This window comes from Bradyrhizobium hipponense, from assembly GCF_008123965.1.
Lineage (GTDB): Bacteria > Pseudomonadota > Alphaproteobacteria > Rhizobiales > Xanthobacteraceae > Bradyrhizobium > Bradyrhizobium hipponense.
This window is the reverse complement of the sequence record NZ_VSTH01000013.1, coordinates 114,213-170,968: the sequence shown is the minus strand read 5'-3', so window position 1 is coordinate 170,968 and position 56,756 is coordinate 114,213. Positions and strand designations below refer to the sequence as shown.

Below are 56,756 nucleotides of genomic sequence, written 5' to 3'. Positions count from 1 at the left end.
ATCCGCAGAGCGTCTCCGGTACATTCCGCCGGATCAAATGGGGCCTGATGGCGTTCTGCCTCGGCATCTATTACCTCCTGCCCTTCGTGCGCTGGAACCGCGGCCTCGGCGCCCCCAGCCAGGCCGTGCTGATCGACCTGCCCAACAGCCGCTTCTATTTCTTCTTCATCGAGCTGTGGCCGCAGGAGGTCTACTACTTCACCGGCCTTTTGATCGTGGCGGCCGTGGCGCTGTTCCTGATGAACTCGGTCGGCGGCCGCATCTGGTGCGGCTATCTCTGCCCGCAGACGGTCTGGACCGATTTGTTCTACGCCGTCGAGCGCCTGATCGAAGGCGACCGGCGCGAGCGGATGAAGAAGGACGCCTCGTCCGATCCGATGAAGCTCGAGCGCATCTCCGAGATCGTGCTCAAGCATTCGATCTGGCTTCTGATCGCCTGGTGGACCGGCGGCGCCTGGGTGCTCTATTTCAACGACGCGCCGACGCTGGTGAAGGAGCTCGTCACCTTCCAGGCGCCGATGATCGCCTATGCCTGGATCGGCATTCTCACCACGACCACCTATGTGCTCGCCGGCTACATGCGCGAGCAGGTCTGCGTCTATATGTGCCCGTGGCCGCGAATCCAGGCCGCGCTCACCGACGAATGGGCGCTCAACGTCACCTATCGCTATGACCGCGGCGAGAAGCGCACGTCGGTCAAGAAGGCGGCCGAGCTGCGCGCGCTCGGCGAGCACGCCGGCGACTGCGTCGACTGCTATCAATGCGTCGCGGTCTGCCCGACCGGCATCGACATCCGCAACGGGCCGCAGCTCGAATGCATCCAGTGCGGGCTTTGCATCGACGCCTGCGACAACGTGATGACGAAGATCGGCCGGCCGACCCGCCTGATCGGCTACGACAACGACATCAACATCCATCGCCGCCAGGAAGGCAAGGCGCCGGTCTATCGCATCGTGCGGGCTCGCACCGTCGTCTACAGCGCGATCATCGCAGCCGTCGGCGGCATCATGCTCTATACGCTCGCAACGCGCAGCTTGCTCGACGTTAACGTGCTGCACGACCGCAACCCGGTCGCGGTCAGGCTCAGCGACGGCTCGATCCGCAACGCCTATACGGTCCGATTGCTCAACAAGAGCGGCTACGACCGCGTTATCGCGATCGATGTCAACGGTCCAGTCAACGTCACGGTTCACGTCGTCGGCGTGGATTCGGTGACGCCGGACCGGCCGATGATTGTCATCCCGCGCGACACCACCAGCGAGCTCCGGCTGCTCGTCACCGCGCCCGCGGAGGGCAATCCGGAGAAGTCGATCCCCGTCCGCTTCCACGTCACCGATATCGGCCTCGGCGAGGCCGCTTCCGCCACCGACAATTTCGTCTCTCCTTGAGAAAGTCCCGGAGTTCGCCATGGCATCCGCACCGAAGCCGCTGACCGGAACAAAAGTCTTGGTGATGCTGGTCGCCTTCTTCGGCGTCGTGATCGGTGTCAACGTGACCATGGCGAAGCTCGCGATCGCGACGCTGCCCGGCACGGATGTCGACAGCCCTTATGCCGCGGGTCTCAGCTACGACCGGGAGATCTCGGCGGCGCGGGATCAGACCGCACGTAAATGGCAGGTCAATGCCCATATCGAGCGCCGAACCGACGGCGGCGCCACGCTCCAGGTCGAGGCGCGCGATGCGAGCGGCCTTCCCATAAGCGGTTTGAAGTTCGGCGGCCGCCTGGAGCGGCCGACTGACAAGCGGGCCGATCTTTCGGTCGAACTCACTGAAGCCGGCATCGGCATCTATCGCGGCAATGCGGCTTCCGTCGCGCCGGGCCAGTGGGACCTGGTGATCGAGAGCGAGGCGCGAGGCCAGCGCGCGTTCCTGTCGCGCAACCGCGTGATCCTGAACTGAAGGAATTCGTCATGCGCCTCACGCGGGACTTTTCGCACTACGTCCGGACCGCGGGCGAGGGCGTCCAGCACATCGATCTCGCGGTCGAAGGCGTTCACTGCGCCGGCTGCATGGCCAAGATCGAGCGCGGACTGTCCGCCATTCCCGATGTCACGCTGGCGCGTGTGAATCTCACCGACCGGCGCCTCGCGCTGGAATGGAAGCAGGGCACGCTCGACCCGTCTCGTTTCATCGATCGGCTCGAGGAGCTCGGCTACAAGGCCTATCCCTACGAGACGGAGAGCGCGGAGGCGACCGAAGTCGCCGAATCACGCTTCCTGCTGCGCTGCCTCGGCGTTGCCGCGTTCGCCACCATGAACGTGATGATGCTGTCGATCCCGGTCTGGTCGGGCAACGTCTCGGACATGCTGCCCGAGCAGCGCGATTTCTTCCACTGGCTGTCGGCGCTGATCGCGCTTCCCGCGGCGGCCTATGCCGGCCAGCCGTTCTTCCGCTCGGCCTGGCGCGCGCTGTCGGCGAAGACGACGAACATGGACGTCCCGATCTCGATCGGCGTGATCCTGGCGCTCGGCATGTCCGTGGTCGAGACCGTCCATCACGCCGAGCACGCCTATTTCGACGCGGCAATCATGCTGCTGACGTTCCTGCTGGTCGGCCGCGTCCTCGACCAGAACATGCGGCGGCGGACCCGCGCAGTCGCCGGCAATCTCGCCGCGCTGAAGGCGGAGACCGCGGCGAAATTCGTCGGAGCTGACGAGATTTCACAGGTGCCGGTGGCGGCGATCCATCCCGGCGACATCGTGCTGCTGCGGCCGGGCGAGCGCTGCGCGGTCGATGGTACCGTGATCGAGGGGCGCTCCGAGATCGACCAGAGCCTGATCACGGGCGAGACGCTCTATGTTGTGGCCGAGCATGGCACACCGGTCTATGCGGGGTCGATGAACATCTCAGGCACGCTGCGGGTGCGGGTCTCCGCGGCCTCCGAGGCGACGCTGCTCGCGGAAATCACGCGACTGCTCGACAACGCGCTCCAGGCGCGCTCGCGCTACATGCGGCTGGCCGACCGCGCCTCGCAACTCTATGCGCCGGTGGTGCATGCGGCCGCGCTCCTCACCATCCTCGGCTGGGTCATCGCCGGCGCTAGCTGGCACGATGCGATCGTGACAGGCGTTGCCGTCTTGATCATCACCTGTCCCTGCGCGCTCGGGCTCGCAATCCCGACGGTGCAGACCGTGACTTCGGGCGCGATGTTCAAATCGGGCGTGCTGCTCAATTCGGGCGACGCCATCGAACGGCTCGCCGAAGCCGATCATGTCATCTTCGACAAGACCGGCACGCTGACGCTGCCGGAGCTCGAAGTGACGAACGTAGCCGATATACCTGCCGACCTGTTCGAGCCCGCCGGCCGACTTGCGCTGTCGAGCCATCACCCGGTAGCTGCCGCGGTCGCGCAGGCCGCGGGCGCCCGATCGCCGATCGTCGGTGCGATCGAGGAGGCCGGGCAGGGCGTGCGGGCAACCATCGACGGCATCGAGATTCGCCTTGGCCGTCCATCCTTCTGCGGCGCCGAGGCGGAGATCGGTGCCGGCGCCGGCGCCGATCTCGATCCGGAAGCCTCCATCGTGGCCTTCAGCAAGGGAAACGAAAGAGTCATCCTCTCGGTGCGTCAGGGTCTGCGCCCGGATGCCCCGGCCGTGATCGCGGCACTGAAGGCACGCAACATCGGCATCGAAATTCTTTCCGGCGACCGCGAGCCAGCGGTGAGGGCTGCGGCCCATGCTCTCGGCATTCCCGAGTGGCGCGCCGGCGTCACGCCTGCCGACAAGATCGCGCGGATCGAAGAGCTGAAGCAGCGCGGCGCAAAAGTGCTGATGGTCGGCGACGGCATGAACGATGCGCCCTCGCTTGCGGCAGCGCACGTCTCGATGTCGCCGATCTCAGCTGCCCATCTCAGCCAGGCGACCGCCGATCTCGTCTTTCTCGGCCGGCCGCTGGCCCCGGTCGTCGCCGCGATCGACTCCTCGCGCGAAGCGCTGCGCCTGATGCGGCAAAACCTCTGGCTTGCGATCGGCTATAATGTCCTGGCCGTGCCGGTCGCGATCAGCGGCGTGGTGACACCCCTGATCGCTGCGGCAGCCATGAGCGGATCGTCAGTTCTGGTCATGCTGAATTCGCTGCGCGCACGCAGTTCTTCGCGGGAGACCCTGTGATGGAGATCCTGGTCATCCTGGTGCCGCTGGCGCTGATGCTTGGAGGTGCGGGCCTGGTCGCCTTCCTGTGGTCGCTGCGCAGCGGCCAGTACGACGATCTCGACGGCGCCGCGTGGCGGGCAATCGCCGACGAGGAGCCGCAGCAGGAGGCGCCGGTCAAGCGCTAGCGCTTCAAGTCGAGCGTGAGCAGGGCCGCGGCCGCGAGGGCGAGACCTACTCCGGCGATGCAGGCATGCCAGCCGAAGGCGTCGAACAGCCGCCCGAGCACGGCGGTGCCGACCAGCCCCCCGCAGAAATAGCAGGCCAGATAGGTGCCGCTGGCAACGCCGCGATTCTCGCTCGCCACCTGTCCGACGAACCCGGTAGCAGCAGCCTGCGCGAAAAAGGTTCCGACGCCAACGAGGACCATGCCGGTGAGCACCTCGCTCAGATGAGGCGCCAGCATCAGCGGCAAGCCGATCGCCGCCACGGCGATGCCGCCCCAGATCGCCGGCCGCGTTCCAAGGCGTGATGCGATCCGGCCGGCCAGCAACGTCGTGACCACCGACGGCAGGAAGACGAAGTAGACCAATCCGATATCCATCATGCCGAGTGACAGCGGCGGCCGAACCAGTACGAAGTTGACGAAAGTGAAGGTGCCGATGAAGGCGAACAGAATGCAGAAGCCGATACCGTAGGCCGCCCGTAACCGCGGATTGCACCAATGCGCGATCATGGCGGCAAGCGGCGACCCAGTCGGCATCATCGTGTGCATGGGTTGCGCGCGCTTGATCGTGAAATAGACTAGCACCGCGCCCGCCAGATTGAGGGCCGCGAAGAAATAGAAGTTCCACGCCAATCCGAGGCCGTCGGCGACCGCGGCCGAGATCAGCCGGCCGATAAGATTGCTGGCGACGTTGCCGGTGATGTAGGCGGCAAACGCGCCGCCCGCGTCCATTGCGCTGCATTGCTCGCCGAGATAAGCGAGCGTCAAGGCAAAGGCGGAAGCCATGCAGAGGCCCTGTGCGACGCGCAAGGCGGTAAAGACCGCAAGATTGGGCGCGGCCGCAAGCAGGGACGTGGGGATCGCGAGAAGCGCCAGGCTGAGCAGGATGCCGGTCCGGCGGTCGATCTGCGGACTGAGCAAGCCAATGACGAGGCTGGCGATCGCCATGCCAATGGTACTGGCATTGACGGCGAAGCTCATCGCCGCCGGCGTGACGCCATAATGCCGCGTCAGCGACGGCAGGATGGCCTGGGTCGCGAACAGGTCGACCACGGTCAGGAACGCGGTCAATCCGATCACGAGGGAGCGAAAACCCACGCCCGGCGAATGCTCACCCATCTGCGTGGCTGTCGGTTTCATCTGCGCGGACAGATCGGTCATGGCACGATTCCTGTGCAGCCTTTGCTGTCATTCCGGGACGGCGCACCGAGCGCCAGACCCGGAATGACGGGATACCAAAAGACTCGTTACATGTTGTGGTCGTGCGGGTCCTTGCGGACGTCGCCGACGTAGAGAACGACCGTCTCCTTGCCGAGGTTCTTCCACCAATGCGAGGTCCCGAACACTTCGGGGCGAAGATCGCCGGCCTTGTGCACGATCGGATCGACGCAGTTGGAGGCATATTCGACGATCTCCCCCTGCTGCACGAAGATCAGGGCGGGGCGATCGTCATGGCTGTGCCAGGGCACGATGCCGCCGGGCTCGATAGTCAGCTTGCGGAAGCGCAGTTCGCGGCCCTCGATATGCGCCGGCTGCTTGCCGAGGTCGATCATGCCGAGTGTCACGTCGGTAACGCCGACAGGCTTGTAGTCGACCATCTGCCGCGCGTTCGGCTTGATCTTGTCGGCCGGGCATTCGCCGGCGAACACCGGTTGCGTAGTGAGCATCAGCGCGCCGACGAGCGCAAAACTCGGTAAGATCGCCCGGGAAAGTCCGATGTTGTTGAACATAGGGAAGTCTCCTCTGTTGGCCGCGACCTCGAATGCCACGGCTGCGATATCAGTTTGGTCGAGATCGCGTGTTGGTTTAAATGCCGTGTATCTCTCGAAACCATAGCAAGCCGCTATGCGTGCCCGAGCATGTGCTTGATGTCGGCGGAGAAGGTCGGATAGGCATAGACGTTGTCGCGGATCTGGCTGGCCGTGATGCCAAATTTGATCGCAAGCCCGAAGATGCTGATGAGCTCCTGGCCCGCATGGCCGAAAAAGTGCGCGCCGAGAACACGGTCGGTGGTGCGATCGACGATCACTTTGGACCATGCGACGGTCTCGGCATAGGAGCGGGCGGAAAACCAGTCGCGCATGTCGTTGACGTGAACCTCGATGGCGGATCCGTTGTGCCGTGCCGTCGCTTCGGTCAGACCGACGGCAGCAAGCGCCGGCACGGTGTAGACCGCCGTAGCCATGCCGGCGTAGTCGGGCGCATGTCGCGGTCCGTCGACGATGTTGCGGCCGACGATGTCGCCTTCATAGCTTGCAACCGGGGAAAGCTGCGGCGAGATCGGCACGGCATCGCCGCAGACATGAACCCGTGGATTTGAGGTCGAACGCAAGTGGTCGTCGAGCGAGATTCGTCCGTTCGTATGTTCGACCTGGCCGGCCGCAAGGTCCAGCGAGCCTGTATTGGCCACCCTGCCGCAACCGTTGACGACACGATCGGCCTCGGCCGCGTGCTCGACCCCATCTCGGGTAAAGACCACCCTGAACCGGCTGCCGGTCCGTTCGATTCTCCGCACGCCCACGCCGGCCTCGACTTTGATGCCGATGCGCTCGCTCTCCGCCTGCAACTGGGCGACGGCATCGGCGTCCATTGCCGGCAGGAGTCGTGGCAGCGCCTCGAGAACCGTCACTCCGGCGCCGGCGCGCGCGTAGATGTGCGCGAATTCCAGCGAGATTACGCCGCCGCCGATAAAGATAACCGAAGCCGGCAAGTCGCGATCGCTCAACATCGCGTCCGACGTGATCATGTGCTCGGCGCCGGCGATCGGTAGCGGCCGCGGCTTCGAACCGGTCGCGATAACGACGTGGTTGGCCTCGAGCACGCGATCGCCGACGCGAATGGTGCTGGGCGCAACGAAGGTGCCATACCCCTTGATCACTTCGACCTCGCGACGCGCCATCGCGCGGGCGAGGTTGGCGGGGATATCCTTGATCATGTTCTTCTCGCGGTCGATCAGCGCCGCCCAGTCGAGCCGCGGCTTGCCGACTGCGATATGATGAACGGCAGCGCGCTCGATGTCGTGCAGCATCTGGCCGGCGGCGACCAGAACCTTCTTGGGCGTACAGCCGCGATTCGGACAGGTGCCACCGAGATCGAGCGGCTCGATCATCGCGACGGAGAGTCCGGCCCGCCGGACGGGGCCGGTCACTCCGATCCCGGCATTGCCGCCGCCGAGGATGACGACATCGAATGTTTGGCGCACCATCGGACCCTCGCTATTTGGCGGTGATGGTGGCCGTGATGGACTTGACGACCATGGTCGCCATCTTGAACTGCGCCTCGCGATTCCGGATGTTGTGGCGCTTTGCGATCCAGTCGAAATCCGTCCAGACGGCCCAGACGTCGCCATTGCCATCCTGAGTCAACAACAGGCGGACCGGCCAGTCGAGCCCGGCGTTGGGGTTGGAGGTGATGAACTGCGTGCCGAGCGGCGGATTGCCGAAGACCAGCAGGGTGGAGGGGCGAAGCTTGATTCCGGCGTCGGCGGCAAGCTTGGACTGATCGACTTCGAGAAAGAATTTGATGCCCTTTGCGGCGATGTCCGCCTTGATGCGGCTGATCGCCTCCGACAAGGGGACCGCGCTTTTGACGCGGACGATGCCGTCATCACTGTCGGCTCGTGCAACCGATGTTGCGGCCGACAGCAGCAGGAAAAGCAGCAGAAGCGACGTGGCGAGGTTGGCAGGGCGTGATGCGATTTGGCGGTTCATGGCAGTCCTCCTGTGAGTGGCAGCTTGGATCGCGGCTAGGATGGAGGCGGCGCCCTGCCGAGTGAAATGCGAAACGACTCTGAACGCGATAGCCCCGCGCTATCGTGGCGCGATACGTTGCGGCTATCGAACCGATTGTGGATCGGCATTTCCGCCGGGGCGGGTTCCACTGTTTGATGGCGGGGCGGGCGGACCCGTCTATCCGGAGGAGCGTCTCGTGAAACTGTCCAAGATTCTCATCGCCAGCGCCGCATTCGCGGTTGTCGCCACATCGGCCTTCTCCTAACGGCTTCCCTTGCGGGCGGCCGGACCACGCGAGTAGTATTTGAACTGAAAGCGGGAGCGCAAAATGACATCCCTTTCGCCAGCCGATGCCGAACGGCTCAAGCTTGCCTTCCAGCGTTGCAAGGACATGGAGGGCACGCTGAACGAGCAGCTCCGCGCCTATGCCGATGCCGGGCGCGAGATCTTTCCCGCCTATGGCGATGCGGTCGATCATCTGGTGATCAGATTGAACGGGAACGGCGGCGGCGAGAGCGCGCCGCGTCCGGGCGATGCGATGCCGCCGTTCATGCTGCCTGACGAGAGCGGACGCCTTGTCACGTTGCCGTCGCTGCTAGAGAACGGGCCGGTTGCGGTGATGTTCTTCCGGGGCCATTGGTGCCCCTATTGCCGGCTCAATGTCCGCGCGGTGATCCAGGCACAGGATCGTATCGATGCGATGGGCGCGCGGGTCGTCGCGATCATGCCGGAGACGCAGGAATATACCGGGACGTTCAGGCTCGACGCTGGCGCGCCATTTCCGATCCTGACCGATCTCGACAACGGCTATGCGTTGTCGCTCAACCTGGCGATCTGGCTTGGCGCCGAGATCCAGCAGCTATTGTCCTATCAGGACATGGCGAAATTTCACGGCAATGATGGCTGGATGCTGCCGATCCCGGCCGTGTTCGTCGTCGGCCGCGACGGGATCGTGAAGGCCCGCTTCGTCGATCCGGATTTTCGCAAGCGTATGGAGATCGACGATCTGCTCGCAGCGCTCGAAATTGCTAGCGGCGAGCGCTAGCTCCAGTATCCCGACGCGCCGCGAGCCCTTCCTTCTCCCCCTGTGGGAGAAGGTGGCGCGAAGCGCCGGATGAGGGGTTGTATCCGCGAGCTCAGCAGCAGTTGTATTCGCGGAGACAACCCCTCACCCGTCTCGCCGCTACTGCGGCGAGCCACACTCTCCCACAAGGGGAGAGGGTAAGAATGCGCAGGCTCTACCCCGCAATCGCCCGCCAGTCTGCGCCGCGCAGCATGCGCATGATGGCGTTGGCGACCGCCGTGCGCTGCCGGCCGGCGACGCCGTAGAGGTTGACGGTGCGGCGGGCGTCCAATCCTGTCACCGCGGTGCGCTTCAGGCCCTCCGGCACGGGCGAGGTGCGCGGCACCATGGCCACGCCGATATCGGCTTCTACCAGCTCGATGAGGTCGCGCTCGCTCGAAATCTCGTGGCCATGATCGACGTTGATGCCGTGCTCGCGCAGGCTCGCGGAGATGCGCCCGAAATGCTCGCAGAAGGTTCGGCTGAGCAACTGCTCCGCACGCAAATCGTCCAGCTCGATCGTGTCGCGATCGGCCAGCCGATGCTTGCTGCTGACGACGAGCTCGAAGCCTTCGGTGAAGAGCGGCCAGACGTCGAGCCGATCCCAGGCCTCGTCGATCTCGGCAGCGATGCCGAGCTCGGCATCGCCTTTTCGCAGATAGTCGCCGACTTCGCGGCTGGAGCCGCGGAGGAAGCGAAATTCGAGCCGGTTGAACTGCCGCCTGATCTGGTTGAGATGGGGAATGAGCAGTGCGAGATCGATCGAATGCGTCAGCGCGATGCGCAGCGCGCCGATCTCGCCGCTCCTAAACGAGGAGGCGAGCGAGCGCGCGCCGGAGGCGGCGTCGTAGCACTGCTTCAGGAGCGGGTGCATGCGCTGGCCGAGTTCGGTCAGCTGTGCCGCCGGCCGCTCGCGACGGAACAGGTCGCCGCCAAGCTCGGCCTCGAGCTGCTTGATTGCCCGCGTCAGCGAGGGCTGTGTCACGTTGCATTCCTCGGCCGCGCGCGTGAAGTTCAATAGCTGCGCCACGGCGAGAAAGTAGCGGACCTGGTGCATCTCCATGGATCGGCTCTCCGGCAGGATCGGCCGGAAATCTAGCCCAACCGGGTGGAGAATGACATCCCGGCGGTCATAGCGCGCGCGTATGGTTTCGGAAGCCAGGCGGCATTTCCGTTCGAGCCGGCGATCCTTCAGGTTGTGGCGGAAGCGCGGGCTCGGCCACGCGCCAGCCATCATCGACGGAGGATTTGTCATGAACATCCCGATAAAGCCGCAGCCGTCCCAGACGGCACACTCGCTGGCCGGAAAGGTGGCGCTGATCACCGGTTCCACCAGTGGAATCGGCCTCGGCATTGCGCGGGCGCTGGCCGCTGCCGGTGCGGACATCGTGCTCAACGGTCTCGGCGCTGCAGCCGAGATCGGGCGGACACGCGAACAGATCGCCGCCGAGTTCGGTGTCAAGGCGAGTTTTTCCCCGGCGGACATGACGCGGCCGAAATCGATCGCCGAGATGATCGCAGCCACCATTGCTCAGGCCGGCCGGCTCGATATCCTCGTCAACAACGCCGGCGTCCAGCATGTCGCGCCGCTCGACCAGTTTCCAGTCGACAAGTGGGACCAGATCCTGGCGATCAACCTGACTTCGGCCTTCCACACCACGCGGCTTGCACTGCCTGCGATGCGCCAGAACGGCTTTGGCCGGATCATCAACATCGCCTCCGCCCATGGCCTCGTCGGCTCGCCCTTCAAGGCCGCTTATGTCGCCGCCAAGCATGGCATCGTCGGCCTTACCAAGGTGACGGCGCTGGAGACCGCCGAAGAGGGAATTACCTGCAACGCGCTCTGCCCGGGTTATGTGTACACGCCGCTTGTCGAGGCGCAGATCGACGGGCAGGCGAGGGCGCACGGCATTTCGCGCGACCAGGTGATCCGTGACGTTCTGCTGGCGCAGCAGCCGAACAAGCGCTTCGCCACGGTTGAAGAGCTCGGCGCGCTCACGGTCTTCCTGTCGACCGCCGCGGCCGCTTCGATCACCGGGATTGCGCTTCCGGTCGACGGCGGCTGGACCGCGCATTGACATGAGCCGGCGTAACAAGCCGCAAACGGCTGCGAATATTCGGGCAGTGCAGGTGCACCAGGAGCGTGACATGAACAGCATGCAGGGCAAGACGCAGACCATTCGGAAGGACCTGCCGGGCCAGATCGTGCTGGTGCTGCAGGGTGGCGGCGCGCTCGGATCCTATCAGGCCGGCGTTTACCAGGCGCTGCACGAGGCCGGTATCGAACCGGACTGGATCATCGGCACGTCGATCGGCGCCATCAACGCCAGCTTGATCGCGGGCAACGAGCCGAAACACCGGCTCGTCCGCCTGAAGGAATTCTGGAAGAGAATGGAGCAGCATCCGGTCTGGAATCTGCGGACCGCATTTCCTGGCTTCAACGATAAGCTGGCCTATTGGTCGACCGTCACCCATGGCATTCCCGGATTCTTCCGGCCCAATCCGCTGGCGCATGCCGGCGATTCCTATCCGCTGGGAGCCGATCATGCCGGCTTCTATTCGACCGCGCCGCTGGAAAATACGCTTCTCGACCTCGTCGACTTCGCTCTGGTGAATCGCTGCGCACCACGGCTCACGGTCGGCGCGGCTCATGTCCGCAGCAGCCAGATGCGCTATTTCGACAGCCGCGACGGCGAGCTGACGGTGAAGCACATCATGGCCTCAGGTGCGCTGCCGCCGGCCTTCCCCGCGGTGCGCATCGACGGCGAGCTCTATTGGGATGGCGGCATTCTGTCGAACACGCCGACGGAGGCGGTCTTCGACGACAATCCGCGCAAGGACTCGCTGATCTTCGCCGTCCACCTCTGGAATCCTGTCGGCGCCGAGCCGACGACCATGGCGGAGGTGCTGAACCGGCACAAGGATGTGCAATATTCCAGCCGCATCGCGAGCCAGATCGTCCGTCAGCAACAGGCTCATCGTCTGCGCCATGTCATCAACCAGCTCGCCGCGCGACTGCCCGAGAGCGAACGCAGCGATCCGGCGGTGCGCGAGCTGGCGAGCTATGGCTGTCCGACGCGCATGCACGTCGTCCGGCTGCTGGCGCCGCAACTTGATCACGAGACCCACACCAAGGATATCGACTTCAGCCCGTCCGGCATCATGCGGCGCTGGGATGCCGGCTACGCCCACACCCGGTCCGTGCTCGAGCGAAAGCCATGGGTCGGCGAATTTGATCCACTGTCCGGCGTGGTGCTGCACGAACATATGGAGGACATGCCGATGGCGGCCGAGTGAGCGCCGCACCACGTGTCGCTTCACGCAATGACGATTTGGCCAGGCCGCGGGTCCGGGCTATTGTCGCAGGGTCCGCGTCGAAGGGCTTGCAATTGGTCACTGACAAAGATCTGGAGGCTGCGCTCACTCTCGTCCGGGCTGAAGCCGCAGGACCAGTTGCGGGAGTGTTCGGTCCGGCGTCGTTGACCTGGCGGATCGACAGGGAGGCAGTGATCTTTCTCGGCGCCGGCCGCGCGCTGCTGCTTCAACTGGCGCATCCCTGGGTCGCTGCCGCCATCGCTGAGCACTCCCGGACATTGGCCGATCCGATCGGCCGCTTCCATCGCACCTTCGGCATCGTCTTTGCCATGGTGTTCGGGCCGCTGGATCGCGCGCTGCTGTCGGCCAGGCAACTGCATGGGCGCCACACCATGATCGTTGGACATATGCCCGAGGCCGTCGGCCCCTTCGCGGCGGGCTCGCGCTACTGTGCCAATGAGGTCGCGGCGCTGCGCTGGGTTCACGCGACGCTGGTCGAGACCGCCCTCATGGCGCATGACCTGGTTCTGCCGCCGCTCTCGGTCGAAGAGCGTGAGCGCTACTGGACCGAGAGCCGACTGTTCGGCGCCTTGTTCGGGTTGACGCCGGATGACCTGCCGGGAAACTGGTCCGCCTTTGCAGCCTATACCGAAGAGATGGCGCAGTCGGAGACATTGACCGTCAGCACGGCGGCACGCGAGGTCGCCGCGCAGATATTCGGTGGCGCGCGTCCGTGGTTGCGGCCACCGCGATGGTACCGCGCCCTCACCGCGAGCATGCTGCCGGAGCGATTGCGGACAGGCTTCGGATTTGAACTCGACGAACGCGACATCAGGGTCGCCGGCCGTGCGGTGAGATGGATCAAGCGGGTCTATCCGAAACTGCCCGACCGGCTGCGCTATGTTGGTCCCTACCAGGAGGCGCAGGCGCGGCTGAATGGCAGCACCGAGCCCGACTGGATGACCCGGTGTCTCAACCGGGCCTGGATCGGGCGGCCACAAATGGACGACCGCGGCAGACAGTGAGGTCCTCCGCTCGCAATGACGGAGTATGCGGAGGCGTCGTCGCCTCCTCACGCCGGCGCCAGCTTCCGGTACAGCGCGCTGTAGGTGCCGGCCGAGATGCTCCAGGAGAACGACCGTCCCATGGCGCTGCGGCGCATCGAGTCGAGCTGGTCCTGGGCCATGAAGGTCGAGAACGCCCGGCGGACCCCGCCGAGAAAGGACTCGTGCGAGGGTCTTGAGAACAGGAATCCGGTCTCGCCGTCGGTGATGGTCTCGGCCAGCCCGCCGGTCTGGTGTCCGATCGGCAACGAGCCAAAGCGCTGGGCGTACATCTGGCTGAGCCCGCACGGCTCGAAGCGCGACGGCATCAGGGTGAAATCGCTGCCGGCAAAGATCCGCCGGGCCCGGGCATCGTTGAAGCCGATCGCGACCCCGATGGCGTCGGGTCGGCGGCGATGGGCGTCGATCAGTGCCTGCTCGAGCGCCGGCTCGCCCGAGCCGGTGACCACGATCTGCCCGCCGGCATCGACGATCTCGTCGGCCGCCGACAACACAAGGTCGATGCCCTTCTGGTGCACGAGACGCGCGACGATGCCGAACATCGGGCCGCGCGACACCGCGAGCCCGAACTGCTTGCGCACATAATCTGCATTGGCCCTCTTGCCGACCCAGTCGCCGGCGCCGAATTGCTGGGCGAGCTGGGCGCAGGAGCGCGGGTCCCAGCTCTCATCGATGCCGTTGAGGATGCCGGTGAGCTCGGCCGCGTCAGAGCGCAGCCGCAACAGGCCTTCCAGGCCGCAGCCAAACTCGGGCGTGGTGATCTCGTGCGCATAGGTGCCGCTGACGGTCGTCAGGTGGGACGCATAGACCAATCCCGCCTTCAGGAATGACACCTTGTCATAGAACTCGACGCCGTCGATGTGGAAGGAGCTTTCCGGCGCGCCGATCCGCCGCAGCGAGTCCTTTGGAAAGAGGCCCTGATAGGCGAGATTATGGATGGTCAGGATCGACGGCACCTTGCTGCCGCGCCAGGCGAGATAAGCCGGCACGAGCGAGGCCTGCCAGTCATTGGCATGGATCAGGTCTGCTGCCCAATTCTTGTCCAGATTGCCCGCGGCTAGCTCAGCGGCCGCCGAGGCAAAGCGGGCGAAGCGGATGTCGTTGTCCGGCCAGTCGCGCCCCGACTCGTCGCCATAGGGGTTGCCGGGACGGTCGTAGAGCTGTGAACACAACAGCACATAGACCGCCAAGCCGTCCTTGGTTGCGGCGCGGCCGAGCGAGCAGGCCGGCATCTCCGCGAAGGCGGGACAGCGGCCGACGACCTGAATATGCGTGAGTTGCTCGATGATGTCGCGATAGCCGGGGAGCATGATCCGGATATCGGCGAAGGGACGAAGGGCTCTCGGGAGGGCTGCGGAAACGGCACCAAGTCCGCCGACGCGGACGAAGTCGTCCATCTCCGTTGTGACGAACAAGACCCTCAAGAACGGCTGCCCTCTGCCGAGCCCGCTTGCTGCTATGCAAGAACGGGTCCAGTTGCCCTGAAATTTCCAAGCCCGCCTACATGGCGCGTCCGTTCGGTAAAGACTTTCCTACTCAGCCGCCGCCCTCTAGGGTCGGCGCACCAACAAGAGAGAACATCGATTGTTCCTAAGCGGTCCAAGGACGTAAGCAAGTATGCAGCTAGCAGATGAGCATGAGGGGACGACGACAAAGGCCTTCGCCGGCCTGCGTGTCCTGGATTTTTCGACCACCATCGCCGGTCCCCATTGCGCGCGGATGCTCGCTGACATGGGTGCCGAGGTGATCAAGATCGAGACCGAGGGCGGCGAGACGATGCGGACCCGGCCGCCGCTGCGCAAGGGCTGCAGCACCGTGTTCGGCCAGCTCAATGCCGGCAAGAAGAGCGTCGTGCTCGACCTGAAATCCGAGGACGGCAAGGAGGCGGTTCGCCGGCTGGTCGCGACCGCCGACATCCTGGTCGAAAATTTCCGTCCCGGCGTGATGCGCCGCCTTCGGCTCGACTACGATGCCTTGCGTCCGCTCAATCCGAAGCTGATCTACTGCTCGATCTCAGGCTACGGCCAGACCGGGCCGTCCGCGGAGCTGCCGGCCTATGCGCCGGTGATCCATGCCGCCTCCGGCTACGACATGGCGCATCTTGCCTACCAACCCGGACGCAACCGTCCGGATTATTGCGGCATCTACCATGCCGACGTCGTCACCGGCACCTACGGCTTTGGCGCGATTGCATCCGCGCTCTATCAGCGCACCGTCACCGGCCGCGGGCAGCATGTCGACGTCTCCATGCTGGAGTCCATGCTGACTTTGACCCTGATTGAGTTGCAGAGCTCGCAATTCGCGGTGAAGCCGCCGCCGCGCCCGATGTTCGGCCCGACCGAGACGGCCAACGGCTACGTCATGATCACGGTTGCGAGCGAGAAGACGTTCCAGGGATTGATGGGCGTGATCGGCCGTCCCGACTGGATTTCCGATGCGCGCTTCTCCACCTATGCGGCGCGCCGCGAAAACTGGGCGGACTTGATGGACGGTGTCGAGGCCTGGTCGCGGCAGCTCTCGACCGACGCGTGCCTTGCAGCACTGGGCGCTGCCGGCGTGCCGGCTTCGGCCTACCGCACCGTATCTGAAGCGCTACGGGATCCTCAGCTCGCGCACCGGCAGGCGCTCTCTGCTGTCGAGGACGAGGGCGGCTCCTTTCAGATCCTCAACTTGCCGTTCCGGATGTCCGATGCCGACACGACGCCCGGCAAGGCGATGGCCGTGCTTGGCGAGCACACGCGCGAATTGCGCGAGGAGATCGGCCTCGCGGGTGGCGCGTCAGTTCCGTCCGGCAAAGCCGCCGCGCAAGGCTGACGGACGGCTTCGTGCGGCAAGCAATGCGGCCTTGCGCGCGGCCGGCTTGCCAGCATCCGCTGGCGTCAACTAGACAGGTCCGGGTTTGTCTGGCTCCGCCACTCATGGCATGGTGGCGGCGATAACAAGAAGCATGCGGGAGGACGCCGATGAAGAGTTTCAAGGTCGCCGATTTCAAGGCGCCGCTGCAGGAGTTCGACGAGGCCACGCCGCAGCCGTCCGGCACGCAAGTGCTGATCAAGGTGAAGGCGGCCGGCGTCTGCCACAGCGATCTCCACATCTGGGAAGGCGGCTATGATCTCGGCCACGGCCGCAAGCCGCTGTCGCTGAAGGATCGCGGCATCAATCTGCCGCTGACCATGGGTCACGAGACGGTGGGCGAGGTTTTGGCCTTCGGGCCGGACGTCAAGCCGACCGACCAAGGCGATCTCAAACTCGGCGATGTCGGTCTTGTCTATCCCTGGATCGGCTGCGGCAAATGCGCGACCTGCCTTGCCGGCGATGAGAACATGTGCCTGACGCCGCGCTCGCTCGGGGTCTATTGCGACGGCGGTTATGCCGACCACATGCTGGTGCCGCATCCTCGCTATCTGCTCAACCTCAGGGGACTCGATCCCGCGACCACCGCGCCCTATGCCTGCTCGGGCGTCACCACCTACAGCGCTCTGAAGAAGGTCGAGCAGCATTTCGACACTCCGATCGTGATGTTCGGTGCCGGCGGTCTTGGCCTGATGGCGCTGTCGCTGCTCAAGGCGATGGGTGGCAAGGGCGCGATCATGGTCGACATCGATGCCAGGAAGCGCGAGGCGGCGGAGAAGGCCGGCGCGCTGGCCACCGTCGATCCCAAGGCGCCGGATGCGCTCGAGCAGCTCGCGAAGAGGGCGGGCGGGCCGATCCGCGCCGTGATCGACCTCGTCGGCAACGCCGCCACCACGCAGCTCGGTTTCGACTGTTTGACCAAGGGCGGCAAGCTCGTCCTCGTCGGCCTGTTCGGCGGCGGTGCGACCTGGGCGTTGCCGCTGATTCCGATCAAGGCGGTGACGATCCAGGGCAGCTATGTCGGCAATCTGCGCGAGACGCAGGAACTGCTCGAGCTTGTCCGCAGCAAGAAAGTGCCTCCGATCCCGGTGACGCCGGTGCCGCTCAACAAGGCCAACGACGCGCTGCTGCAATTGCAACAGGGCGCCGTGGTCGGGCGCACGGTGCTGACGCCGTAATCATTGCTGTTTGTTGGTCGTCATGGCCGGGTAGAAGCGCGAAGCGCGTCTTCGCGCTAGATGTCCCGGCCATCCACGTCTAGCCACAGTGTCGGTGTCGAGACGTGGATGCCCGGGACAAGCCCGGGCATGACGTCGGAGAGAGCAGGGGATCCTAATGTCCGCAAACAACGCCTTCCACATTGCCGTGCTCGCCGGTGACGGCATCGGTCCCGAGGTCATGGCGCCGGCGATCGAGGTGCTGCGCAAGATCGAGGCGAAGTCGGGCTTGAGCTTTCGTTTCACCGAGGCACCCGCGGGCGCCAACAACTATCTCGCGACCGGCAAGTCGATGCCGGATTCGACGATCAAGCTATGCGAGGAGGCGGACGCGATCCTGCTCGGGGCCTGCGGGCTGCCGTCGGTGCGCTACCCCGACAATACCGAGATCGCGCCACAGATCGAGCTGCGCTTCATCTTCGATCTCTACGCCGGCGTTCGCCCGGCGCGGCTGATTCCGGGCGTGCCGAGCCCGATCGTCGGCGCCGACAAGCGCGGCATCGATCTCGTCGTGATCAGAGAATCGACCGAAGGCCTGTTCGCCTCGATGGGCAAGGGCGTCGTCACGCATGAGGACGCGCGCGAGACCATGGTGATCACGCGCAAGACTTCCGAGCGCCTGTTCGAGTTTTCGTTTCGGTTGGCCGAGCGGCGCAAGGCGCGCGGCAAGCCAGGCGTGCTCACTTGCGTCGACAAGGCGAACGTGTTCAAGGCCTTTGCCTTCTTCCGCGGCATCTTCGACGAGATCGAGAAGCGCCATCCGAATGTGAAGACCGACCGGCTCTATGTCGATGCCTGTTCGGCGATGCTGGTCAAGCGCCCTTGGGATTTCGACGTGTTGGTGATGGAGAATATGTTCGGCGACATCGTCTCCGACATCACCGCGAGCCTGATCGGCGGCCTCGGCATGGCGCCGTCGGCCGACATCGGCGACAAGTACGCCGTGTTCCAGCCCTGCCATGGCACCGCGCCCGACATCATGGGGCAGGGCAAGGCCAATCCCACCGGCATGATCCTGTCGGCCGCGATGATGCTGGACTGGCTCGCCGAAAAGCACGGCGTCGAGAGCGCCGCCGAGGCCGGCGAGACAATCGAGCGTGCAGTGGACCAGATCTATGCAGGCGGCATCAAGCCGATGGAGTTCGGCGGGCGCAACGGCACGGCTGACATCACGAAAGCGGTGCTGGCCGCGCTCTAGCAGTCAGGCACAGAAATGGGGCCTCGCGGCCCCCTTCTTGAGATCACCAGCGGCGCCAGTGGCGATGACCCCAGCCCCACGGGCGCGGGCCGTAGAAGCGTCGCGGGCCGCCATAATAGCCGTAAGCGCCGTAATAGCTCGGGCGCCACCAGCAGCGGCCCCAGGGATTACACACCCAGCGGACCTGATCGACCTCGGCCGCCGGGCCGCTCGCAATTCGATCCGCCTGCGGGATGCCGTTCGGCATCGCCGCGAGCGCCGGCCCCGAAGCGAGCACCACACCACCCAGCGCAGCCAGACCAAGAACAGCAAATTTTGGATTCATCGCCATCTCCCTCGTTGATGGCGAAAGAACCGGCAGGAAATCAATTCGTTGCTACTGCGGCGCAGGCGCGCGAGGAATTTAATCTTCCTGAACGCCGGTTCAGCTTCAGCGTCCCTGGAACTGCGGCTTGCGCTTCTCCATGAAGGCCTGCCGGCCCTCGCGGAAATCCGCACTGTCCATGCAGGCATTGCCGATCGCCTTGATCGCGTCCATATCGCGCTGGCCCTCGTCTTTCAGCACCTCCGCGATGGTGAGCTTGGCGGCCTTGATCGCCAGCGGCGCGTTCTCCGAAATGCCTTGCGCAATCGCCATGGTCTCGCCCCAGAGCTGATCGTCCGGAACTACGCGCTCGACGAGGCCGATACGCAGCGCCTCGGCGGAATCGATGCGCATGCCCGTGTACATCAGCAGCCGCGCCCAGGACGGGCCGACCAGCGACACCAGGTGCCGCAATCCGTCATAGCCATAGGCGATGCCGAGCCTTGCGGCGGGAATGCCGAACTGGCTGGCATGCGCAGCGATGCGGATGTCGGCGAGCATCGCGACTTGCATGCCGCCGCCGAGGCAAAAGCCCTGGATGCTGGCAATCGTCGGCTTGGGATAGTCGGCTAGCAGCACGCGCTGGGCCGCGCTGCGCTTGGCGTATTCTGCGGACGCCGCAGCGTTGTGGCGGGTCTTCTCGAACTGGCTGATGTCGGCGCCCGACACGAACGCCTTGCCGCCGGCGCCGCGCAGGATCACGACGCGGACCGCCGCGTCGTCGCGCAGGCTCGTCAGCGCCTCGCCGAACCCCTCCCACATCTCCAGCGACATCGCGTTGCGCTTGTCGGGATTGTTGAAGGTGATCACGCCGACGCCGCCCGTGGCGTGCCTGAGGATCTTGCCGTCGGCGTATGAGGTTTCAGTTGTATTGGATATCTCAGGCATTGCGCACCCGCTCGTCGTTGGCGGGGCGCAATGTGCGACCGCGGCGAGGCCGGGGTCAACCGCGTCAGGGCGAGGGGCTTTGCATCCGCTTGTGCCGCGATTGCATGGCGCGGTCGCGCTTACTGCACCATGTGCGCAGTGAGCGGGTGATTGGTGGCATTGCTGAAGAACGCTGCCTCTTCGGCGGTGGCCTGCAGCAACTGCTCGTCCTGGTTATAGACGTCATTGCGGAACTGGACGGTCTGGTCCTTGGTCATCCAAGCGGTGAGATAGATCCAGGCCACCGGCACCTTCTTCGCCAACGCGACCTCCAGATGCTGTCCGCTGGCAATTTCGGCGTCGATCGCAGCGCGGCTCCATTTCGGCTGGTCCTTCAGCAGCCAGGCGGCGAGATCGCGGACGTTGTCGACGCGCGAGCAGCCGTGGGAATCGAAGCGATAGTCGTCGCTGAACAGATTGCGCTGGTTGGTATCGTGCATGTAGACCGAATAGGGGTTCGGCATGTCGATCTTGACCGCACCAAGCGCGTTGAAGGTGCCGTTCTGCTGGCGCACGGTGAAATTCGGCGCGTGCGTGCCCGACCAGTCGACCGAATGCGGATCGATCGGATTGTCGTGGCCGTCGAGCACATCCATGTGCATGCGCGACAGGTAGGTGGGATCCTTGCGCATATGCGCCGAGATCTCGCTCTTGGCGATCGAGGACGGCACCGTCCAGGTCGGGTTGAGGACGACGCTGGTGATCGACGCGGTCAGCGTCGGTGAAGGCTTTTCGGTCTTGCCGACGATCACGCGATAGCGCCGCACCACGACGTCGTTCTCGATCGCCTCGGCAAAGGCCGCGGGGATGTTGACCACGACATAGCGCTGACCGAAGCCGAAGTTCATGTTCTCGAGCCGCTCGAGCGAAGCCTCCAGCTGGCGGATGCGTTTCTGCACCGACACGTTCATCGCGGCGATCGTGCGCGGGCTCATCAATCCCGTTGGCGCCAGTCCATGACGGGCCTGGAAGCGTTTCACGGCGTCCGCCACATCCTGATCGAAGGTGCCGCTCGTCTTGTCCGCCACAAGATCGCCGGAGACGATCAGCCGCTTGCGCAGCAATTCGTCGTTCGCACCCTGGACGCCGAGCGCGAACTTGGCGTCGGCGGGGATCATCGGCCAGCCGCCGCGCACCGCGATATCGGAATAGCTGAAGGCCGCGTCCCTGATCCGTTGCGCGGAGCCCTCGTCATAGGTCGGCTCATGCGTCAGCGCGAGTGCCGCGGCCGAGCGGCCCTCCGGGGTCGAAGCGGGCAACGAAGTGGCGGCTTTCGGCGCAGCCGCATGGGCCGGATTGACGGCAGCCGGCACGGTGCCGGCCGCCGTCGCCGGCTTGGGGCCGGTCTGTCCCGTGGTCTCGGTCTGCGCAGGCGCGGAGGCGCTGGCGAACAGGCCCATGAACCAGCCCGTGGCAATGATCACGGCATAGCGCTTCGACATGTGTCTTATCTTTCCCCATGAGCACGAGGCCCGGGCGGGCGCTCGCATTGGCAATTCCCGGCCACCGGCGCCGATTCGCGAAAATCGGCGGGAGGCTAGCGCCTCGGGATTGCGGTCCCCTTAACCATGGCGCATCGCGTGCCCCGCGCGTTTCGATGCGGGTCTCTCGATTGGGTCGCGACAGGAGCGGGATGGGTTCGCGAAAACGCGACGCATGGCGGGTATGAATGCCAAGAAAAAGGGGCGGTCAGGCCGCCCCGAGAACCAACGGCCACGCGCGCTGCGCGCGGGCCCAGATCTAATCCAGTACGTCTGATCCAGTACGTTGGATCCAGTCGGTCTCGTTCAATCCGGCCGCGCCCCGTGACGCGGCGGATTGAACATCGGCCATAAAGGCCAGACCGTCGATCGATCCTTAGGCTTCGTTCGCCGCGATCGATTCCATCAGCGAGACCAGCTGACGCTGTACCGTCTGGTCCTTGATCTTGCTGTAGGCGCGCAACAGGCGGAGGCTGAAAGCGCTGTCGAGGAAGAGCAGGCTCTCGACTTCGCGCGCCTTGTTGTCGCCGTCATAGAAGAAGGTGACGGGCACATCGAGGGCGGTGGCGATCTGCTGAAGCCGAGCCGCGCCGACACGATTGACGCCCTTCTCGTATTTCTGAACCTGCTGGAAGCTGACGCCGAGCTTGTCGCCCAGCTCCGCCTGCGAGATCTTCATCTCGACACGACGCAGACGGATGCGTTTGCCCAGCTCAATGTCGGGCTTGCCGGCACTGCGCTGCTTCATTCTTTTCGCCGCTGTTTTCATACTTTTTCTCATCGTTCTTCGGTTGAAAATCCCCCGAAGAGGTGGGTCAGGGGTTCGCCCATATACTCGTCCTTGAATTCATGCGGATGCACGAACTCTTCCTTAAACCACGGGAATCGCGCCGGATTGAAAGCTTCGATCAGCCAATCAATCATGTGCCGCACTCTCGGTATCCGGCCGCTACCGGGGTGGTAGGACAGCCAGATATCCAGCGGTCTGTTCAGCTCGACCTCCAGTGGAATCAACTTCCCGCCAAGCGCAATGGCGTAGCTCGGGAACACGCCGATGCCGGCACCGTTCGCGACAGCCCAGTAGTTGGCGCTTGAGACGTTGGTCTTCATGACCAGAAGGTCACGTTCCGAAACGCCCGGGAAGAAGCTTTCGAAGGATTCCTTGGCGGCGAGCTGGTCGGCGAATTGCAGCACCAGGCGGTGCTTGATCAATTCCGCCGCGGTCCGCGGCGCGCCGTGTTTTGCGATGTATTTCTCGGCGGCCCAGAACATCAGATGCATGCGGCCGAGCCGCACCAGCTTGATGTCGAGCGCTGAAGGCCGCGACAGGTGGATGGCGACATCCGCCTCATGGCGGGAGACGTCGGCCGAGCGCATCGCGCAATGCAAATCGACCAGGATCTTCGGATAGGCCTGCTGGAATTCGACCAGCCGCGGAGCGAGCCAGAACGTCCCGAGCCCCTCGGTGACGGCGACGCGGACTTCGCCGGACAGAGCGTTGGCCATCGAATCGCTGGCGCGCAGCACGTCGAAGGTGGCCGCTTCCATCCGCTCGACTGCGGAGACCACCAGCGCGCCGTCGTCGGTCAGATGGGTGCCGTGGACGTCGCGGGTGAACAGGGTGGTGCCGGTCTGGCGCTCGAAATCATCGATCCGCCGGCGGACGGCGTTGATCGACAGCGACAGGCGTTCGGCCGCCGAGCGGAAACTGCCGCATCGGACGACTTCCAGAAAGATCCGCGCAGCATCCCAATCCGAGAGGCCGCTGAGATTTGTCTTTGAGCGTTCTTCCAGTGGAACGCCCCTTTCCGCCACGGAGTGCATACAAGTCCCTTCCGGTCACTAAACTGGCAGAATCTAGCGCGAACCACAACCACGGCGGGTTGGGGATCGGTGAGTTTTGAACGCCATCCTTACCGTGCTAAAAGTGGTATTCGAGTGTGCCGAGGCTGGGGAATCGGGCAATTGATCGCCTGGAAAAGGGGTGCGCGTGCGTTCCGTTGCGGGCCTTGAAATGGCTGCGGGATTGCCAGTTTCGTCTGGATCCGAAGGCGTCGTGCGAAAGTTCGCGCGACCTTGCGAGCAGCCCTGCGAAGTGGATCATCTTCAGCGCGCCAGGCGTTTCATCCGTGAGTGCTTCGAGCTTCGCGTGCGCAGCGCCGTGACAGCCAACGGAATCCCGGTTTCGAAGCTGAAACATGCTGAAATCGTATTCGAAGGCGCGGACTCGCCATGCTATCGTGCATTTGGCATGGGGGCCGAGGGGATCGTCACAAATACTTTTCGCAGGCCGAATTAACGGAAAGAACGCCGGTGTCGCATTCAGTCGAACAATTGCAGTCGGTGCTGGAGACGCTTGAGGAGTGCCGCAAGGTTCTCAACGAGAGCAACAGCCGTGAGTCGGCCGAGCTGCTGTCCATCGTCATCCTCGATGTGCGGATGAGACTCAAAGGAATTGACGATGCCGATCTCAAGGCATTGTGCGACGAAATGCTGCGGAGCGCCGCCAGCGAACCGCCGCCGCCCTCCAAGCAGACGCAGGACCAGCCCCGGCGTCCGCTGCTCCGCGTGGTGAAGTAGCCGCGCCGCCGAATTTCGCTTTTTCGCGAGATTTGTGCGCGTCCCGATGCCGCATCTGTGATTGCAGACGGCATCGGGAGGAGCCCTGGTTTGATAGCGCCTCAGTTGCGCATTCTTCCGCATCGGTTACACCAGAGCCGGTTCGGCTCCGATCCGGCGTGCATTTTCGCACGCGGTCCCGGAGCATGAGATGGCTCCGACTTCATCATGCAAAATGTTTCGATCCCGGCGGCGCTGATTGCCGGCCTCGTCAGCTTCCTCTCTCCTTGCGTCCTGCCTCTGGTGCCGCCCTATCTGATCTATCTGACGGGCGCCACGATCGAGCATGTCGAGAGCAACGAGCCAGCCTCGGCCTCGAAGCGCGCGATCATGATGTCGGCGCTGCTGTTCGTGCTCGGCTTCTCCACGGTCTTCGTGGCGCTCGGTGCCAGCGCCTCGCTGATCGGCGGGCTGATCCGCGCCTGGTCGGCCGAGCTGTCGATTCTCGCCGGAATCGTCATCGTCGTGATGGGTCTGCACTTCCTGGGACTGACGCGGATCGGCCTGTTGATGCGCGAGGGCCGGATGCCGATCCCGAGGCCCGTCGGCCTGTGGGGCGCCTACATCATGGGTCTCGCTTTCGCCTTCGGCTGGACCCCCTGCATCGGCCCGATCCTGGCCGCGATCCTCTCGATCGCGGCAGCCGAAGCGACGGTGACCAAGGGCGCAGGCCTGCTCGCAGTCTATTCCGCCGGCCTCGGCATTCCCTTCCTGATCGCTGCCCTGATGATCGAACAGTTTTCCACACTGTTCGCACGCATGAAGGGCCAGCTCGTCAATGTCGAGCGCGCGATGGGCGTGTTGATGGTGATCACCGGCATCGGATTTCTCACCGGCGCGGTTTCGAACGTGAGCATCTGGCTGCTCGAGACGTTCCCGGCATTGCAGACGATCGGGTAGAGCCTCAGCCGGGTCCGACGCTCACCTCTCGATGCGATTCCATGTGGGGCCGCTCCGGGATAGCGGCCGCCTTCAAGACGGCCACTTCCTTCATCGCATCTGATCAGTCGATTTCCTGAACGACCGTTCGGGAGCCCGGATCCACGAGCATCACGCGATCGCCGGAATAGACGTAGCGATACTTGATGAGCGAAGGGCCCCAGTCCGCGGGAACGGCCTCGAGCTCGACCTCGCTCGGCACCGTCGCGCCGACGATGATCTTTTCCTTCGTTGTCACCGGACGGAGGCGATGTTCCGTGATGTAGGACTTGATCCTGGTTCGGTACTCCGGCTCGATCTGAACCACCGCGTGACCGGTTCCGGTCGTCGTCACCACGGTCGATTGCGCGAAAGCGCCGGTCGAAATCAGGACCGCCGCAGCGGAAAGCAGCAACAGCTTCTTCATCTTGTCCTCCTCGTTGGAATATGCGCCGCGACAACCTCTCATCGCAGGCGGCGTTCCCTCGGGGGATCGGAACAAATTGCCGGTTTTTCCCGTCCGTAAATCTACCGGGCTGGAATGTCCGGTGAACTCGAGGGGGAATGGAGCTGAAGATAGCGACCGCAGCGCTGATGGTTGCTGCAATGTCCCTGCCGGTGTTCGCGGCCGACTAAGGCCGCCCATACAGCCTGCCGCGCGCCAACGGACCAAAAGGGACGCCAGTTGCAGTGCAACAGGTCGTGCTGGAGTAGCCCTGCGACGGAGAGTACCTCCAGCGCACGCGAAATGACTTCCGTCCCGCCAACGTTTTACATACGCTTCCCTTTCGCAAGCCGCATACCGGCTGCGCTCACGGCCGGGCTACAGGGCCGGAGCATCAAAGGGAGGGAAGACGATGAAGCGAAGGTCATTTCTCGCTGGTATCGGTGCGACCACTGCGGCGGCTACGATGGGCGTGCCGTCGATCCTCAGGGCGCAAGCGCCGATCACGTTGAACGGCGCGGTCCAGTTCAACGACGACCATGCCTTCAACCGGGCACTGATCCGGTTCGAGGAGCTGGTCAAGAAGTACTACGGCAAGCCCGTCAACTTCACGCTGCACAAGAACTCCTCGCTCGGCCTCGAGAAGCAGTATTTCGAGTACATGTCGCAGGGCAAGGCGGTCGATTACGGCATCGTCTCGCCGGCCCACATGTCGACCTTCGCCAAGGCGGCCCCGTTCATCGATGCGCCCTTCGTGTTCAAAGGCATCGAGCACATGAACAAGGTCGTCGAGGCCAATATCCTGGCGCCGATCGCCGACGAAGTCGCGGCCAAGGCCGAGGTCGTTCTGATCGGCTATTCCGGCGGCGGCATTCGCAACATCTTCGCCAACAAGCCGCTCAGGAATCTTGCCGATCTCAAGGGGCTCAAGGTTCGCGTGCAGGGCGCGCCGATCTGGTCGAAGACCTTTGCGGCAGTCGGCATGAGCCCGACCGTGATCGCCTATAATGAGGTCTACAACGCCATTCAGAACGGCGTGATCTCGGCCGGCGAAAACGAGGCGGCCGGTGTCGAGGCGATGAAGTTCTACGAAGTCGCACCCCACCTCAGCTTGACGCAGCACGCGGTATCGATCCGGCCGATCTGCTTCTCGGTGAAAACTCTGAAGACCTTGCCGAAGGATTTGCAGGACGCGATCATGAAGGCCGGCAAGGAGGCCGGCGATTATGGCCGCCAACTGGAATCGAGCGAGGAAGTCGTCAAGCTCGACACGTTGGAGAAGGCGGGCAAGCTCAAGCGCGTTCCATTCGAGGAGCGCGACGCCATGAAGAAACTCGCCGATCCCGTGATGGCTACCTACGCCAAGGAAATCGGCGCCGAGGGCATCTTCGAGAAGATCAACGTCGCCTGAGAATTGTCGCTGTCCACGCGGCAGGAAGTCGGGGCAAGCCAGACGGCTTGCCCCGTTCCGTGATTGTGATCTCCCGGAGCCATGATGACTGAAATACCGATGCCACCGAACCCGTCGCTATGGCGCCGAGCAACGGCGGCCTATGCAAAACTGCTGGAAATCCTGCTCGCCGCCTGTGTCGGCATTCTGGTCGTTCCGGTCACGCTGCAGATCATCTCGCGCTACACGCCGTTCATTCCGTCCTACATCTGGACCGAGGAGATGGCGCGCTTCCTGTTCGTCTGGACGATCATGATCGGCGCCATGGTCGGCATAAGGGAGTCGCAGCATTTCGAGGTCGACGTCTGGCCCGATTTGTCGCGCCGAGGCGAGGCGGCGGTGCGGATTCTCGCGCGCCTCGGCATCCTGGTGATGGCGGTGGTGTTCGTGTGGGCCGGGCTCGAATTTACGCGGTTCGCCTGGAACCGTACGTCGGAACTGGCGGATCTGCCGCTCTGGATGATCCATGTCGCCTGGCCCGCGGCCGGCGTGACGTGGATCGTGTTTGCCGGTGAACAGATCGTCGACGAGATGCGGATTCTGTTTGGGGCAAATCGATGAGCGGTAATATTCTTTCTGCCGGACAGGCCGCCATGGTCCTGTTCGGGACTTTCGTTGGCCTGCTCATCATTCGCGTGCCGGTCGCCTTCGCGCTCGGGCTTGCCTGTGTACCGATCCTTTTGATCGAGCCGCGCCTGTCGATCATGACGCTCGCACAGGAAACCTTCAACGCCTACAATTCGTTCATCCTGCTAGCGGTGCCGTTCTTCCTGCTGACCGCCAATTTGATGAGCATCGGCGGCATCACCGACCGCCTGGTCGCGTTGTCGCGCTCGATGGTTGGGCACTGGCCGGGATCGTTGGCGCAGATCAATGTCGTGCTGTCGGTGTTTTTTGCCGGCATCTCCGGCTCTTCCACCGCGGATGCGGCAAGCCAATCCAAGATCTTCATCGACGCCCAGACCAAGGAGGGCTACGACCTCTCGTTCTCCATCGCCATCACCGCGGTCTCCGCTGTGCTCGCCGTCATCATCCCGCCCTCGATTCTGATGATCGTGTGGGGCGGACTGATCTCGACCTCGATCGCCGCGATGTATCTCGCCGGCATCGTGCCAGGCCTTTTGATCGCCGGCGCGCAGATGGCCACGGTGCACGTCTATGCCGTGCGCCGCGGCTATCCGACCTATCCGAAGGACAGCTGGCGGGATATGTGGTGGGCGATCTTGCGGTCGATACCGGCGCTGACGACGCCGTTTATCATCGTCGGCGGCATTTTGCTCGGATGGTTTACCGCGACCGAATCCGCATGCGTCGCGGTGCTTTATTCCGTGGCGCTATCGACGTTCTTCTACCGTGAAACCGGGGCGCGCGAACTCTACAAGGCGCTGCTCGACACCGGGCGTCTTTCCGGCGTCGCGCTGTTCTGCGTCGGCACCGCAAGCGCGTTCGGCTGGCTCTTGGCCTATTACCGGATCCCGCAGGAACTGCTGGCCAACGTCTCGACCTGGGGCATGGGCGCGATCGGTGCCGGCTTCTTCATTTCGTTCTGCTTTTTGGTGGTGGGGTGTTTCCTCGACGCCATTCCGGCAATCATCATTGTCGGCACGGTGCTGGAGCCGTTGGCGAAATCGGTCGACCTGCATCCGGTGCAGTTTGCGATCATCTCGATCGTCTCGCTGGCCTTCGGGCTGGTGACGCCGCCCTATGGCTTGTGTCTGATGATTGCCTGCTCGATCGCCGGCGTGCGGTTGCGCTTTGCGCTGAAGGACACCGCCATCATGCTGGTGCCGATGCTGCTGGTGCTGGCCGCGCTGATCATCTGGCCGAGCGTGTCGCTGTTCCTGCCGCGCCTGCTCGTGCCGGAAATGTTGAAATGAGTGGGCGTGATCCCGCGGCCCTGATGCCGCGGGATCGGTCCATTTTGCCTAGAGATTGCTTTCGGTGATCGCGGCGTAGACCATGCTGCGCAGCTCGCGCCGGATCGGGTAAGCGCTGGACGGCAGCACCTGCGTCATGAAGATCGCGATCAGCTCCTCGGCGGGGTCGATCCAGAACGACGTCGTCGCCGCGCCGCCCCAATTGTATTCGCCGGGGCTGCCGGCGATCAGCGTCTCGGACGGGCGCATGGTCACGGCAAAGCCGAGCCCGAAGCCGATGCCGTTGTAGGTAGCTTCCGAGAACAGCGAGCGCGAGACCTCCGGCAGCGACCGTCCGCCCGGAATGTGATTGGTCGTCATCAGTGCCTGCGTCTTCGGCCCGATCAGTCTGACGCCGTCGAGCTCGCCGCCATTGAGCAGCGCGCGGCAGAAGGTGAGATAGTCGGCAACGGTCGAGCACAGCCCGCCGCCGCCGGAGATGAAGGACGGCGGGGTGAGGAACGAGCTCGTCGTCGGGTCGTCCTGGAGCGTCAGGCCCTCCCGGCGCTGCCCGGCATGGAAGGTCATGCCGCCGCCCGGGTCGGCGGAATAGCAGGCCGCGAAGCGGTGCGCCTTGGAGGCAGGGACGTGGAAGTCGGTGTCGGCCATGCCGAGCGGATCGAGGATCCGTGCCTTGAGGAACTGCTCGAACGGCATCCCTGCGATCTTGCCGACGAGATAGCCGAGCACGTCGGTCGCGACGGAGTAGTTCCAGGCCTCGCCCGGCGAGAACTCCAGCGGAATCTTTGCGAGGCTCTCGATCATGGTCTGGAGCGTGCCGGATTTCTCGACCTCGCCGATTTTCTCGGTGCGATAGGCGGCGTCGACATTGGAGCGCTGCTGGAAGCCGTAGGTGAGGCCGGCTGTGTGGCGCAGCAGGTCGACGATCAGCATCGGCCGGGACGGCGGCCGAGTCAGGAAGGCGGGCGAGGTGCCGGCGACGAACACGCCGAGATCCTTCCATTCCGGAATGTATTTGGCGACGGGCTCGTCGATCGCGACGAGGCCTTCCTCGACCAGCATCATGAAGGCGACGCTGGTGAGCGGCTTGGTCATCGAATAAATGCGGTAGATGGTGTCGTCCTTGACCGGCGCCTTGCGCTCGACGTCGGCAAGGCCCTGGACCGAGCTGTGCGCGACCTTGCCGCGGCGATAGACCAGCAGATGGCTGCCCGGGAAGCGGCCAGCATCGATGTACCGGTTCTTCAGATGCGCATCGATCCGGTCAAGCGCGGCCTTGGACATGCCGACGGATTCAGGCGAGGCGGGGGTCGGGGCGAGCATCAGTTCCTCCGGGCAGGTTTTTCTCAGGAGGTTGATAGCCGAAATGGCAGCCCCATTCCAAGCGCATCGCGCTTAACGCGGCCCCCGCCGATTGGTATAGTCTCTACCTTGGAACGCTTCCAAGGAGCCCTTCAGGGGCCAACGAGAAAATCGCAGGCAAACGCAACATGACCCAGTTCAACGAGACCGAGCTCACGCAAGCCGTCGTCAAGAGCTTCGACAACACGCCGAATCCGCGCGCGAAATTCCTGCTCCAGGAATTGGTGAAGTCGCTGCACGATTACGTGAGTAAGACCGGTCTCACCTTTGAGGAATGGGACTACGCTATCGATTTCCTGACCCGCACCGGCCAGAAATGCACCGACACCCGTCAGGAATTCATCCTGCTGTCCGACGTGCTCGGCGTCTCCATGCTGGTCGATGCCGTCAACCACCGCGACCGTGAGGGTGCGACCCAGACCACGGTGCTTGGCCCGTTCTATGTCGGCGAGCACAAGGTGACCGCACACGGCACCGACATCTCCCCGAACAATCTCACTGGCGAGCGGATGTTCGTGCAGAGCCGCGTCACCGACCTCAAGGGCAAGCCGCTCGCGGGCGTGCCGGTCGACGTCTGGCACGCCGACGATGATGGGCTCTACGATTCACAGAAGTCAAATTACGACGAAGTCGGCGCCTCGGCGCGGGCGCGCTTCATCACCGATAGCGACGGCCGCTTCTTCTTCCGCACCATTTTGCCGTGCAGCTACCCGATCCCGACCGACGGTCCCGTGGGCGAGATGATCATGCAGACCAAGCGGCATCCGATGCGCCCGGCCCACGTCCATTTCCTGGTGAATGCGAAGGGTTTTGAGCCGCTGATCACCCACGTCTTCATGGGCGGCGACAAATATCTGGATTCCGACGTGGTGTTCGGGGTCAAGGATGATCTTATCGCCAAGATCGAGCCGCGCAACGATCCGACGATGCCCGACGGCTCCAAGGCAAATGGGCAGTGGCATTTGATGAGCTACGAATTCCACCTCAAGCCCGGGGGAGGCATGGCGCCGAAACCGCTCGGGGTAAAGGTCGGGGAGCCGGCCTGACGGCTCGCCGACGGGGTGTACGTCAGCGCCCGATAAAGGCTGCCAGTTCGTCAGGCGTCCCCATCGGAAAGGCTTCCTTCATGAACTCGATGAAGGCGGATACGCGTGCGCTCAAGAGCCGGCGTGATGGATAGAGCGTCCACAGCGCGATCTCTGGTCCGTCGATGTCGCCCCAATGCACCAGCGTGCCGGCAGCCAGATCGTGACTGACCAGTGACACCGGGAGCCGTGCGGCGCCGACGCCCGCGCGGACCGCATCGCGGACCATGACGAGCGATGACAGGCGAAGGACCGGATCAACCGCGATGCGCGATCGTCCGCTTGGCACCGTCACTTCCCAGGTTGTTTTCCGGTCGCCCGCTCCGCGCATGACAGCCGGCACAGCGAGATTATCGCTCGGTCGTTTCAGGTCCGGGCTCGCCACGACCACCAGCCGGTCGCGCAGGAAGATTCGACCGACAAGGCTTTCATCCGGATCTGGATTGACCCGGATCACCAAATCATACCCTTCCTCCACCATGTCGACGGAGCGATCTTCCGTCGTGACCTCAAGGCGGACCTCGGGATATCTGAGCGCGAATCCGGCCGCGAGCTTCCCCATCGCGGTCTGCGAGAACAGCAAAGGCGCGCTGATCCGCAAGCTGCCTCGCGGTCTTTCCCCACCTGAAGCGATCGCTGCCGCCGTTTCATCGAGTTCGGTCAGCAGCGCGCCCGTCCGCTCGTAAAGTGCCCGTCCTTCCTGCGTGAGCTTCAATGCGCGCGCTCCGCGCTCGAACAGGCGCAAGTCGAGGCTGCTCTCGAGTTCTGCCACCCGGCGGGACAGGGTTGCTTTCGGGCGTCCGGTGGCGCGCGCGGCCCGTCCAAACCCGCCGTGCCGGGCGACAAGATTGAAATCGGCGAGGGCAAGCAGGTCCATTCGTTCCACCAGTGAGACGGTCTGTCCAAGTCTACCGTCTATTGGTCCGGATGTGGATCACTAATTTTGGGGGTGTCTTTTGACCCAAACCGGAGTGATCCCCATGACCATCCTCGTTACCGGAGCGACCGGCACAGTCGGCCGCCAAGTTATCGAACAACTCGCCCGGCGCGGCGCCGATGTGCGCGCGCTCGTCCGCGACCCCGCCAAGGCCAACTTTCCGGCGGGCGTCACCGTCGCGCAGGGTGATTTGCTCGACGTCGAATCTCTGCGCGGCGCGTTCTCAGGTGTCTCCACCCTGTTCCTGCTCAACGCTGTCGTACCCGATGAATTCACACAGGCGCTGATTGCGCTCAATCTCGCCCGCGAGGCCGGCATCGAACGGATCGTCTACCTGTCGGTGATCCACAGCGATGTCTACGTGAACGTGCCGCACTTCGCGGGCAAGTTCGGCGTCGAGCGGATGATCGAGCGGATGGGCTTCAACGCCACCATCCTGCGGCCCGCCTATTTCATGAACAACGATCTCACGATCAAGGATGTCGTGCTCGGACACGGTGTCTACCCGATGCCGATCGGCAGCAAGGGTCTCGCCATGATCGACGCACGCGACATCGGCGAGGTCGCGGCGATCGAGCTCATCCGCCGCGGGCAGGCCACCGGGTTGCTCCCGCTCGAGCGGATCAATCTCGTCGGTCCGGCTACGCTGGCCGGTTCGGACGTCGCCGCGATCTGGACAGCGGTGCTGGGCCGCACGATCGCCTATGGCGGCGACGACACCGGCAGGTTCGAGCAGAACCTCAGGCAGTTCATGCCGAGCTGGATGGCTTACGACATGCGCCTCATGAGCGAGCGTTTCCTCAGCGAGGGCATGATCCCCGAGGCTGGCGACGTTGCGCGCCTGACTGCGCTGCTCGGCCGCCCCTTGCGCTCCTATCGCGATTTCGCGGCAGAGATCGTCGGCTCGGCCTGACGGCACGGGAGGAGCAGGCCGAACAGGGATGAACGGCGACAACCATGCCGTCGCTCATGATGCGTCTCCCTTATTGTTATTTTGCTCCGTCATTCCGGGGCGCGACAACGTCGCGAGCCCGGAATCCATGTCTCAACAGTCACTGCGGCCCAATGGATCCCCCAATGTGCAATCGCGCATTGGGGTTCGCTTCGCGCCCCGGATGACGACCTGATATGCCCTACCGCGCGTGCAGCAGTGCGAGCAGGACGACGACTGTGCAGGCGAGCGCCGCAGTGGTCAATTTCCAGAACATCAGCGGGCTGCGCTCCAAGAGCGGCGTGATCCGCGTGTCGAGATAGGCCGGATTGGGCGAGCGCAGCTCGAAGACGAATTCGGACAGATCCTCGTGCCGCTTGTAGGGATCCGGATGCAGAGCGCGCCTGAGTGCGCCATCGACCCACGCAGGCACGTTGCGGTCGTCGCCGGCTGGGCGATACTGGAGCCTCCGCACGTCCGCCTTGCGCCGGATCCTGGCGATTTGGCTGCCGTAGGGAAGCTTTCCCGTGAGCATCTGGTAGCAGATCACGGCCAGCGAAAACATGTCGGAGCGCGGCGAGCCGCCTTCGCCGAGAAAATATTCAGGCGCCGTGTATTGGACCGTGCCCAAAATTTCGTCGGCCTCACCTAGCGGCGCCGCCTCGGTGACGCCTGCCACCCTGACCGATCCGAAGTCGATGATCTTCGCGGTGCCCGTCCTGTCGATCAGGATGTTGTCGGGTCTGAGATCCTGATGCAGCATCTCCATGCGGTGGAAGGCGCGCAAGCCCGCGGCGATCTGCTCGACCAGGCCGCGGACGGTTTCGAGATCGGGGCGCGGATTATCGGTCATCCACTGCTTGAGGGTCTGCCCTTCGATGAATTCGGTCGCGACGTAGAGATAGCTGCGCCGTCTCGACTGCGACAGCGGCTTCAGCACGTGCGGGCTGTCGATCCGGCGCGCGATCCATTCCTCCATCAGGAAGCGCTTGCGATAGGCGGCATTGTCGCGCAGGTCGATCGACGGCAGCTTGAGCGCGACCGGCGCGTCGGTCTCCGCATCGACGGCAAGATAGATATGACTGCGGCTGCTGCCGTGGATCTCCCGGACGATCCGGTAGCCGTCGAACATCGCCCGCGGCTCGGGCAGCGGAGGAAGCGGCAGTTCGGAGGTCTGGTTGAAGATGCCGGTTGGGTCGCGCTGCGGCACCGCATCGACGCGGAGGATCTGGACGGTGATGTTGTCGTCGCTGCCGCGCCGATATGCTTCGTCGACGATCGCCTTCGCCGCCTCGTCGAGTTCGGCCGCGTGTTCGCTAAGCGCGCTCGTGATGAAACGATGATCGACGAATTCGTAGGCGCCGTCGGTTGCCAGGATAAAGGTGTCGCCGGCCTCGATCTCGAAGGCCTGGTAGTCGATCTCGAGCTGCGGGTTGATGCCGAGCGCACGGCCGAGATAGGTCTGCTCCGACGATACGATGATGCGGTGATCGTCGGTCAACTGCTCGAGCGCCTTGCCGGCGACGCGGTAGATGCGGCAATCGCCGACGTGGAAGATGTGCGCGGTGGTCGCCTTGATGACCATGGCGCTGAGGGTGCAGACGTAGCCCTTGTCGCGGTCATAGGCATATTGGCTCTTGCGCGTCTGCGCGTGGAGCCAGGAATTGGTTGCATCCAGCACGCGGCGGGCGGACGTCTTCACCGTCCAGGTTTCCGACGTGCAGTAATAATCCATCAGGAAGCTCTTGACCGCCGACTCGCTGGCGATCTGGCTCACTGTGCTGCTCGAGATCCCGTCGGCCAGAACGGCCGCAATACCCTTCAGGCTGAGCTGAGGCTCTTCCGGAATCAGGACGCCGTGAAAATCCTGGTTGATAGGCTTGCGACCCCTATCGGAGTGCTGGCCGACCGAAATCAGGAGTCCGCGGGTCATCGTCATCACCGGGAGAGGCGGGCCATGAAAGTGCTCGGCCTGCATGGTTCGAGACGCCCGCTTTGGCGGGCTCCTCACCATTAGGGTCTAAGATTTCGCCGCGAAACAAGACCTCATCCTGAGGAGCCCGCCAAAGCGGGCGTCTCGAAGGATCGGCCACAAGCAAACCGCACACCGACTTCTTTTTCAGATGCGATCGCCCTGCCGGGAGAGGGGAGCCTCACCCTGACCGGACGAGGCTCCTCTGTCGAGATATGTTCGATCAGGCCGCAACGCGGGGCGGCGTAGCCTTGCCGGCCTGGCGCTTCGGCAGGGTCATGACGTGCGTGGCGTAGAGGGTCATGCCGGTGAAGGCGAGACCGCCCACGAGGTTGCCGAGCACGGTCGGGATCTCGTTCCAGATCAGATAATCCATGATCGAGAATTTTGCGTGCAGCATCAGGCCCGACGGGAACAGGAACATGTTCACGACGGAATGCTCGAACACCATGTAGAAGAACACCAGGATCGGCATCCACATCGCGATGACCTTGCCGGAGACCGAGGTCGAGATCATGGCGCCGACGACGCCGGTCGAGACCATCCAGTTGCAGAGCATTCCGCGCATGAACAGGGTCGCCATGCCGGCGGCGCCGTGCGCGGCATAGCCGAGCGTTCGCCCTTCGCCGATGTTTCCGATGGCGGCGCCGACCTTGTCCGGGTCCTGCGTGAAGCCGAACGTGGTGACGAACGCCATCATGAAGGCCACGGTGAAGGCGCCGGCGAAGTTGCCGACGAAGACGAGGCCCCAGTTTCGCAGCAGGCCGCCAAGCGTGACGCCCGGGCGCTTGTCGATCAGCGCCAGCGGCGAGAGAACAAACACGCCCGTCAGGAGATCGAAGCCGAGCAGGTACAGCATGGCGAATCCGACCGGAAACAGCAGCGCTCCGATCAGCGGCTGGCCCGTGTTCACGTTGATGGTGACGGCGAACCATGCCGCCAGCGCGAGGATGGCGCCGGCCATGTAGGCCCGGATGATGGTATCCCGGGTGGACATGAAGATCTTGGATTCGCCTGCATCCACCATCTTGGTGACGAATTCCGAAGGCGCGAGATACGACATCAATGGTTCCTTTTGCTTCGTAAGTGGGATCGCCACGCCCAGGAGCGCGGCTGAACATCATTGGCCGTGCGGACAGGTTGCCGCGCACGAGGTCTGGAGAACTTTGGAAGCCTTGGGAATCGCGTCACGACGACCGAGCCGGGGAGGCCGTAAGGCTGTTGAGCTTCCGGGCTGCAGCCGCCAGCGGCCGCAACAATGCGGCAAAGCCGCAGTCATCGTTGACGTCCATGGAAATGCAAATTGCGTGCCGGGTTGATCGGTTAAGAAAATAAAGTGATATCAAATAGATGGTGCGCTCGCTGGTCCGGCTTTTGCGTGCGCTGCGGCCCTTTGCTTAAGCGATTGCATAAGTTTTGTGCGCTGCACACCGAGTGGGCAGATCGCAAATTTCCCGTGCGGAACAACGCCTGCGACAGTCTGGCACAGCCTTCGTAACCCACTCACTAGCCAAGGTTTTCCGCCACAGCGCGCTTGGCATGAAGCTTGAATAGTTCCAGGCCGACGCCATTGAAGCCGTCCCGCGAGACTTCTCATCCGAATTGCCGACGCCACCAGGCGGGGTTTCCCCGTCGCGCGTTCGCATGCGCTGCTTCAGGCGTCGCCGGACGGACGGGCTGCTCGTGTGCACTGACGCAATCATTCGCAACGACGCAAAGGACGACACCAGTTATGACCAAGCGCATTCGCCGGCCCTCGGAGAGTGGCCTCAGCCGCCGCCAATTGTTGAAGGCGACCGGCAGCACCGCCGCACTTCTCGCCGCAGTTAAGCTGAATTTCCCTGCCGGCGCGTTCGCGCAGGATGCGGGCCCCGAGGTCAAGGGCGCCAAGCTTGGCTTCATCGCACTGAGCGACGCGGGCCCGCTGTTCGTCGCCAAGGACAAGGGCCTGTTCGCCAAATACGGCATGCCCGACGTCGACGTGCAGAAGCAGGCGTCTTGGGGCACCACGCGCGACAACCTCGTGCTGGGGTCCGAAGGCAACGGCATCGACGGCGCGCATATTCTCACCCCGATGCCGTATCTGATCTCGGCCGGTAAGGTGACGCAGAACAACCAGCCGACGCCGATGTACATTCTGGCGCGGCTCAATCTCGACAGCCAGTGCATCTCCGTTGCGAACGAGTATGCCGATCTCAAGCTCGGCGTCGATGCATCTCCGTTCAAGGCTGCCCTGGAGAAGAAGAAGGCCTCCGGCAAGTCCGTGAAGGCGGCGATGACCTTCCCCGGCGGTACGCATGACCTCTGGATCCGCTACTGGCTCGCGGCCGGCGGCATCGATCCCGACAAGGACATCGAAACCATCGTGGTGCCGCCGCCGCAGATGGTGGCCAACATGAAGGTCGGCACCATGGACTGCTTCTGCGTCGGCGAGCCCTGGAACCTGCAGCTGATCCACCAGAATATCGGCTACACGGCGGTCACGACCGGCGAACTCTGGAACAAGCATCCCGAAAAATCTTTCGGCATGCGAGCAGCCTTCGTCGACAAATATCCGAAGGCCGCCAAGGCGATGTTGATGGCCGTGATGGAGGCCCAGCAATGGTCCGACAAGGCCGAGAACAAGCCCGAGCTCGCGGCGATCATGGGCAAGCGGCAGTGGATGAACTGCCCGGTTGAAGACGTGCTCGACCGCACCGCCGGCAAGTTCGATTACGGTCTTCCCGGCAAGGTGGTCGAGAATTCGCCGCACGTCATGAAGTATTGGCGCGACTTCGCCTCCTATCCGTTCAGGAGCCACGACCTATGGTTCATGACCGAGGACATCCGCTGGGGCAAGTACGAGCCGACCTTCGACAGCAAGGCGCTGATTGCGAAGGTCAACCGCGAAGACATGTGGCGCGATGCGGCCAAGACGCTCGGTGTCGCAGCCTCCGAGATCCCGACCTCGACCTCGCGCGGCAAGGAGACCTTCTTCGACGGCAAGGTGTTCGATCCCGAAAATCCGGCCGCCTATCTGAAATCGCTCGCGATCAAGCGCGTCGAAGTCTGATGGGAGCCAGCGGCCGCCCGGTGGGCGGCCGCATCGTCCTTGCGAAGCCGGAGAGAGATTGCAATGAACATGCCTGCCACCAAGATGGACATTGAGACCGCGACGCCTGCGGGTCCCGCCGCGCCGGTCGTCGCGATGACGCCGAAGCGGCCGCCACGGAGCGAGACATACGCGCGGATGGCGAGGGAGACCGCCGTTCGCGTCATCCCACCGCTGGTCGTGGTCGCGCTGCTGGCGCTGGTATGGGAGCTCATCTGCCGCCGCGCGGGCTCGGCGCTGCCGCCGCCATCAAAGGTGTTCAAGGACACCAAGGAGCTGATCCTCGATCCGTTCTTCGACCATGGCGGCATCGACAAGGGTCTGTTCTGGCATCTCTCCGCCAGCCTGCAGCGCGTCGCGCTCGGCTATTCGCTCTCCGCGGTCGCCGGCATCGCGCTCGGTGTGCTGGTCGGGCAATCGGTCTGGGCGATGCGCGGGCTCGATCCGCTGTTCCAGGTGCTGCGCACAATCCCGCCGCTGGCCTGGCTGCCGCTGTCGCTCGCGGCGTTCCGCGACGGCCAGCCCTCGGCGATCTTCGTCATCTTCATCACCTCGATCTGGCCGATCATCATCAACACCGCGGTCGGTGTCCGCAACATTCCGCAGGACTATCGCAACGTCGCGGCAGTGGTGCAGCTCAATCCGCTCGAGTTCTTCGGCAAGATCATGATCCCGGCGGCGGCGCCCTATATCTTCACGGGGCTTCGCATCGGCATCGGCCTGTCGTGGCTTGCGATCGTCGCGGCGGAGATGCTGATCGGCGGCGTCGGCATCGGCTTCTTCATCTGGGATGCCTGGAATTCCTCGCACATCAGCGAGATCATCTTGGCACTGTTCTACGTCGGAATCATCGGCTTCGTGCTCGACCGCCTGATCGCAGGCCTCGGCAAGATCGTCACCCGCGGCACCGCGCAGAACTGAGGGGAGAGAGCACATGACCGCCTATCTGAAGCTCGACCACATCGACAAGATTTTTACCCGCGGCGCCGCCTCCACGGAGGTGCTGAAGGACATCAGCCTGACGATCGAGAAGGGCGAATACGTTTCGATCATCGGCCATTCCGGCTGCGGCAAGTCGACCCTGCTGAACATCATCGCAGGCCTGACCGGCGCCACCACCGGCGGCGTGCTGCTGGAGAACCGCGAGGTCAACTCGCCGGGTCCCGACCGCGCCGTGGTGTTCCAGAACCACAGCCTGCTGCCTTGGCTCACTGTCTACGAGAACGTCAGGCTCGGCGTCGACAAGGTCTTTGCCAGGACCAAGTCGCGCGCCGAACGCGACGCCTGGGTCATGCACAATCTCAACCTCGTGCAGATGGCGCATGCCAAGGACAAACGCCCCTCGGAAGTCAGTGGCGGCATGAAGCAGCGCGTCGGCATTGCCCGCGCGCTCGCCATGGAGCCGAAGGTGCTGCTGCTCGACGAGCCCTTCGGCGCGCTCGACGCGCTGACCCGCGCGCATCTCCAGGATTCGGTGATGGCGCTGCACCAGAAGCTCGGCAACACCATTTTGATGATCACCCACGATGTCGACGAGGCCGTGCTGCTCTCCGACCGCATCGTGATGATGACAAACGGTCCGTCCGCGCGCATCGGTGAGGTGCTGGAGGTGCCGCTGGCGCGCCCGCGCAAGCGGCTCGAGCTCGCCACCAACACCACCTATCTGAAGTGCCGGCAGCGCGTGCTCGAATTCCTCTATGAGCGACACCGCTTCGTCGAAGCCGCGTAAGCGCGTCGTTAACACGTGACGTGCTCGCACAAATAACAGACATCGCGCTCAATTCTTGTGCGCCGCACAAGGATTGAGCGAATCGCAAAATTTGCATGCGAAATCTGCCTGCAAAAGCTTCGGGCAACGCGAATAAGCCCCTGAATTCTCTGTATTTCCCAATCGCGCGCAATTGGCACGGAAATTGAAGCACCCTTTCTGACGCCAACGACGACGTCCCTCAACATCATCAATCAGCATCGTGAACTCGCCACCGGGGCTTGGCCTCGGCGCGCGCCTCCTTGCCTGGAGGCTGAGCCTGCAACGGCGCAGCGGTGAGCCTAGAAGGGATACTCAATGACGAAGAATCCGACTCTGAACTCCACATGGATTTCAGACTGGCGCCCCGAAGACGAGGCGTTCTGGAATGCGACTGGCAAGACCATCGCGCGACGCAACCTGATCTGGTCGATCGTGGCCGAGCATATCGGCTTCTCGGTGTGGCTGATCTGGAGCATCGTCACCACCAAGCTGCCGCAGGCGGGCTTCCATTACACCACCGACCAGCTGTTCCAGCTCGTCGCGGTGCCGGGACTGATCGGCGCCTTGATGCGCTTTCCCTATACGTTCGCGGTCACGACTTTCGGCGGCCGCAACTGGACCATCTTCAGCGCGGCGATCTTGTTCATCCCGACGCTGTCGCTCGCTTATTTCGTGAGCGAGCCCGACACGCCGTTCTGGCTGATGCTGCTGATTGCCTCGACCGCGGGCCTCGGCGGCGGCAACTTCGCCTCCAGCATGACCAACATCTCGTTCTTCTTCCCCGACCGGATGAAGGGATGGGCGCTCGGCCTGAACGCGGCCGGCGGCAATATCGGCGTCTCCAGCGTGCAGCTGCTGACCCCGATCCTGATGACGCTCGCCGTCATCAATCTGTTCCAGGCGAGCCCCGTCGACGGCGTCTTCCTTCAGAACGCCGGTCTGATGTGGGTGCTGCCGATCGCGATCGCGGTGTTCGGCGCGGTGTTCTTCATGAACAATCTCACCACGGCCAAGTCGTCGATCAAGAACCAGCTCGCGGTGGTCAAGCGCAAGCACACCTGGATCATGGCGTATCTCTATATCGGCACGTTCGGATCCTTCATCGGCTATTCCGCGGCATTCCCGCTGCTAATCAAGACGCAATTCCCCACGGTGACGATCGCGATCGCATTCCTCGGGCCTCTCGTCGGATCGCTGTCGCGGCCGTTGGGCGGCTGGCTCGCCGACAAGATCGGTGGCTCCATCATCACATTCTGGAATTTCATTGCGATGGCGGCGGCGACGGTCGGCGTGGTCTATTTCGTCGGGCAAAAGGATTTTATCGGCTTCCTGTCAATGTTCCTGATCCTGTTTGTGACCACGGGCATCGGCAACGGCTCGACCTACCGCATGATCCCCTCGATCTTTCGCGAGCAGAACCTGTTCAAGGTGCGCGGCCAGGGCGATGTGGCGCGTGCGCTGGCCATGAAGACGGCGAGCATCGAGAGCGGTGCGGCGGTCGGCTTCATCGGCGCGGTCGGTGCCGTCGGCGGCTATCTGATCCCGAGCGGTTTCGGCAAGTCGATCGCCCTGACCGGCGGACCGCAGCTCGCGCTCGCGATCTATCTCGCTTTCTACGCCTCCTGCCTCGCGCTGACCTGGTGGTTCTACCTGCGTCGCAGCCCGCAGGGTGAAGGCGCGCCAAGCCTCGCCGAAGCGCGGGTCTGACTCTTGGTGCGAGCCTAACACTTGGTACGAATCTCGCTTCTTCCCGTACGCGGGGAGAAGCATTGGCCGGAAAGTTTGACCCATGAACTTTTTCCGCAATGGCGCGGACAAAGGCGGACCTAACAGCCAGGAGAACATCATGACGCCCGAACAGATCACCCTCGTCCAGCAGAGCTTTTCCAAGGTCGCGCCGATTTCCGCGCAGGCTGCGGTGCTGTTCTACGATCGCCTGTTCGAGGTGGCGCCGTCCGTGCGCGCGATGTTTCCCGAGGACATGACCGAGCAGCGCAAGAAGCTGATGGGCATGCTCGCCGCCGTCGTCGGCGGCCTGTCGAACCTGGAATCAATCCTTCCCGCGGCCTCGGCGCTGGCCAAGCGTCACGTCGCTTACGGCGCCAAGGCCGAGCACTATCCGGTGGTCGGCGCGACCTTGCTGTGGACCCTGGAAAAGGGTCTCGGCGAAGCCTGGACGCCCGAACTGGCAAAAGCCTGGACCGACGCCTACGGCGTGCTGTCCGGCTTCATGATTTCCGAGGCCTACGGCGCGCAGCCGCAGGCCGCTGAATAGGAGATGTCTCGTGAGTGAACCGCTCGTCATCGTCGGTAACGGTATGGCGGCCGCGCGTTTGGTCGATGAACTCGCCAAGACCTCGCTCGGCCGCTACGCGGTCGCCGTGATCGGCGAAGAGCCGCGGCTCGCTTACAACCGCGTGCTGCTCTCCTCCGTGCTTGCCGGGGAGACCGGCTCGCACGAGATCGAGCTCAGGCCGGCCGACTGGTGGCGCCATCGCGGCGTCACGGTGCGCTATGGCTATCGTGTCACCGAGATCGATACCGGTCGCCGCGAGCTTAAGATCGAAGGCGAGGAGAGCATGGAATATTCCAAACTCGTGCTCGCCACCGGCTCGACGCCGCTGCGGCTGAACGTATCAGGCGCCGACCTTGCCGGCGTGCACACCTTCCGCGACACCCGCGACGTCGACCTGCTGCTGACGCTCGCCGCGGCCAAGAAGCGCGTCGTCGTGGTCGGCGGCGGCCTGCTCGGGCTCGAAGCGGCCTATGGGCTGGCCAAGGCCGGTGCGCCGGTGACGCTATTGCATCTGATGGACCGGCTGATGGAGCGCCAGCTCGATCTGCCGGCCGCCGACCTGCTCAAGACGCTGGTCGAGCGCAAGGGCATCCGCATACTCCTCAATGCCTCGACCGCCCGCATCCATGGTGAGGGGCACGTCGAAGCCGTCGAGCTCGCCGACGGCAGCCGCATCGAAGCCGACGCCGTGATCTTCGCCGCCGGCATCAGGCCCAACGTCGCGCTGGCCAAGGACGCCGGCATCGCGGTCAACCGCGGCATCGTCGTCAACGATGAGATGCAGACGGGCTCGCCCGACATCTACGCGCTCGGCGAATGCGCCGAACATCGCGGCATCTGCTATGGCCTGGTCGAGCCGGCCTATGAGCAGGCGCGGGTGCTGGCGCGGCATCTTGCCGGCCGGCCTGCTTCCTACCAGGGCAGCGTGGTCTCGACCAATCTGAAAGTCTCGGGCGTCAGCGTGTTTTCCGCCGGCGACTTCATGGGCGGGGAGGGCAGCGAGAGCCTGGTCCTCACCGACCGCAGGCGCGGCACCTACAAGAAGCTCGTCATCGCCGACGGCCGGCTCACCGGCGCCGTGCTGATCGGCGATACCATCGATGCGCTCTGGTATCTCGAGCTGATCCGCAATCGCGAAAAGGTTGTAGCAATCCGCACGGACATGATGTTCGGCCGCGCGCTCGCGCGTCCCTCCAAAGCAGCTTAACGGGGCGGCTCGAGATGACGGTGATTGATCCCACGCTGCGCACCACCAAGACGACATGCCCCTATTGCGGCGTCGGCTGCGGTGTGCTGGCGACGCCCGACGGCAACGGCGGCGCGGCGATCGCAGGCGATCCCGATCATCCCGCCAATTTCGGCCGGCTCTGCTCGAAGGGCTCGGCGCTCGGCGAGACCGTGGGGCTGGAAAGCCGGCTGCTCTATCCGATGATCCGCTGCAAGGGCGTGCTCGAACGCGTCGCCTGGAGCGATGCGCTCGATCATGTCGCCCATCGCATGCAGCACATCGTTGCGCGCGACGGCGCGGACGCGGTCGCATTTTATCTTTCCGGCCAGCTTCTCACCGAGGACTATTACGTCGCCAACAAGCTGATGAAAGGTTTCGTCGGCACGGCCAACGTCGACACCAACTCGCGGCTTTGTATGTCTTCCTCCGTCGCCGGCCATCGCCGCGCCTTCGGGGCCGATACCGTGCCCGGCTGCTACGAGGATCTCGACGAGGCCGATCTTCTGGTCTTCGTCGGCTCGAACGCCGCCTGGTGCCATCCGGTGCTGTTCCAGCGCATGCTGAGGAATCGGCAGGAGCGCGGCGCGCGCATGATCGTGATCGATCCGCGCCGCACCGACACGGCCGGCGATGTCGATCTGTTTCTGGGCCTCAAGCCCGGCACCGACACCGCGCTATTCTCAGGTCTCTTTGTCCATCTCGCCGACAACGGTGCACTGGACCAGGACTATATCGCAGAGAACACCTCCGGCTTTGATGACGCGCTGGCCCGTGCGCGCAGCATTGCCGGCAACGTCACTGCGACCGCGCTTGCCACCGGCCTCACCGAGCAGGATGTCGCGAGCTTCTTCAAGATGTTCCGCGACACGCCGCGCGTCGTGACGCTGTATTCGCAAGGCGTCAACCAGTCGGCGCAGGGCACCGACAAGGTCAACGCGATCCTGAACTGCCATCTTGCCACCGGGCGTATCGGCAAGCCGGGCGCTTCGCCGTTCTCGCTCACCGGCCAGCCCAATGCGATGGGCGGCCGCGAAGTCGGCGGCCTCGCCAACCAGCTCGCCGCGCATATGAACTTCACGCCGCCGGACATCGATCGCGTGCGGCGGTTCTGGAAGGCGCCGCGCATCGCCACCCACGAGGGGCTGAAGGCGGTGCAGCTGTTCGAAGCCATCGACCGCGGCGAGGTCAAGGCGTTGTGGGTGATGGGCACCAATCCGGCGGTGTCGCTGCCCGATGCGGACTTCGTGCGCGAGGCGCTGAAGAAGCTCGAACTGTTCGTAGTGTCCGAGAATGTGCTTTCCAACGACACCGTCGACGCTGGCCCGCACGTGCTGCTGCCGGCGCTCGCCTGGGGCGAGAAGTCGGGCACCGTGACCAATTCCGAGCGCCGCATCTCGCGCCAGCGCTCGTTCCTGCCGGCGCCGGGCGAGGCGCGGCCGGACTGGTGGATCCTCAGCGAAACCGCCAAGCGCCTCGGCTTCGGCGACAGCTTCAATTACAGATCGGCCGCGGATATCTTCCGCGAACATGCCGCGCTTTCGGCGTTCGAGAACGATGGCAGCCGCGATTTTGACATCGGCGCGCTCACCGCGTTGTCCGACGAGGCCTTCGACGCATTGAAGCCCGTGCAGTGGCCCGCGCGCGAAGGCGGGGCGCCCGGCGAGCGCTTCTTCGCGAGCGGCGGCTTCTTCACCAATGACGGCAAGGGCCGCTTCATCGCGCCGGAGGTGCCGGCGCTGCGCGGCGAAACCGGCGCCTCGCGCCCGCTGCGGCTCAACACCGGGCGCATCCGCGATCAGTGGCACACCATGACGCGCACCGGCCTGAGCCAGCGGCTCGGCGCGCATCTGCCCGAGCCGTTCGTCGAGATCCATCCCGACGATGCCAACAAGTTCGGCGTCGTCCATGATGGCTTTGCCCGCATCACCACCGACTACGGCCAGTGCATCCTGAAGGTCGTCGTCAGCGAGCGGCAGCAGCGCGGCACGCTGTTCGCGCCGATCCACTGGAGCGCAATGAACGCCTCGCACGGCCGCGTCGGCGCGCTGGTGCAGTCTTTCACCGATCCGTTCTCGGGGCAGCCGGAATCGAAAGCGACGCCGGCTGCGATCACGCCGTATGAATACGTCTTCCGCGGCTTCGCGCTGTCGCGCAAGCAGCTCGACCTGCCGCCGAACCTGTTGTGGACGCGCGTCAGCGTCGCCGGCGGCTTCGGTTATCTCTTCGCGGACAATGCCGATCTCGCGCGCTGGCCGGCCTGGCTCGACGGCGTCGCCGGCGAGGATGTCGCTGACTATCGCGATTTCGGTGGCGGCGTCTATCGCGCCGCCTCGTTCGCGGGCGATCGCATCGAGACCTGCCTGTTCGTCGGCCCCGCCCACGACGCCGGCGACTGGGAGGTGGTGAAGAGCCTGTTCGTGGCCGATCACGTCACCGACGAAGAGCGCCGCATGCTGCTGTCCGGCAAGTCCGGCGAGGGCGCCGCCTCGACCGGCCCCATCGTCTGCGCCTGCTTCGGCGTCGGCCGCGGCACGATCTGCGACACCATCTCCGCCGGCGCGCGCACGGCTGCCGAGATCGGCACAAAACTCAAGGCCGGCACCAATTGCGGCTCCTGCATCCCCGAGCTGAAGCGCCTGATCGCGACGAGCGAGGCCGCGCCGCCAAAGCAGGCCAAGCTCGCGGGCGCAGCGGGTTAAGACCGGCTCTTTCCATTGTCATTGCGAGCGCAGCGAAGCAATCCAGAGTCTTTTCGCGGAGCCAGTCTGGATTGCTTCGCTACGCTCGCAATGACGGTGTGGACGTAGCTGTACACGAATTCTGCGATGACACCCGCAGCAATCGACGGCCGCAACGCTGTCCCATATGATGCCTCGTTGGAGAGCTTGCTGGTCACGCATCTCGGTGAACTGAACTCTTGAGCTCCGTCGTGGTTGCTTGGACGAGAGATCGGCAGCGGAGAAGAACATGAACACAAATCCCTTCGGCGAGACCGGCGCCAACGTCTCCGTCATCGGGCAGGGCACCTGGTATCTCGACCATGGCGACCGCAAGCGCGCGATCACGGCGCTGCAGCGTGGGCTCGATCTCGGCATGACTCATATCGACACCGCCGAGATGTACGGCGACGCCGAGCTCGTCATTGCGGACGCGATCGCGGGCCGCCGTGAAGAAGTGTTCCTTGTCTCAAAGGTGCTGCCGAGCAACGCCTCGCGCCGCGGCACCATTGCCGCCTGCGAGCGCTCGCTGAAGCGGCTCAAGACCGACCGGCTCGATTGTTATCTCTTGCATTGGCGCGGTTCCTATCCGCTGGAAGACACCGTCGCCGCGTTCGAGGAACTGGTGAAGACCGGCAAGATCAAATCCTGGGGCGTTTCCAATTTCGATGCCGACGATCTCGACGAGATTCTCGACATCGCAGGCGAGGGCAGGATCGCCTGCAATCAGGTGCTCTATCATCTGAAGCAACGCGCGATCGAGCACGCGGTGATCCCCTGGTGCGAGCGGCACGGCACAGCGGTGGTCGCCTATTCGCCATTCGGTCATGACGATTTCCCGACGAGCAACAGCAAGGGCGGCGCAGTGCTAGCGCGCATTGCGGAAACACGTGGTGCGACGCCGCACCAGGTCGCGCTGAGCTTCCTTACCCGGGCAACTACGGTGTTCGCAATTCCGAAGGCATCGTCCGCGGAACACGCGGGCGAAAACGCGGCAGCCGGCGATCTCGTGCTGACGAAAGACGAGACTGCGGCGTTGGACGCGGCGTTCCCGCGCGGTCCCAAGCCGCGCGGCCTGCCCATGCTGTAGTGCAGCAACGCGCATTGTTAATGGAATAACGCGCATTGTTAATGGAATATTGACGCGCGCGGCGATCGGCGCATATCGGCATCCTGTTTTCTGAAGTTGTGAAAGCGGCGCATTTGTCGTTTTTTACGGCCGCTCACGATTCGCATTTTCCAGAGTTCCAGCCGTGACTCCGCCGCCCGCCGCAGCCGCAAGGCTCGATAGTATTTCCATGCCTATGCCCGAAAAGAAGAAGGTTGGCCGCCGCGCACCCGCGCGCGTCGATCATCCCTTCAAGGGCATTGCGCTGGTGCTGTTGTCGACCGTGTTCCTCGGCTGCTCCGACATTACCGCGAAATATCTGTCGACGAGCCTGCCTTCGATCGAGATCACCTGGATCCGCTTCGTCACGTTCGCGCTGATGTTCACGCCGGTGATGCTGCCGCGCTCGCCGCTCTATGCGATGCATACCCAGCGGCTCGGTTTGCAGCTGATGCGGGGCGCCGCGCTGCTTGGCTCCTCGCTCTTCTTCATCACTGGCCTCGGTTTCCTGCCGATCGCGGAAGCCTCGGCCACCGGCTTCGTCTCGCCGCTGTTCGTCACTGCGTTGTCGATCATCTTCCTCAGCGAGAAGGTCGGCATGCGCCGCTGGATCGCGACGGCAATAGGGTTGATGGGCGTGATGATCATCTTGCGGCCTGGCTCGAGCGCGTTTCACGTCGCCGCCGTCTTCCCGATCATCTCGGCGTTCTGCTGGGCTGCTGCACTGATCCTGACGCGCATGATCAGCGGGCGCGAAGCCGTCGTCACCACGATGGCCTATTCCGCGCTCACCGGCGTTGCGATCCTCTCCGTGATGGTGCCGTTCGTCTGGGTGACGCCGAGCTGGACCGCGATCGGGCTTGGCATCGTGATCGGTGTTGCGTCCACGGTGGGCCAGTGGATCATCGTGCTCGCCTATCGCTATGGCGATGCCTCGGTGCTGGCGCCGTTCTCCTACACGCAATTGCTCTGGGTCAGCATTCTGGGCTTCTTCATCTTCGGCGAATTGCCCGACGTCTGGACCATCACTGGTGCTGCCTTCATCGTCGCAAGTGGTCTCTACATCGCCCATCGCGAACGCATCCGCCGGGCCCAGCTCCTGATCCTGGAAGAGCGTTCGCCGAACGCCTGACGCCGATCCCGAGACGCGCACCAAGATTGTCGTGCAGCCCTGGCGATAGCACCCGTCATTGCGAGCGAAGCGAACCAATCCAGGCTGCCGACGCGGAGAGGTTCTGGCTTGCTTCGCGGAGCCTGTCATCGGGCCGCGCTTTGCGCGGACCCGTTGGCTCGCAATGACGGGGAGTCGGAGGCCCTACACCGGCAGCGCGATCGAATACTTCACCTGGCTCAGTGCAAAGCTCGACTCGATCGAGGCAATGCCGTCGAGCCGGGTCAGCTTGGTCTTGAGGAAGGTCTCGTAGGAGGCGAGGTCGGCCGCCACCACGCGGAGCAGGTAGTCGCGGTTTCCGGTCATCAGATAGCATTCCAGCACCTCGTCCCATTTCGAGATCGCGCGCGCAAAGCGGTTGAGGTCCTCCTCCTTCTGCCGCGCCAGCTTGATCGAGATAAAGACGCTGACATGCAGTCCCAGCGCCTTCTGGTCGACGGTCGCGATATAGCGCGAGATAACGCCGCGCTCCTCCAGCAGCTTGACGCGGCGATGGCAGGGTGAGACCGAGAGCCCGACCTTGTCGGCGAGCTCCTGCATGGTCAGCCGGCTGTCGTTCTGGAGCAAAGCGAGGATCTTGCGGTCGATGGCGTCGAGCTCGGGCATTGGGATGAAACCTGTGTTCCATGGGCATAGACTGGTAAAATATCCCAATACGGGCGGGTATGGCGCGAAAAATTGAGAAATCTGGCGCAGCCGGCAGGCGTATGATCGGGGCCTTATTTGCCGGAGCATCGCCATGCCCGTTGATTCCGCTCGTCTCGAAATCCTTTCCGCCCTTAGCCGCAAGGCGCTGTGGCTGTCGTCCTGGACCATTCATCACGCCAACCATATCCGGACCAACGCGGATGGGTTGAAGGTCGGCGGTCACCAGGCTTCGTCTGCTTCGCTCGCCACCATCATGTCGGCGCTGTATTTTCATGTGTTGCGGCCCGAGGATCGCGTCGCGGTGAAGCCGCATGCCAGCCCGGTGTTCCACGCCATCCAGTATCTGTTCGGCCGGCAGAGCCGTGAGAAGCTGGAGAACTTTCGCGGCTTCAAGGGCGCGCAGTCCTATCCCTCGCGCACGAAGGATGTCGACGACGTCGATTTCTCGACTGGGTCGGTCGGTCTCGGCGTTGCGCAGACGCTGTTCGCCTCGCTGGTGCAGGACTACGTCAAGGCGCATGGCTGGATGAAGGATCGCCGCGAAGGGCGGATGATTGCGCTGGTCGGCGATGCAGAGATGGACGAAGGCAACATCTTCGAGGCGCTTGCCGAGGGCTGGAAGCACGGGCTGCGCAACACCTGGTGGGTCGTGGACTATAACCGCCAGTCGCTCGATGCCGTCGTGCGCGAAGGGCTCTGGGAAAAGTTCGAGACCATGTTCCGCAATTTCGGCTGGGACGTCGTCATCGTGAAGTACGGCCGGCTGATGCGCGAGGCCTTTGCCGAGCCCGGCGGCGAAGCATTGAAGCGCTGGATCGACAATTGCCCGAACGCGCTCTATGCGGCGCTGTGCTTCCAGGGCGGTGCGGCCTTTCGCAAGCACCTGCACGACGAGATTGGCGACCAGGGTCCGATCACAAAACTGATCGACCGCCGCAGCGACGACGAGCTGCTGGCGCTGATGTCGAATCTCGGCGGCCATGACATGGCGAGCATGCTGGAGGCGTTCGAATCCGTCGACCACGATCGGCCGGTCTGCTTCATCGCCTACACCATCAAGGGCGTCGGCCTGCCGTTCCAGGGCCACAAGGACAATCACGCCGGCCTGATGACCGTCGCGCAGATGGAGAAATATCGCGCCAGCCAGAACATCCGTCCGGGCCACGAATGGGACAGGTACGAGGGTCTCGCCCAGGATGCCGCCGAGCTCGACGCCTTCCTCGCGCGCGTGCCGTTCAACCAGGACGGCCGCCGGCTCACCGCGCCGATGGTCGAAGTGCCGTCGCAGCTCGCGTTCAAGCCGTCGCCGCAGATGTCGACCCAGCAGGGTTTTGGCCTCGTGCTCAACGAGATCGCGCGCAGCGACAGCGAACTGGCCAGGCGTATCGTCACGACATCGCCCGATGTTACCGTCTCGACCAATCTCGGACCCTGGGTGAACCGGCGCGGCCTGTTCGCAAGCGCCGAGAAGGCGGACTTATTCCGCAGCGAGAAAATTCCCTCGACGTTCAACTGGGATGCCTCGCCGAAAGGACAACATCTCGAGCTCGGCATCGCCGAGATGAACCTGTTCATCATGCTCTCGGCGCTCGGCCTGTCGCACCAGATCAACGGCGAGCGGCTGCTGCCGGTCGGCACGCTCTACGATCCCTTCATCGAGCGTGGCCTCGATGCGCTGAACTATGCCTGCTATCAAGATGCGCGGTTCATGGTGGCGGCGACGCCGTCCGGCATTACGCTCGCGCCCGAAGGCGGCGCGCATCAGTCGATCGCGACGCCGCTGATCGGCATGGCGCAGGACGGGCTCGCCTCGTTCGAGCCTGCCTTCGTCGACGAGCTCGCCGTGATCATGGGCTGGGGCTTTGGCCATATGCAGCGCGATCCCGGCGAGGGCGGTTCGGTGTACCTGCGGCTCTCGACGCGCAGCATCGAGCAGGCGCAGCGCATCATGACGGCCGAGCTGGAGCAGGGCATCACCGACGGCGCCTACTGGCTGCGCAAGCCCGGGCCCAATGTCGAGCTCGTGATCGCCTATACCGGCGCGGTCGCGCCCGAAGCGATCGAGGCGACCGGATTCATCGGCGAGAGTCGCCGCGACATCGGCCTGCTCGCGATCACCTCGGCCGACCGCCTGCATTCCGGGTGGACCGCCGCGCGAAAATTGCGGCGTGATCGCCGCGGCGTGCAGCATCTCAGCCACATCGAGAAGTTGCTGGCGCCGTTGCCGCGCGACTGCGGCATCGTGACCGTGATCGACGGCCATCCCGCGGCACTTGGCTGGCTCGGCAGCGTCCGAGGCCATCGCGTCGAGGCGCTCGGCGTCGAGCAGTTCGGCCAGACCGGCAGCATCGCGGACCTCTACCGCCATTACGGTATCGACGCTAACGCCATCATCGATGCGGCCGAAAGCCTCACCACCGGCGCGCCGGTGCTGCATCGGAAGATGGCGGTGTAGTTCGTCGCCCCGGCGAAGGCCGGGGCCCATACGCCGCGGCGGTGATTGGTGGCTACAGGTGATCGACGCCTGTGCAAAGCAACTGCGCCCTGTGGTTATGGGTCCCGGCCTTCGCCGGGACGACATCGTGTGTGAGGCGAGACCTTGCCTCGCTCCCGCCATCGGCTCATATAACCTCCGTCCGCCGCAACGCTGGCCCCGCATATGGCGGGTTCAATTGCAGGCGCTTTCGTGCAAGGATGCCTGCCGAAACGCCCCCAAGCCCCCAAGAAGAGGTTAACGATGGTCAATCGCATGCAATTCTACATCGACGGCGCCTGGGTCGATCCCGCCGTCAAGAAATCCACCGCCGTGGTCAATCCGGCGACGGAAGAGGCGATGTACGAGGTTGCGCTGGGCTCCAAGGTCGACGTCGACAAGGCTGTCGCCGCCGCCAAGCGCGCCTTCGCAACCTTCTCCCAGACCAGCCGCGAAGATCGCGTTGCGCTGCTCTCGAAAGTCATCGAGGTCTACAAGGGGCGCCTCAAGGAGATCGGCGCCGCCGTCTCCGACGAGATGGGCGCGCCGCTGCCGATGGCGGAGAAGCTCCAGGCCGGCGCCGGCCTCGGCCATCTCATGACCACGCTCGACGTGCTCAAGAACTATCATTTCGAGGAACCGGTCGGCACCGCGATGGTGCTGCGCGAGCCGATCGGCGTGGTCGGCATGATCACGCCCTGGAACTGGCCGCTCAACCAGATCGCCTGCAAGGTCGCGCCCGCGCTCGCCGCCGGCTGCACCATGATCCTGAAGCCGTCGGAGTTCACCCCGACCTCGGCGCTGATCTTCGCGGAAATCCTCCATGAAGCCGGCGTGCCGAAGGGCGTGTTCAATCTCGTCAACGGTCTCGGCCCCGAGGTCGGCGCTGCCATGAGCGAGCATCCCGACATCGACATGATCTCGTTCACCGGCTCCACCCGTGCCGGCATCGACGTTGCCAAGCGCGCGGCTCCGACCGTCAAGCGCGTCAGCCAGGAGCTCGGCGGCAAGTCGCCGAACGTCATCCTCGAAGGCGCCGACCTGCAGAAGGCGGTGACCGGCGGCGTGATGCACATGTTCAACAACTCCGGCCAGTCCTGCAACGCGCCCTCGCGCATGATCGTGCCGCTGTCGAAGATGAAGGAAGTCGCCGCGATCGCGAAGGCGGTCGCCGACAAGACCAAGGCCGGCGATCCCCGTGCCGAAGGCACCACCATCGGCCCCGTGGTCAACCGCGGCCAGTGGGACAAGATCCAGGGGCTGATCAAGAAGGGCATCGACGAGGGCGCAACGCTCGTCGCCGGCGGTCCGGGCCTGCCGGAGGGCGTCAACAAGGGCTTCTATGTCCGCCCGACCATCTTCGCCGACGTCACCCCTGACATGACGATCGCCCGTGAAGAAATCTTCGGGCCGGTGCTGACCATCATCGGCGCCAAGGACGAAGCCGAGGCGGTGCAGATCGCCAACGACACGCCGTATGGCCTCGCCGGCTACGTCTCGGCCGACACGGTCGAGAGCGCCAAGCGCGTCGCGCGCCAGATCCGCGCCGGCAACGTCAACCTCCAGGGCGTGCCCAATGACCGCTCCGCGCCGTTCGGCGGCTACAAGCAGTCGGGCAACGGCCGCGAGTGGGGCAAGTACGGCCTCGAGGACTTCCTCGAGGTGAAGGCCGTCGCCGGCTTCAACGCGGCGTAAGCGTCACCTGTCGTCATTGCGAGCGAAGCGAAGCAATCCAGAATCTGTCCGCGGAGACAGTCTGGATTGCTTCGTCGCAAGAGCTCCTCGCAATGACGGCGGGGGCTATCCCCCCACCGCCCCCTGCGTGTTGACATACAGCGCGTAGATCGACTGGCTCGCCGCCATGAACAGGCGGTTGCGCTTGACGCCGCCGAAGCAGAGATTGGCGCAGCGCTCGGGCAGCGCGATGCGGCCGATCATGACGCCGTCGGGCGCGAACACCATGACGCCATCGAGCTCGGGATCGCCCATGCCCCAGCCGCACCAGAGATTGCCGTCGACGTCGCAGCGCATGCCGTCCGGCGTGCCCGGACCTGCATCGATGAAGACGCGCTTGTTGGAAATCGTGGTACCGGCCGCGGAGACGTCATAGGCGAGGATCTTGCGGTTTGGCACCCCGCGCGATTCCACGACATAGAGGATTTCTTCGGCCGGCGAGAAGCACAGCCCGTTCGGACCCAACACGCCTTCGGCGACGATGGTCGCCTCGCCAGTCGCAGGATCAAACCGGTAGACGTTCGGCTCGATCTCGGATTCGGCCTTGTAACCCTCGTAATTGCCGAGCAGGCCGAAGGTCGGATCGGTGAACCAGATCGAACCGTCGGACTTCACCACGACGTCGTTCGGCGAGTTCAAGCGCTTGCCGCCAAAGGAATCCATCAGCACCGTGATCGAGCCGTCATACTCGGTGCGGGTGACGCGACGGCCGCCGTGCTCGCAGGTGACGAGCCGGCCCTGGCGGTCGCGCGTGTTGCCGTTGGCGAAATTCGAGGGCTTGCGGAACACCGAGACGGCGCCGGTCTCCTCCTCCCATTTGATGATGCGCTGGTTCGGGATGTCGCTGCACAGCAGATAGCGCCCGTCGCCGAACCACACCGGGCCTTCGGCCCAGCGCAGGCCGGTCGTCAGCCGCTCCACGGCCGACAGCTTGAGCCAGTATTTTTCGAAGCGCGGGTCGAGTGCACTTATCGCCGGATCGGGGTAATAGGTCGCCGGCCGCCAGCCTTGCGGCCTTTCTTGGAATTGGGACGATGCATCGTTCATGTGCAGGTCTCGTTATTGCGTTCCCTCTGTCCAAGTCTGCTATCATCAGATATCTACGGCGGCAAATCGGTCGCTAAATACGAGGAAAGACATGCCGCGCATCTTGTTGACGGGAGCTTCGGGCGGAATCGGAACGCGCTTGCGAAAACTGCTGCCACCGATCTATCCGGACCTGTTGCTCAGCGATATCCGCCCGCCCGCCGATCTCGGCCCGAGCGAAAAGTTTAGGGCGGCGGACCTGTCCGACATGGCGCAGGTCGAGGCGATCTGCGAGGGCGTCGACGGCATCATCCATCTCGGCGGCTATTCGGTCGAAGGTCCCTGGAACGACATCCTCCAGGCCAATATCATCGGCGGCTATAATCTGTTCGAGGCGGCGCACAGGAAGGGCGTCAAGCGCGTGGTGTTCGCCTCGTCCAACCATACGGTCGGGTTCTATCCGCGCCACCGCAGGATCGACACCGACGTCACGGTGCGCCCCGACGGCCGCTATGGCGTCAGCAAAGTGTTCGGTGAAGCTGTCGGCGCGCTCTACGCCGACAAGCACGGGCTGAAGGTGACCTGCATCCGGATCGGCAATTGCGACGAGAGGCCGCTTGATCATCGCCGGATCGCGATGTGGCTGAAGCCGGAGGATCTGGTGCAGCTCTGCCAGATCGGGCTCGAGCACCCCGATATTCATTTCGAGATCTTCTACGGCGTATCGTTGAACGAGCGCGCCTGGTGGGACAACCACCGCGCCTACGCGTTCGGCTATCGCCCGATCGGCCGCTCCGAGGATCATGTGGCGCATGCGATGGCGGAGCAAGCCAAGCTGAAGCCGGACCCGATCGGCGACCACTACCAGGGCGGCGCATTCTGCAGCAATGAGTTCGACGGCGACGCGAGCCGCATCATCGACTGGAATAAGCGGTAGGTCGAGGGATCGCTTCAATGGTGGTGCGCTCCCTCGCCCCGCGAGCGGCAGGGCTATCGCATCGGCCTTTGTGGGCGGCCTGAGCGCGCGCCTCGTCCTTCGAGACGACCGCTCCGCGGTCTCCTCAGGATGAGGCTGAGCGGCATCGGAGCCCGTGGAAACCGCTGCCGCGCATTCCATCCTCATCCTGAGGGCCCGCCCCAAGGCGGGCGTCTCGAAGGATCGGCCACAACAAGATCAGCCGATATGCGATAGCCCTGCCGCAAGCGGGGAGAGGCGAAAGGAAGGTCGCCTCAAACCACCCGTTTGCCGGCCTGGGCCGCGATGGGCCTCTGCACCAGGTACATCAGGATCAGCGATACCACCGCCGTCGTAACGACAACGTATCCCAGCCGGTCGAAATGCCGGAGCGTGCCGTCGGCATCCTGTGCGATCAGCGCGGCGGCGAGCACGGAGCCGAGCCCGCCGGAGAGTTGTTGCAGCGAGGCGCCGATCGCGCTGAAGGAGCCGCGTTGTGCCGGATCCGGGATTGCGGAGATCAACGCCTGCGACGGGATCATGCGTGAAAAGATGCCGACGAACATCAGGACGTTGACCAGGATCGCGACCGTCAGGCTCACCTCGCCGAGATGCGTGTAGATCAGCACCATGACGATGGACATGGCGCTTCCGAAGACAAAGGTGGGATACTTGCCGAAAGCATCGCTGGCGCGTCCCACCAGCGGCCCGATGAAAATGCTGAACAGGCCGGAGACGAGATAGATCGTCGGCAGGTGAACGATGTCGATGCCGAGATTGTGCACGGTGTAGGCGCTGCCGAACGGCATCAGCATGTAGCCGCCGGTCGCCAGCAGCGTCGTCACCGAAAATGCCATCCAATACCGCGGCTGCGCCACGGTTGCGATCAGATGCTGGAACGGGTTCTTGTCCTGCTTCAGCACGAGATGGCCGTTCACCGGCTTCATCAGGAACAGCACGGCGGCCATCCCGATCACCGACAGGCCGACCAATGCGCCGAACGCGACGTGCCAGCTCCAGTGGTTGGAGAGAAAAAGACCGGCCGGAATGCCAAGCACCTGGCTCGCAGCGAAGGCGGTTTGCACAAAACCCATGACGCGGCCGCGCAATTGCAGCGCAAACAGATCGGTCACGATGGCGAGCACGACCGAGCCGATCACACCGCCGAACAGACCGGTGACGATCCGCCCGAGCAGCAGCACATGGTAGTTGGGAGCGATCGCGCACAGCGCCGTTCCAAGGGTAAAGCCGAGATAGAAAAATAGAAGCAGCCATTTGCGATCGAACCGATCGGCAAAGCCTGCCGCCAGGATGCCGGAAATTCCCGCGCTGAAGGCGTAGGCCGAGACCGCCACGCCGAATTGTGCGGCCGAGATATCGAGCGCCGGCATGATGATGGCGCCGAGTGGCGACATGATCATGAAATCGATGATGAT

At 64.0% G+C, this 56,756-nt stretch carries 50 protein-coding genes (2 of these 50 cut by a window edge); 30 read left to right on the top strand and 20 right to left on the bottom strand.

Going from position 1 to position 56,756, the window contains the following annotated elements; translation table 11 throughout:
* The 4 genes in view from ccoG to ccoS are tightly spaced (at most 19 nt apart) and all read left to right on the top strand, a layout consistent with a single transcriptional unit that may run on beyond the window.
* Positions 1 to 1,388 carry the 3' portion of a cytochrome c oxidase accessory protein CcoG gene (gene ccoG, locus FXV83_RS02755; RefSeq protein WP_148737527.1) on the top strand. The gene continues 79 nt to the left of window position 1, outside the view, so only the last 1,388 of its 1,467 coding nucleotides appear in the window; the start codon falls outside the window, past its left edge; its stop codon occupies positions 1,386 to 1,388.
* A 19-nt stretch (positions 1,389 to 1,407) separates the two neighbouring features.
* Positions 1,408 to 1,899: a FixH family protein gene (locus tag FXV83_RS02750; RefSeq protein WP_148737525.1), complete on the top strand. Its 492-nt coding sequence runs from the start codon at positions 1,408 to 1,410 to the stop codon at positions 1,897 to 1,899.
* Between the two features lie 11 nt (positions 1,900 to 1,910).
* On the top strand, positions 1,911 to 4,109 hold the full coding sequence (locus tag FXV83_RS02745) for a cation-translocating P-type ATPase (protein ID WP_148737523.1): 2,199 nt from the start codon (positions 1,911 to 1,913) through the stop codon (positions 4,107 to 4,109).
* Positions 4,109 to 4,276, top strand: a complete 168-nt coding sequence (gene ccoS / locus FXV83_RS02740) for a cbb3-type cytochrome oxidase assembly protein CcoS (protein WP_148737521.1) — start codon at positions 4,109 to 4,111, stop codon at positions 4,274 to 4,276. The genes FXV83_RS02745 and ccoS overlap by 1 nt, the downstream gene beginning before the upstream one ends.
* Here the strand turns inward: ccoS and FXV83_RS02735 are convergent.
* The 4 genes from FXV83_RS02735 to FXV83_RS02720 all read right to left on the bottom strand — a co-directional run bounded on the left by FXV83_RS02735 (position 4,273) and on the right by FXV83_RS02720 (position 8,024).
* Entirely contained in the window at positions 4,273 to 5,475 is a 1,203-nt protein-coding gene (locus FXV83_RS02735) for an MFS transporter (protein ID WP_148737519.1), read from the bottom strand. The genes ccoS and FXV83_RS02735 overlap by 4 nt on opposite strands.
* Before the next feature lie 86 nt (positions 5,476 to 5,561).
* Positions 5,562 to 6,044: a cupin domain-containing protein gene (locus FXV83_RS02730; protein ID WP_148737517.1), complete on the bottom strand. Its 483-nt coding sequence runs from the start codon at positions 6,042 to 6,044 to the stop codon at positions 5,562 to 5,564.
* Positions 6,045 to 6,157: 113 nt separating this feature from the next.
* The gene (locus tag FXV83_RS02725; protein ID WP_148737515.1) at positions 6,158 to 7,519 is read right to left on the bottom strand and encodes a dihydrolipoyl dehydrogenase family protein; all 1,362 of its coding nucleotides are present in this window, start codon (positions 7,517 to 7,519) and stop codon (positions 6,158 to 6,160) included.
* A 10-nt stretch (positions 7,520 to 7,529) separates the two neighbouring features.
* On the bottom strand, positions 7,530 to 8,024 hold the full coding sequence (locus tag FXV83_RS02720; protein WP_148737513.1) for a DUF302 domain-containing protein: 495 nt from the start codon (positions 8,022 to 8,024) through the stop codon (positions 7,530 to 7,532).
* Between the two features lie 349 nt (positions 8,025 to 8,373).
* Between FXV83_RS02720 and FXV83_RS02710 the strand changes: the two genes are divergently transcribed.
* Complete coding sequence (locus FXV83_RS02710) at positions 8,374 to 9,090, top strand: peroxiredoxin-like family protein (RefSeq protein ID WP_148737509.1); 717 nt, start codon at positions 8,374 to 8,376, stop codon at positions 9,088 to 9,090.
* A gap of 193 nt (positions 9,091 to 9,283) precedes the next feature.
* Here the strand turns inward: FXV83_RS02710 and FXV83_RS02705 are convergent, their stop codons facing one another.
* Complete coding sequence (locus tag FXV83_RS02705) at positions 9,284 to 10,171, bottom strand: LysR family transcriptional regulator (RefSeq protein ID WP_148737551.1); 888 nt, start codon at positions 10,169 to 10,171, stop codon at positions 9,284 to 9,286.
* Positions 10,172 to 10,361: 190 nt separating this feature from the next.
* Here FXV83_RS02705 and FXV83_RS02700 point away from each other — a divergent pair, with 190 nt between their 5' ends.
* From FXV83_RS02700 to FXV83_RS02690, 3 genes are all read left to right on the top strand, one after another.
* A complete protein-coding gene (locus FXV83_RS02700) occupies positions 10,362 to 11,186 on the top strand; it encodes a 3-hydroxybutyrate dehydrogenase (RefSeq protein WP_148737507.1) in 825 nt (274 codons plus the stop codon).
* 70 nt (positions 11,187 to 11,256) lie between these two features.
* Positions 11,257 to 12,405 carry a patatin-like phospholipase family protein gene (locus FXV83_RS02695; protein WP_148737505.1) on the top strand — a complete coding sequence of 383 codons (1,149 nt, stop codon included), beginning with the start codon at positions 11,257 to 11,259 and terminating at the stop codon, positions 12,403 to 12,405.
* Positions 12,406 to 12,497: 92 nt separating this feature from the next.
* Positions 12,498 to 13,448 (top strand): oxygenase MpaB family protein, encoded by a 951-nt coding sequence (locus FXV83_RS02690; RefSeq protein ID WP_187435609.1) that lies wholly within the window; start codon positions 12,498 to 12,500, stop codon positions 13,446 to 13,448.
* 47 nt (positions 13,449 to 13,495) lie between these two features.
* Here the strand turns inward: FXV83_RS02690 and glgA are convergent, their stop codons facing one another.
* Positions 13,496 to 14,911: a glycogen synthase GlgA gene (gene glgA, locus FXV83_RS02685; protein ID WP_148737503.1), complete on the bottom strand. Its 1,416-nt coding sequence runs from the start codon at positions 14,909 to 14,911 to the stop codon at positions 13,496 to 13,498.
* Positions 14,912 to 15,104: 193 nt separating this feature from the next.
* Here glgA and FXV83_RS02680 point away from each other — a divergent pair, with 193 nt between their 5' ends.
* From FXV83_RS02680 to FXV83_RS02670, 3 genes are all read left to right on the top strand, one after another.
* The gene (locus FXV83_RS02680; RefSeq protein WP_148737502.1) at positions 15,105 to 16,301 is read left to right on the top strand and encodes a CaiB/BaiF CoA transferase family protein; all 1,197 of its coding nucleotides are present in this window, start codon (positions 15,105 to 15,107) and stop codon (positions 16,299 to 16,301) included.
* A 149-nt stretch (positions 16,302 to 16,450) separates the two neighbouring features.
* Complete coding sequence (locus tag FXV83_RS02675) at positions 16,451 to 17,518, top strand: alcohol dehydrogenase (RefSeq protein WP_148737500.1); 1,068 nt, start codon at positions 16,451 to 16,453, stop codon at positions 17,516 to 17,518.
* Between the two features lie 157 nt (positions 17,519 to 17,675).
* Complete coding sequence (locus FXV83_RS02670) at positions 17,676 to 18,755, top strand: isocitrate/isopropylmalate dehydrogenase family protein (RefSeq protein ID WP_148737498.1); 1,080 nt, start codon at positions 17,676 to 17,678, stop codon at positions 18,753 to 18,755.
* 43 nt (positions 18,756 to 18,798) lie between these two features.
* Here the strand turns inward: FXV83_RS02670 and FXV83_RS02665 are convergent, their stop codons facing one another.
* The 6 genes from FXV83_RS02665 to FXV83_RS02640 all read right to left on the bottom strand — a co-directional run bounded on the left by FXV83_RS02665 (position 18,799) and on the right by FXV83_RS02640 (position 23,727).
* The gene (locus tag FXV83_RS02665) at positions 18,799 to 19,080 is read right to left on the bottom strand and encodes a hypothetical protein (RefSeq protein ID WP_148737496.1); all 282 of its coding nucleotides are present in this window, start codon (positions 19,078 to 19,080) and stop codon (positions 18,799 to 18,801) included.
* Positions 19,081 to 19,185: 105 nt separating this feature from the next.
* Positions 19,186 to 20,007 carry an enoyl-CoA hydratase gene (locus FXV83_RS02660; RefSeq protein ID WP_148737494.1) on the bottom strand — a complete coding sequence of 274 codons (822 nt, stop codon included), beginning with the start codon at positions 20,005 to 20,007 and terminating at the stop codon, positions 19,186 to 19,188.
* A 119-nt stretch (positions 20,008 to 20,126) separates the two neighbouring features.
* Positions 20,127 to 21,488, bottom strand: coding sequence for a L,D-transpeptidase family protein (locus tag FXV83_RS02655; RefSeq protein WP_148737492.1), 1,362 nt, complete (start codon positions 21,486 to 21,488; stop codon positions 20,127 to 20,129).
* Between the two features lie 415 nt (positions 21,489 to 21,903).
* Positions 21,904 to 22,275, bottom strand: a complete 372-nt coding sequence (locus tag FXV83_RS02650; RefSeq protein WP_045008888.1) for a helix-turn-helix domain-containing protein — start codon at positions 22,273 to 22,275, stop codon at positions 21,904 to 21,906.
* Between the two features lie 29 nt (positions 22,276 to 22,304).
* Entirely contained in the window at positions 22,305 to 23,351 is a 1,047-nt protein-coding gene (locus FXV83_RS02645) for a LysR family transcriptional regulator (RefSeq protein ID WP_148737488.1), read from the bottom strand.
* Between the two features lie 97 nt (positions 23,352 to 23,448).
* A complete protein-coding gene (locus tag FXV83_RS02640; protein WP_148737486.1) occupies positions 23,449 to 23,727 on the bottom strand; it encodes a hypothetical protein in 279 nt (92 codons plus the stop codon).
* Between the two features lie 113 nt (positions 23,728 to 23,840).
* Between FXV83_RS02640 and FXV83_RS02635 the strand changes: the two genes are divergently transcribed.
* On the top strand, positions 23,841 to 24,107 hold the full coding sequence (locus FXV83_RS02635; protein ID WP_148737484.1) for a hypothetical protein: 267 nt from the start codon (positions 23,841 to 23,843) through the stop codon (positions 24,105 to 24,107).
* A 207-nt stretch (positions 24,108 to 24,314) separates the two neighbouring features.
* Positions 24,315 to 25,046, top strand: coding sequence for a cytochrome c biogenesis CcdA family protein (locus tag FXV83_RS02630; RefSeq protein ID WP_148737482.1), 732 nt, complete (start codon positions 24,315 to 24,317; stop codon positions 25,044 to 25,046).
* Between the two features lie 103 nt (positions 25,047 to 25,149).
* Here the strand turns inward: FXV83_RS02630 and FXV83_RS02625 are convergent, their stop codons facing one another.
* A complete protein-coding gene (locus FXV83_RS02625; RefSeq protein WP_148737480.1) occupies positions 25,150 to 25,491 on the bottom strand; it encodes a DUF1236 domain-containing protein in 342 nt (113 codons plus the stop codon).
* 430 nt (positions 25,492 to 25,921) lie between these two features.
* Between FXV83_RS02625 and FXV83_RS02620 the strand changes: the two genes are divergently transcribed.
* The 3 genes from FXV83_RS02620 to FXV83_RS02610 all read left to right on the top strand — a co-directional run bounded on the left by FXV83_RS02620 (position 25,922) and on the right by FXV83_RS02610 (position 28,836).
* Positions 25,922 to 26,920 (top strand): TRAP transporter substrate-binding protein, encoded by a 999-nt coding sequence (locus FXV83_RS02620; protein WP_148737478.1) that lies wholly within the window; start codon positions 25,922 to 25,924, stop codon positions 26,918 to 26,920.
* A gap of 84 nt (positions 26,921 to 27,004) precedes the next feature.
* Positions 27,005 to 27,520 (top strand): TRAP transporter small permease, encoded by a 516-nt coding sequence (locus tag FXV83_RS02615; RefSeq protein ID WP_148737476.1) that lies wholly within the window; start codon positions 27,005 to 27,007, stop codon positions 27,518 to 27,520.
* Positions 27,517 to 28,836: a TRAP transporter large permease gene (locus FXV83_RS02610; protein WP_148737474.1), complete on the top strand. Its 1,320-nt coding sequence runs from the start codon at positions 27,517 to 27,519 to the stop codon at positions 28,834 to 28,836. Before FXV83_RS02615 ends, FXV83_RS02610 begins: the two co-directional genes overlap by 4 nt.
* A gap of 48 nt (positions 28,837 to 28,884) precedes the next feature.
* Here the strand turns inward: FXV83_RS02610 and FXV83_RS02605 are convergent, their stop codons facing one another.
* Positions 28,885 to 30,159 carry a serine hydrolase domain-containing protein gene (locus tag FXV83_RS02605; protein ID WP_148737472.1) on the bottom strand — a complete coding sequence of 425 codons (1,275 nt, stop codon included), beginning with the start codon at positions 30,157 to 30,159 and terminating at the stop codon, positions 28,885 to 28,887.
* A gap of 167 nt (positions 30,160 to 30,326) precedes the next feature.
* On the opposite strand from FXV83_RS02605, the gene FXV83_RS02600 reads away from it, so the two are divergent.
* Positions 30,327 to 31,244 carry a dioxygenase family protein gene (locus tag FXV83_RS02600; protein ID WP_148737470.1) on the top strand — a complete coding sequence of 306 codons (918 nt, stop codon included), beginning with the start codon at positions 30,327 to 30,329 and terminating at the stop codon, positions 31,242 to 31,244.
* Between the two features lie 22 nt (positions 31,245 to 31,266).
* Here FXV83_RS02600 and FXV83_RS02595 read toward each other — a convergent pair whose 3' ends face one another.
* The gene (locus FXV83_RS02595) at positions 31,267 to 32,160 is read right to left on the bottom strand and encodes a LysR family transcriptional regulator (protein ID WP_148737468.1); all 894 of its coding nucleotides are present in this window, start codon (positions 32,158 to 32,160) and stop codon (positions 31,267 to 31,269) included.
* Between the two features lie 103 nt (positions 32,161 to 32,263).
* Here FXV83_RS02595 and FXV83_RS02590 point away from each other — a divergent pair, with 103 nt between their 5' ends.
* Positions 32,264 to 33,133: an SDR family oxidoreductase gene (locus tag FXV83_RS02590; protein WP_148737466.1), complete on the top strand. Its 870-nt coding sequence runs from the start codon at positions 32,264 to 32,266 to the stop codon at positions 33,131 to 33,133.
* Between the two features lie 220 nt (positions 33,134 to 33,353).
* Here the strand turns inward: FXV83_RS02590 and FXV83_RS02585 are convergent, their stop codons facing one another.
* Together FXV83_RS02585 and FXV83_RS02580 are read right to left on the bottom strand one after the other, a co-directional pair.
* Positions 33,354 to 35,090 (bottom strand): bifunctional protein-serine/threonine kinase/phosphatase, encoded by a 1,737-nt coding sequence (locus FXV83_RS02585; RefSeq protein WP_187435611.1) that lies wholly within the window; start codon positions 35,088 to 35,090, stop codon positions 33,354 to 33,356.
* Positions 35,091 to 35,346: 256 nt separating this feature from the next.
* Positions 35,347 to 36,186 (bottom strand): formate/nitrite transporter family protein, encoded by an 840-nt coding sequence (locus FXV83_RS02580; RefSeq protein WP_148737465.1) that lies wholly within the window; start codon positions 36,184 to 36,186, stop codon positions 35,347 to 35,349.
* Positions 36,187 to 36,855: 669 nt separating this feature from the next.
* Between FXV83_RS02580 and FXV83_RS02575 the strand changes: the two genes are divergently transcribed.
* The 9 genes from FXV83_RS02575 (at position 36,856) to FXV83_RS02535 (ending at position 48,445) form a co-directional block, all read left to right on the top strand.
* A complete protein-coding gene (locus tag FXV83_RS02575; RefSeq protein WP_148737463.1) occupies positions 36,856 to 38,175 on the top strand; it encodes a CmpA/NrtA family ABC transporter substrate-binding protein in 1,320 nt (439 codons plus the stop codon).
* 63 nt (positions 38,176 to 38,238) lie between these two features.
* Positions 38,239 to 39,135: a nitrate ABC transporter permease gene (gene ntrB / locus FXV83_RS02570; protein ID WP_148737461.1), complete on the top strand. Its 897-nt coding sequence runs from the start codon at positions 38,239 to 38,241 to the stop codon at positions 39,133 to 39,135.
* A 13-nt stretch (positions 39,136 to 39,148) separates the two neighbouring features.
* Positions 39,149 to 39,943: an ABC transporter ATP-binding protein gene (locus FXV83_RS02565; protein ID WP_148737459.1), complete on the top strand. Its 795-nt coding sequence runs from the start codon at positions 39,149 to 39,151 to the stop codon at positions 39,941 to 39,943.
* A gap of 336 nt (positions 39,944 to 40,279) precedes the next feature.
* Entirely contained in the window at positions 40,280 to 41,671 is a 1,392-nt protein-coding gene (locus FXV83_RS02560; RefSeq protein ID WP_148737457.1) for an MFS transporter, read from the top strand.
* A 139-nt stretch (positions 41,672 to 41,810) separates the two neighbouring features.
* The gene (locus FXV83_RS02555; protein WP_148737455.1) at positions 41,811 to 42,239 is read left to right on the top strand and encodes a globin family protein; all 429 of its coding nucleotides are present in this window, start codon (positions 41,811 to 41,813) and stop codon (positions 42,237 to 42,239) included.
* A 10-nt stretch (positions 42,240 to 42,249) separates the two neighbouring features.
* Positions 42,250 to 43,467 (top strand): NAD(P)/FAD-dependent oxidoreductase, encoded by a 1,218-nt coding sequence (locus FXV83_RS02550; protein ID WP_187435608.1) that lies wholly within the window; start codon positions 42,250 to 42,252, stop codon positions 43,465 to 43,467.
* A 14-nt stretch (positions 43,468 to 43,481) separates the two neighbouring features.
* Positions 43,482 to 46,187 (top strand): nitrate reductase, encoded by a 2,706-nt coding sequence (locus tag FXV83_RS02545; RefSeq protein ID WP_148737451.1) that lies wholly within the window; start codon positions 43,482 to 43,484, stop codon positions 46,185 to 46,187.
* Between the two features lie 268 nt (positions 46,188 to 46,455).
* Entirely contained in the window at positions 46,456 to 47,295 is an 840-nt protein-coding gene (locus FXV83_RS02540; protein WP_148737449.1) for an aldo/keto reductase, read from the top strand.
* Positions 47,296 to 47,503: 208 nt separating this feature from the next.
* A complete protein-coding gene (locus FXV83_RS02535; protein ID WP_187435607.1) occupies positions 47,504 to 48,445 on the top strand; it encodes a DMT family transporter in 942 nt (313 codons plus the stop codon).
* A 183-nt stretch (positions 48,446 to 48,628) separates the two neighbouring features.
* Here FXV83_RS02535 and FXV83_RS02530 read toward each other — a convergent pair whose 3' ends face one another.
* A complete protein-coding gene (locus FXV83_RS02530) occupies positions 48,629 to 49,090 on the bottom strand; it encodes an Lrp/AsnC family transcriptional regulator (protein WP_148737445.1) in 462 nt (153 codons plus the stop codon).
* Between the two features lie 133 nt (positions 49,091 to 49,223).
* Here FXV83_RS02530 and FXV83_RS02525 point away from each other — a divergent pair, with 133 nt between their 5' ends.
* Together FXV83_RS02525 and FXV83_RS02520 are read left to right on the top strand one after the other, a co-directional pair.
* A complete protein-coding gene (locus FXV83_RS02525; protein ID WP_148737443.1) occupies positions 49,224 to 51,587 on the top strand; it encodes a transketolase in 2,364 nt (787 codons plus the stop codon).
* A 282-nt stretch (positions 51,588 to 51,869) separates the two neighbouring features.
* Complete coding sequence (locus FXV83_RS02520; RefSeq protein WP_148737441.1) at positions 51,870 to 53,300, top strand: aldehyde dehydrogenase family protein; 1,431 nt, start codon at positions 51,870 to 51,872, stop codon at positions 53,298 to 53,300.
* Between the two features lie 105 nt (positions 53,301 to 53,405).
* Here the strand turns inward: FXV83_RS02520 and FXV83_RS02515 are convergent, their stop codons facing one another.
* The gene (locus FXV83_RS02515; protein WP_148737439.1) at positions 53,406 to 54,386 is read right to left on the bottom strand and encodes an SMP-30/gluconolactonase/LRE family protein; all 981 of its coding nucleotides are present in this window, start codon (positions 54,384 to 54,386) and stop codon (positions 53,406 to 53,408) included.
* A 91-nt stretch (positions 54,387 to 54,477) separates the two neighbouring features.
* Between FXV83_RS02515 and FXV83_RS02510 the strand changes: the two genes are divergently transcribed.
* Positions 54,478 to 55,302, top strand: a complete 825-nt coding sequence (locus FXV83_RS02510) for an NAD-dependent epimerase/dehydratase family protein (protein ID WP_148737437.1) — start codon at positions 54,478 to 54,480, stop codon at positions 55,300 to 55,302.
* Positions 55,303 to 55,595: 293 nt separating this feature from the next.
* Here the strand turns inward: FXV83_RS02510 and FXV83_RS02505 are convergent, their stop codons facing one another.
* A protein-coding gene (locus tag FXV83_RS02505; RefSeq protein ID WP_148737435.1) for an MFS transporter crosses the window boundary here: on the bottom strand, positions 55,596 to 56,756 show its 3' portion. The gene runs 111 nt beyond the window's last position; the window shows 1,161 of its 1,272 coding nt (coding positions 112–1,272); its start codon lies beyond the right edge, outside the window — the gene reads right to left on this strand; it ends in the stop codon at positions 55,596 to 55,598.

Bases quoted from the DNA above. Each gene is read 5' to 3' on its own strand.
- FXV83_RS02575 (WP_148737463.1), top strand. From the start codon at position 36,856: ATGACCAAGCGCATTCGCCGGCCCTCGGAGAGTGGCCTCAGCCGCCGC.
- FXV83_RS02640 (WP_148737486.1), bottom strand. From the start codon at position 23,727: ATGTTTCAGCTTCGAAACCGGGATTCCGTTGGCTGTCACGGCGCTGCG.
- FXV83_RS02645 (WP_148737488.1), bottom strand. From the start codon at position 23,351: ATGCACTCCGTGGCGGAAAGGGGCGTTCCACTGGAAGAACGCTCAAAG.
- FXV83_RS02665 (WP_148737496.1), bottom strand. From the start codon at position 19,080: ATGAATCCAAAATTTGCTGTTCTTGGTCTGGCTGCGCTGGGTGGTGTG.
- FXV83_RS02675 (WP_148737500.1), top strand. From the start codon at position 16,451: ATGAAGAGTTTCAAGGTCGCCGATTTCAAGGCGCCGCTGCAGGAGTTC.
- FXV83_RS02700 (WP_148737507.1), top strand. From the start codon at position 10,362: ATGAACATCCCGATAAAGCCGCAGCCGTCCCAGACGGCACACTCGCTG.
- FXV83_RS02535 (WP_187435607.1), top strand. From the start codon at position 47,504: ATGCCTATGCCCGAAAAGAAGAAGGTTGGCCGCCGCGCACCCGCGCGC.
- FXV83_RS02710 (WP_148737509.1), top strand. From the start codon at position 8,374: ATGACATCCCTTTCGCCAGCCGATGCCGAACGGCTCAAGCTTGCCTTC.
- FXV83_RS02745 (WP_148737523.1), top strand. From the start codon at position 1,911: ATGCGCCTCACGCGGGACTTTTCGCACTACGTCCGGACCGCGGGCGAG.
- FXV83_RS02630 (WP_148737482.1), top strand. From the start codon at position 24,315: ATGCAAAATGTTTCGATCCCGGCGGCGCTGATTGCCGGCCTCGTCAGC.
- FXV83_RS02680 (WP_148737502.1), top strand. From the start codon at position 15,105: ATGCAGCTAGCAGATGAGCATGAGGGGACGACGACAAAGGCCTTCGCC.
- FXV83_RS02555 (WP_148737455.1), top strand. From the start codon at position 41,811: ATGACGCCCGAACAGATCACCCTCGTCCAGCAGAGCTTTTCCAAGGTC.
- FXV83_RS02695 (WP_148737505.1), top strand. From the start codon at position 11,257: ATGAACAGCATGCAGGGCAAGACGCAGACCATTCGGAAGGACCTGCCG.
- FXV83_RS02610 (WP_148737474.1), top strand. From the start codon at position 27,517: ATGAGCGGTAATATTCTTTCTGCCGGACAGGCCGCCATGGTCCTGTTC.
- FXV83_RS02590 (WP_148737466.1), top strand. From the start codon at position 32,264: ATGACCATCCTCGTTACCGGAGCGACCGGCACAGTCGGCCGCCAAGTT.
- FXV83_RS02655 (WP_148737492.1), bottom strand. From the start codon at position 21,488: ATGTCGAAGCGCTATGCCGTGATCATTGCCACGGGCTGGTTCATGGGC.
- FXV83_RS02670 (WP_148737498.1), top strand. From the start codon at position 17,676: ATGTCCGCAAACAACGCCTTCCACATTGCCGTGCTCGCCGGTGACGGC.
- FXV83_RS02615 (WP_148737476.1), top strand. From the start codon at position 27,005: ATGACTGAAATACCGATGCCACCGAACCCGTCGCTATGGCGCCGAGCA.
- FXV83_RS02520 (WP_148737441.1), top strand. From the start codon at position 51,870: ATGGTCAATCGCATGCAATTCTACATCGACGGCGCCTGGGTCGATCCC.
- FXV83_RS02595 (WP_148737468.1), bottom strand. From the start codon at position 32,160: ATGGACCTGCTTGCCCTCGCCGATTTCAATCTTGTCGCCCGGCACGGC.
- FXV83_RS02540 (WP_148737449.1), top strand. From the start codon at position 46,456: ATGAACACAAATCCCTTCGGCGAGACCGGCGCCAACGTCTCCGTCATC.
- FXV83_RS02660 (WP_148737494.1), bottom strand. From the start codon at position 20,007: ATGCCTGAGATATCCAATACAACTGAAACCTCATACGCCGACGGCAAG.
- FXV83_RS02730 (WP_148737517.1), bottom strand. From the start codon at position 6,044: ATGTTCAACAACATCGGACTTTCCCGGGCGATCTTACCGAGTTTTGCG.
- FXV83_RS02600 (WP_148737470.1), top strand. From the start codon at position 30,327: ATGACCCAGTTCAACGAGACCGAGCTCACGCAAGCCGTCGTCAAGAGC.
- FXV83_RS02605 (WP_148737472.1), bottom strand. From the start codon at position 30,159: ATGCTCGCCCCGACCCCCGCCTCGCCTGAATCCGTCGGCATGTCCAAG.
- ntrB (WP_148737461.1), top strand. From the start codon at position 38,239: ATGAACATGCCTGCCACCAAGATGGACATTGAGACCGCGACGCCTGCG.
- FXV83_RS02525 (WP_148737443.1), top strand. From the start codon at position 49,224: ATGCCCGTTGATTCCGCTCGTCTCGAAATCCTTTCCGCCCTTAGCCGC.
- FXV83_RS02750 (WP_148737525.1), top strand. From the start codon at position 1,408: ATGGCATCCGCACCGAAGCCGCTGACCGGAACAAAAGTCTTGGTGATG.
- FXV83_RS02585 (WP_187435611.1), bottom strand. From the start codon at position 35,090: ATGACGATGACCCGCGGACTCCTGATTTCGGTCGGCCAGCACTCCGAT.
- FXV83_RS02560 (WP_148737457.1), top strand. From the start codon at position 40,280: ATGACGAAGAATCCGACTCTGAACTCCACATGGATTTCAGACTGGCGC.
- FXV83_RS02720 (WP_148737513.1), bottom strand. From the start codon at position 8,024: ATGAACCGCCAAATCGCATCACGCCCTGCCAACCTCGCCACGTCGCTT.
- FXV83_RS02735 (WP_148737519.1), bottom strand. From the start codon at position 5,475: ATGACCGATCTGTCCGCGCAGATGAAACCGACAGCCACGCAGATGGGT.
- ccoS (WP_148737521.1), top strand. From the start codon at position 4,109: ATGGAGATCCTGGTCATCCTGGTGCCGCTGGCGCTGATGCTTGGAGGT.
- FXV83_RS02510 (WP_148737437.1), top strand. From the start codon at position 54,478: ATGCCGCGCATCTTGTTGACGGGAGCTTCGGGCGGAATCGGAACGCGC.
- FXV83_RS02650 (WP_045008888.1), bottom strand. From the start codon at position 22,275: ATGAAGCAGCGCAGTGCCGGCAAGCCCGACATTGAGCTGGGCAAACGC.
- FXV83_RS02625 (WP_148737480.1), bottom strand. From the start codon at position 25,491: ATGAAGAAGCTGTTGCTGCTTTCCGCTGCGGCGGTCCTGATTTCGACC.
- FXV83_RS02515 (WP_148737439.1), bottom strand. From the start codon at position 54,386: ATGAACGATGCATCGTCCCAATTCCAAGAAAGGCCGCAAGGCTGGCGG.
- FXV83_RS02530 (WP_148737445.1), bottom strand. From the start codon at position 49,090: ATGCCCGAGCTCGACGCCATCGACCGCAAGATCCTCGCTTTGCTCCAG.
- FXV83_RS02580 (WP_148737465.1), bottom strand. From the start codon at position 36,186: ATGTCGTATCTCGCGCCTTCGGAATTCGTCACCAAGATGGTGGATGCA.
- FXV83_RS02545 (WP_148737451.1), top strand. From the start codon at position 43,482: ATGACGGTGATTGATCCCACGCTGCGCACCACCAAGACGACATGCCCC.
- FXV83_RS02565 (WP_148737459.1), top strand. From the start codon at position 39,149: ATGACCGCCTATCTGAAGCTCGACCACATCGACAAGATTTTTACCCGC.
- FXV83_RS02620 (WP_148737478.1), top strand. From the start codon at position 25,922: ATGAAGCGAAGGTCATTTCTCGCTGGTATCGGTGCGACCACTGCGGCG.
- FXV83_RS02705 (WP_148737551.1), bottom strand. From the start codon at position 10,171: ATGGAGATGCACCAGGTCCGCTACTTTCTCGCCGTGGCGCAGCTATTG.
- FXV83_RS02725 (WP_148737515.1), bottom strand. From the start codon at position 7,519: ATGGTGCGCCAAACATTCGATGTCGTCATCCTCGGCGGCGGCAATGCC.